Consider the following 57,671-nt stretch of genomic DNA (forward strand, 5'->3'; position numbering starts at 1 on the left):
TCTCTCCAACTGAACTTCCAGCGCCTGACGAAACATGGCTATGGATTCCAGATCTTTTATGTGTATTCCAGGGCGTTCCGGGTTGGCGGCAATTCGAGCCGCGACGGTTTGATTTACCCTGCAGCGGACTATGCTCCGGGGGCTCTACCTTCTACAGACTTTGCGAAGCTTAATCGATTTGAGAACTATCAAATCGACACGGCGATTCCCGAGCATCACGTTGGCTTCAATGGGCTGGTGGAGCTTCCGTTCGGCCGAGGTAAACATTTCTTCTCGAACGCAAACGGATTCTGGAATGAGGTAATTGGCGGTTTCCAAATAGCGGGTACCGGCCAGGTCATCTCTCAGAATTTCGCGGTAGCAGCGACCAACTGGGGCCCAACCAGCCCTATTCGGCTCTACAAGCATTCCCACCGGATTACTGACTGCCGCAGTGGCGTATGCCATCCAGAAAACCTTTGGTTCAATGGCTACATCGCCCCCACGTCCATCAACGCTGCAACGAAAGGAGTCAGCGGTCTTCCCTCTGGTTACATGCCATATCAAACCCCAATCAATAATGATCCCACTGTGACTGCGCTCTATGGAACCAATAATGTGTCGGTGCACCTGAAGAACGGCAAAAGCACTACGGTTGCATACAGCCCAGGACCCTCGGGAGTGAATCCGTTCTCTCACACAATTCTGCCGGGTCCTTTCAACTACAATGCCGATCTCTCACTTTTCAAAGTGTTCCCGATCTCGGAGACGGTAAATTTCAAAATCAATGTGGATGCCTTCAATGCCTTCAATATCCAGGGCTACATCAACCCAAACGCCACGGATGGCACTCAGAATTTCCTCACTTCGTATTGGACGCCGCGTCAAATTCAACTCACGGCCCGATTGACCTTCTAAGTTGGCAACCTGAGTCAGCTCCGGGGCAGTGCACGCCCGGAGCTGTCTTGATTACGATTCGCAACATTTGCGTGGAGCTGAGATGAAGGAACATTCGACTGCAACGTTAGTCACGAGGCGAAGTATCTTAGGTGGCATGGCTGCAGGTGCTACCGCAGCGTTTTGGCCAGGCCCCCTTGTTGCCGCTGTCGGAGAACAGCCCGCAGTATCCAATCCGGTCCATGATGCCTTCGCAGCGGCCAAACCCGGAAGCATGTCTCTCCCGTTCGCTCTGACATCGCCTTCGGGCAACGTGGTGCTTACGATCAGCCTCACAAAGGGCAACGTTACGTATACAGTTTCGCTGATTGGACGGGAGGTGATTTTAGCTTCATCCTTGGGCCTCAAATTGGATGGCGCTCCACCCCTCGACTCTCATTTCAAATTGACCAAGACAAGTCAAACAGAACACCGGGGATCGTGGAAGCCACCTTACGGTGAGCGCGATAATTTTCCGGATAACTTTAATGCAACGGAAATTGAAGTTCAGGAGGAGATACCTCCAGGCCGAAGACTGAGGATAGAGTTCCGCGCTTATGACGAAGGAATTGCGTTTCGCTATTTTGTCCCCGCACAGCCTGGTTTGCAATCCATGGTGATTACTGATGAAAGGAGCGAGTTCCGTCTTGCGGACGGCGCCTATGGCTGGTGGACGCACACCGCGCAGGGCAACTATACGCGCTCTCTCATAGCAGATGTCCCGGGAGTTAACGAGCGGCCCTTCCTCATCGAACTGTCGAATGGACTTTGGGCAGCGATTGGAGAGGCCGCGCAGGATGATTATCCTTCAATGTTTCTTGCCTCACTCAATTCGGAGCATCACTCCTTGGTTGGCAAGCTGATGGGGACTGCGGACCACCATGCGCCTTTTTCGAGTCCTTGGCGCTTCATCCTGGTTGCTGAAAAGCCACGCCACCTGCTCGAACACAATTACCTTTTGCAAAACCTGTGCCCACCATCGAGGTTAGCGTCCACAAACTGGATTCTGCCCGGCAAGGTGATGAGGGAGATGACCCTATCGACACGTGGTGGTCGCGAACTAGTTGACTTCGCCGCGAGCCAGAATATTCAGTACATCGAGTTCGATGCCGGTTGGTATGGCGATCAGGACGATGAAGCGGCCGACGCGACAAAGATCAACGTCGCTCCTCAAGCGATCAATGCCAATCCGGACTACCGCGGCCTGAATCTTCGTGAAGTCATTGACTATGCAAGGTCCAAGAACATCGGTACGATCCTCTATATCAACCACATCGCTATGGAGCGCCAGTTGGATGTCCTCCTACCGCTTTACCGACAGTGGGGCGTTGCCGGCATCAAGTATGGGTTCGTAAACGTCCATACGCAGCCTTGGACTCGATTGCTTTACGACGCAATCAAGAAAGCCGGAGAATATCGCTTGTTTCTTGATATTCACGATGAGTTCCGTCCCACAGGGATGAGCCGCACCTACCCTCATCTTCTTACCCAGGAGGGCATACGTGGCAACGAGGAGTTCCCTAGCGCCGCACACAGCACAACGTTACCCTTTACCCGAATGCTGGCTGGTGCGGCAGACTACACATATTGCTGGTTTGATCCGAGACTCAAGAATACGTGGGCGCACCAGATGGCACTCGCGGTTGTTCTTTACAGTCCGCTTCAATTCATCTATTGGTACGACCATCCGACAGCCTTTAGGACGGAGTCGACAGGGATGGAATGGTTTCGAGAACTGCCGACTGTCTGGGATGACACGAAAGTATTGGATGGCCACCCGGGAGACTTTGTCGCGATTGCCCGTCGCAAAGGGAAGAGCTGGTTTCTCGGAGTCATCACCAACGATAGCGGCCGCGACATGAAAATCGACCTCGATATGTTGCAGCCCGGACAACAATACGCAGGGATGATTTTTTCAGATGGCAGCGGTCCAAAGGATATCCAGAAGAATCAACGGTCATTCCAGCATGGCGACGTTTTGAAGTTGACACTTCAGCCCAGAGGAGGCGCAGCTATCTGTTTTACACAGGCCTAAATTCAGAATGCGGTTACGCAAAATCAGCGTGCAGTTCGTTGTGAAAATACTCCGAGAGTTCAGGGTGAGAGATGAAGAGCTGTTCAAGCAGTAACAATAGCCGCGTCTACGGTCCTTCGGCGTCAGCAGGCCGCATGTTTCAAGTTGCAACCATAGCTCTGTTTCTTTTCGCCAGCATCAGCTATGCAGCCGACTGGCCACCGACATTGGACAAGGCCAACACCGTTACTAAGTCTAACGACGGCCGAATCATCGAACGTTATACTCACGGCCCGCGTGTCCAGTGGGGATATGCCGTAAGCTCCAATGCAGGCTGGGACTATCCAGCAGCACAGGAGAGCGGAGCGGCTGAACAGAACCACAACAGCTTCTATGTGATTTCTCCGAAAGCGCCGCAAAAAGGCGCGCCGCTCTACGTTGTCCTGCACTCTGCCAATCGGACAGCCTACGATTACCTCGGCTATGCAGCGCTTGACCGAAAAATAGATGAAGGCAATGATCCAGCCACGGCAATGACCAATGTGCCGGAGGGCTTCTATGGACTGTACCTCAACTCGACTAATGCTGAATGGTGGGGCTGGACCCAGGCGCGTCAAAATTCAGCGAAACATATTGACACACCCCCTGCCGCTGAACTCCGAGTGCTGGACACGATCGAGTGGGTGGTTCAGCACTACGGAATCGATCGCAACAGGATTTATCTGAGCGGAGTATCCATGGGGGGCAATGGAGCCCTTGGCATCGGGATTAATCATGGTGACATCTTCGCCGCGATGCGGGTTACCGTGCCGGCAGGAACCGGGTTCGCCTCTTATAGCATGGGCGGTTTCGCTCCCTCACCAGATGTAATAGCGCCACAGGCTAAGCGAGACGCATGGATCGCTAAGGCTTCGGGCACCGACAATCCCGATCCTCCAGTTATCGTTGATTTTTCTTCCCCCATCGATAGTTGGTCCATGACGCAGCCCGCGCTTGTCCAGGCAGCAGTGGACGGTAGGTTACCGCTGGTCCTAAGCTGGGGCCCCTTTGGCCATACAACGTTTGCATCGGCCATCGCAAAGAGCCCACTATGTCAGATCGCGTTAGCTTTTCCGTGGCTTGAAATTCGCAAGAACGAAGCATACCCGGTGTTCACGCATGCCTCATCCGATCAGCAATCTCCTTGGCTCCACGGTCCGGCAGACTTCGATGAGTCCGGACAGGTGAACGCGTACTTTCGCTGGAAAGATGAAGCCGACAGTCCCCGCGAGTTTTCCATGCTGTTGTGGATGGAGCATCCGCTGGTTAAAAGTCCACCAGCTTCTATGCCGGATCATGCAACAGCGAACGTTACATTGCGGCGTCTACAGTACTTTACAGCGGTCGCAGGCAAAGCGTATTTGTGGAAGCTATCTAAAAATGGTCGTCTCTTGGCATCGGGGGTGATAACAGGCGACGCTACCAACCTTTTAACCATTCCCGGTGTTCCATTGACCATGCAGCCCACCAAGTTAATTGTGACGTTCAAGTAGCACGTGGAGATCCTCATCCCCGATCAAGGCCGTTTGGAGAATCAACAATGCGTTCGATCAATCGTAGACAGGTAGTGGCTGGCCTGACTGCAGGACTTGGTTATTCACATCTCTCTTCAGTGTTTGGACTCGCACCGTCCAAGCTGCGGGACTACGATATCTTGCCCAGCGAGGGCATCGTAGCTAAAACCTATCTCAGTCCGATGCTCACGCCGGAGTTCTTAGCCAACAACCTGATCTCCGCTTCTGATTGGCACCCTTATCCCAAAGCAGCTGAGCGTGAATCATGGCAAGGCGTGCCGCAGGATGTTCGTGAAGCTATCGTAAAACATGGAGAAGCCATTCTGGGAACGCCGTGGCCGACTTTGCCCGCGACGCTCTTCCTCGAGTTCAAGGAAAACGGAAACAGAACGGACTACGAGCGACTCTTCTTTATGAGACGTCAGCGGCTCTCAGAGTTGGTGCTGGCTGAATGTATGGAAGGGAAGGGTCGCTTCCTGCACGAGATCGCAAATGGAGTGTGGCTGATATGTGAGGAGTCCTTCTGGGGACTTCCAGCACATCTTACCGCGCAGAAAGCAGGGGTTGGGCTGCCTGATGTCACAGAACCGATCATCGATCTCTTCGGCGCCGAAACCGCCGCCACTCTCGCTTGGACGCGATATCTGGTCGGACAGGGACTCGATAAAGTGTCTCCACTTATCAACAAGCGGATCCAGATGGAAGCGAATCGCCGGATTCTGGACCCTGGTCTTAGTCGGATAGACTTTGCCTGGATGGGATTGAGTGGTTCGAGACACCGACTCAACAACTGGACACCGTGGATCAACTCAAGTTGGCTGGAAACAAATCTGCTCCTTGAAATGGACCCGGCGCGACGTCTCGCGGCTACAAGTAAAATCTGCAGCAGTCTCGATCGTTTCCTGACCGATTATTCGGTGGACGGAGGTTGCGAAGAGGGACCAGGTTACTGGCAGGTTTCTTCGGGGTCGTATTTCGATTGCTGTAGTGCGTTAATGTCGGCTACCGGTGGCAAAAAGGATTTGTTGTCGAATCCTTTTGTGCGGCGGATGGGGCATTACATCGTGGATGTACATATAGCTGGTCACTATTATGTGAATTATGGCGACGCACATGCGAAGCTGGACCAATCCCCAGAACTTCTATATCGCTTCGGTACAGCAACAGGCGACCGTGCACTGAAGGCGTTTGGAGCATTCAACGCCGCTGAATCCGTAAGTCCAAACGGTCAGGGGCGCCTGGCGAGGGAAACCCCAAATGTTCTCACGGTCGCCAAAGCGCGAAATTCGCCGAAAGCAGACGCGTTGGGGAGGTCCGCCTGGTACCCGGCGCTCGGTCTTATGACGACACGCGAAAAAGTCGATAGCGACGAAGGTTTTTACCTGGCCGTACAGGCCGCCAGAAACAACCGCAGCCATGGGCACTGCGATTCCGGTAGCTTCATCATCTTTCATGATGGAACTCCTGTCTTCATCGATGTTGGCGTCGAAGCCTATACCGCAAAAACCTTCGGCCCGAACCGCTATAGCATTTGGACCATGCAGTCGGCATATCACAACCTGCCAGCCGTAAACGGCGTCATGCAACAAGGTGACGACGATCGATATCGCGCTTCCGACCTTCATTATGTTTGCGACGATGCGCAAACGGGCCTTTCCATGGATCTGGCAACTGCATATCCCGCTACGGCAGGAGTGCGACGTTGGCTTCGCAGTATCACTCTCGAACGAAACACGCAGCGGATTCGTCTTAGGGAGAATTTTCAACTGGAAGACGATAAACCCGTGACTCTCACGTTCATGACGCCAAGAAAGCCGACGATGAGTTCGCAAGGCTCAATCAGTCTTGGTATGCCCGACAAGCGAACTGCAGACGTTCATCTGATATTTGATTCGGCGCTGGTAAAACCCAGCATCGAAACGATTGCCCTAGTGGATGAAGGTTTGCAGAGGACGTGGGGCGCGGAAATCTATCGAATTCTCTTCACGACGGTGGCTCCCATAGAAAGAGGAAATTGGCTGTTTGAATTTCACGCATGAGGAACAGCCCATAACTAGCGGCCGGCCATAGGCAGATCGCCGAAGAAAGGACGCCTCCACATTACCTCTTTCGTCTATCCTCTCCAAACAGCCGCGCAACGGAAGGTCACCGCGTGCGGAATATCAGACCGGGACTGGTATGCCCGTCCTCACTTTATCAGCGGTAACGGGCTTCATTTATGATGGCTCACGTGTGAAGATGAGCAGTGCTCCCACTAAAGCAGATGCTCATTATTGGCTCAGTGAAGGTGACTTGCTCATCTCTCGCAGCAATACAAAACCGCTTGTTGGCCACGTCGCCATTTATGACGGCATACCAGAAAAGCTATCTGCTGCGATCTGATTATGAAGATGAAGGTTAATCCAGAAAAGGCCTTGAACCGATTCGTCTACTACTGGCTACGTTCGAGCGAAATGCGTGAATATATATCAGCTCTCGGGTACAAGGGGCCAATGCGACGCCCCACGCGGGGGCGACGCCCCGAACTTCTTCCACAGCCCCGCATGCTTGAGTTTCAATCCACGCCCCCCGCGTGGGGGCGACGGCACATGTCGTAAATAGCATCATGCGCTACAGATAGCTTGCCACAAATGCGATGCTGACTCCATCTGCTGACGTATCAACCATCCTTTCAAAAGCACTCAAGCGGATCTCCCTGTTACCGAGGCACTTAACTAATTCGCGGACGTCGCAGAGAATCTGTGCCCGCTTAGGGTTCGCGCGAATGAACGTGTTGGTGGAGGGTTCGAGTACCCGAACCCTCCACCAACACGCTGGTTTTCTCAACTTTGTGGCGCTATTCGAGAAAGAACCCTGCCTCTTCTTTAAACCGTTGATCGAGCTGCTCGAAGCTGAACCTGGGCTGAGCAACGAAGCCAAGAAGCCGGAGGAATGGGCGCGGCTGCTTCGCCGATATTTCGGAGAACGTTGGGATGACAGTAAGAAGCTCGGGTACGGAGCGACCACCAGATGCTTCCGTGTCCACGCTGAACTTCTCGCCACCCGTATCCTCGTCGAGAAAGTTCCGGATTCCGCAACTCAAGGTCGTGGGAACCTGTACCGGTTGCAGTTGAAAGGTGACGTGCTAGAAAAGCTCACACCGGCGGCCTAGCCTGCAGAGCCCCTTCAACGTTAACCGAGGACGATCTTAGGGCCTGGAGTCAGCAACGGATCCAGACCGGGCGGTCCCCCGTCGGGATGCAAGCGGAACATCTCGTCCTTTCCGTCTCTCCTGTCGATGCCAGAACTCATAAATTAAATGCCATAAGAGATCTCAGTGCGGCACGATTCCGTTCATCATGCTCCAAACACTGGCAGAGCTTTTCTGATTGGATGCCAGAATCTGCGCCAGTCTTCAAGAAAATCACCCTTAAGCTCTTCGCCCTCAAAGTAAAGACCACCACGAACTGGCTCTGCCAGACTTGGATGAAGACATACGAGCCAAATCGGGAAAAACGGATAATCGTAAGGCAAACACCTAAAGCGAAAGCTGATCTCATTCGGAATGTCGGCTCCGCTGGGATTGCTATAGCGGATGATCACACACCGGTCGTCTCCCCAATGGCCGATATCGTCGCTGACGGCCTCCCAACGATGCTCATCGTGACTAATATAGTCGAGCACCACGGCCAACTCCTCCAGGTCGACGACAAACCCTACACCGAGTACAAAAGAATCACTCATGATCCACTCCTCGTAAGACCCCGCCACCGATGACACGTGGATGCTCAGTGGTCGGGTGCCTCTCTACTTACAACCTCACTTGGTCGCACCGCTTTGTGGAGTCAGAAAGAAGAATTTTTCCCGAGCAAGGTTCTACATGTTGTTTGCTGGAACTTCTTAAGGAAATTCGAACCCATAAGCCCAATCCGGGGAACTCATCGGGTATTAGCCCTTGTGACGGGTGTGGAAACAATACGGGCTCAAGAAGTTATGCGGACGGAGTCGGGCAAGTGCACCGGTCTGTTGGCTCCCAAATCATCTGCTCCAGGACTACTAAGTCAAGTTGATCTGCGAGTGCTCGCTGACTTCTTTTCATTGCTCCATGAATGGGATACTCTGCAGTCGATCCAGGTACCTGTCGGGTCATCTTCCAGTGAGCGAGAACCAGCGTGATATCAGCCATAATTTATAGCCGTGTCAGCAGTAGAGAACAGCAGCAGGAGGGATTTTCCCTCGGAGCTCAGGCCAAATTGCTCCGCGAGCATGCCGACCGCAACGACATGACAATCCTCAAAGCATTCGAAGACGTTGAGACAGCGAAGACATCGGGCCGGAAGCAGTTTAGTGAGATGGTGAAGTGGCTGAAGCAGCACCCATCGTGCCGCACGCTTTTGGTCGAGAAGACGGACCGCCTGTATCGGAACTTTCGTGACGCCGTCACCCTAGAAGAACTGGATATCGAGATTCACCTCGTCAAAGAGGGACAGGTTCTGTCCAAGGACGCCAAGTCCAATACGAAGCTCATCCACGGCATTAATATGGTACTGGCTCGGAACTATTCGGAGAACCTCAAAGAAGAAGTGAAGAAGGGTATGCGGGAAAAAGCCTCTCAGGGCATCTATCCCGGCCACGCACCATTTGGATACCGAAACAACAAGGCCGATCGAACCATCGAGGTTGATCCAGTCGATTCACACATGGTCATCCGGCTCATGGAGCTCTATGCGGCCGGTGCTCATACATTGTCCACGCTATGCAAGGTGCTGAAAACGGAATTCGGCAAAACGATGAGTCGTGGCAACATCCACCTCATCTTGAAGAATAGGTTTTATATTGGATTCTTCGAATGGGCTGGAGAGACCTATCGCGGCACGCACCAGCTTTTCATCGATCCCAAGACCTTCCAGAGAGTGCAAGAGGTGCTCACCGGTCATAACCGCCCAAAGTACTCGAAGCAGGAGATTGCCTTTCGTGGACTAATGACATGCGCTCACGATGGTTGCATGCTGACCGGGGATGTCCAGAAGCAGAAGTACGTCTATTACCGCTGTACCGGCAATCGCGGGAAATGCGTTCTGCCGCGCTTCAAAGAAGAAGTTTTATCGCAGAGACTCGGAGAACCACTTCAAGGTTTACAGGTGCCGCCCGTGATCGTCGAGCAGATCGTTGCGACGTTGCGTGAGGACCAGAATCAGGCCGATAGCAGGCTGGAGAATGAGAGAGTACGTCTGACGTCCCGGCTCACGGCCATCCGAAATCGCATGGATGCCGCGTACATGGACAAGCTGGACGGCAAGATTCCCGAGGACTTCTGGGAACGCAAAATGACTGATTGGAGAACGGAAGAACAGCAGGTGAAACTTGCTCTCGACGGTCTCGCCAGCTCCGAAAACACCGACAGGGCACTAGATGCGCAAAGAGTGTTCGAACTCGCGAATAAGGCCTATTTGCTGTATGTTTCGCAGGATTCTGCGGAAAAAGCCAAACTGCTCAGAATGATGTGTTCGAACTTTTGTGTAGATGCCGTAAGTGCCACACCTACATACAGATACCCCTTCAATATGATCTTCGAAAGGGCTAAATTGGAAGAATGGTCGGGACGACTAGATTCGAACTAGCGACCTCACCCACCCCAAGGGTGCGCTCTACCAGGCTGAGCCACGTCCCGACTATGGTTGCGCGTCTGCCCAGGCGGGCGACGGCGGGGTATGTTGCAGAACTAAGTGTACACGAATGACGCTCTTTTCGCGCCATTCGGTTAGTGGGAGGGAGCGACGTATTCCTTCGGCAGCGAGCCGCCTTCGCCGAAAAAGAACTCGTTCATCTGTTCCACAAGGAACTCTTGTGCCTCGCGTGTCCAGGGCTGGAGACGATATTCATTCAACAGCATCTTCTGCCGTTCGACCCACTCTCCCCACGCCTTTTTCGAGACATTCTTATAAATCTTCTGGCCGAAGTCCGAGTCGAACGGAGCTTCGTCGAGGCCTTCCATTTCAGCCTTGTATTTGGTGCAAAAAACCATGTGCGCCATTTAGATTAAATCTCCTTGGAAGTCTCCATTTTACGCAGTTTTTTCCGCAGGGGACAGTCTGGCTGCTTTTGCGTTGAAGCAGCCGTTTTAACAACTACGCGGAACGTCATGCTGCCGGTCTGCCTGTTTGGCTAAAACCGCCATAATCCCGCTATCTCAACCGAGACCGGCGCTTTTTGGAGAGCAAGCCCATCAACCCGTTCAGGCCTTTTTCCGCTTTCCCTTGGACTTCTTATTTCGCACCCGCTCTTTGCTTTTGGGTTTACCGGAGCGGTTCGGACTGGAATGAGCGCTTTCCTTTTTTGAGGCCGCCTTACCTTTGGGCTTGCGTAGAGATCTGGACGCATTCGCTGTGTCCTCGTCCGAAGGCAGCAGTGCGAACTGAAGGCGCCTTTGCTGGCGGTCGATCCGGTCGAGCAACACGTGGACGCGCTGGCCCATCTTGAAGACGCGGCCATTACGCGTGCCTACAATCTGCCGATCGGTGTCGCGAAAAATGTAACGATCGTCCTGAAGAGTGGCAATCGGTACCAATCCTTCGATGAAGAGATTATCCAATTCCACGAAGAAGCCATACTTCGTGCAGGAGAGAACGATCGCATCGAAATCCTCGCCTACACGGTCCTCCATGAAGCGGATCTTCTTCCACTCGATCAGTTCGCGTTCGGCATCGTCGGCACGGCGCTCCGCCTGACTGGATTCGGTGGCGATCGCAGCTAATTCTGACGCTGGAATGGATTCTCTGGCATTCAGTTTCGTGGCTTCCTGCTTTTTGCCGGTGACTGATGCGCTCATCTCGCGCCAAGGTTGAGGATCGGTGCTTAGGATGGCTGCGCCTTCGGGGTTCGCACCGGATTGCAGAAGGTCCCGCAGTAAGCGATGAACGATCAGATCCGGATAGCGCCGGATGGGTGAGGTGAAGTGTGTATAGCTGGGAGAGGCAAGCGCGAAGTGGCCCACGTTCTGCTCGCTGTATCGGGCTTGCTTGAGAGATCGCAGCATAAGGTAAGCGAGGATGCGTTCCTCCGGCTTGCCTTCGATCTTCGCCGTCAGTCGCTGATACATCTGGGGAGTCACGGGAATCGACTCAGCAACCTCATGTGTCTTTGCGGTGCGGCCGACTCCGCGTGTCGCCCGCTTATCCGACTTCATCTGGACTCGTTTCACAGGCAAACTGCTGAACCCTAGCGAGTAGCCAAACTGGCTCGCCGTCTCTTCAAAGTCGACGATGCGCTTCGGGTCTGGCATCTCATGGATGCGGTAGATACCTGGCACGCCCTGCGCCTCGATCCAATGCGCGACGCACTCGTTGGCTGAGAGCATGAACTCCTCGATCAGGCGGTGCGACCAGCCCCGCTGCGAGTGGACAATGGCCTCCATGTTTCCATCGGGATCAAACCGAATCACGGGCTCCGGCAGGTCGAAATCAATCGAGCCTCGGCGATGACGCTTCGCATTCAGTTTCAGCGCAAGCTCGTGCATCTGCTCAAACTCAGGCACCAGTGCAGCGAACTCGGATCGAGTGGCCACGTCTCCATCGAGCACCGCCTGAACCTGCGTATACGTCATGCGCCGCGCGCTGCGGATGATGCCCTCACACAACTCGTAGCCAAGCACCTCGCCACGCGCGTCGATCTCCATCAGGCAGCTCAACACCAGCCGATCTTCATCCGGACGCAGACTGCACATTCCGCTCGAAAGCTGCGACGGCAGCATAGGAATCGCGCGGTCGGGAAAGTAGACTGACGTTCCGCGTAGCCGCGCCTCAAGATCGAGCGCCGTGCCCGGTCGGACATAGTGGCTCACGTCTGCGATATGAACCTGAAGCTGCCAGTTACCATTTGCCAGGGGTTCGACCAGCACAGCATCGTCGAAGTCCCGCGCCGTCTCTCCGTCGATGGTTACGATTGGCAGTCCGCGAAAATCCCTGCGCTGCTCCAGTTCATCCGCAGGCAGAGTCTCTACCGTCTGCGCCGCTGATGCCGCAGCCTCGTCCAGTACATTTGTCGGAAAGGTATACGGCAGATGATGCTTGCGAATGACGATCTCAACATCGACGCCAAATGCATCCGGCGGCCCCAGTACTTCAAGCACGCGTCCCCGCGCAGGCCGTCCCGGAGCGGGAAAATCCGTGACCTCAATATCCACCGCAAGCCCTTCGAGCGGCCAGTGCGGATCAAGCTCCTCCGACCAATGCTTCTGCTGCGCCTGCGCCTCTTCGCCCAACACGCGGTGCGGCGTCTGCTGCGGCGTCCCGGCAATCTCCGCACCCTCCGGAATAAGAATTGCCTGCGTCATCCGCTCATCCAGCGGCGTAACGTAGTTGCCGTTGACAAGCGGCGCATTCTCCCAAGAATTGGAGCGCCCTCGCGACCGCGCATAGTGAAAGATGCCGACCACCGTGGGATTACGCCGCGTCAGTATCCGCGCCACTCGGCCCGACCGCCTCCCATCGCGCCCCAGCGGAGCCTCGTCGACAAGAACCTCGTCTCCCTGCATGGCCCCGTTCAGCTCATTCGGAGGAATAAATAGATCATCTTCGCGGCTGGTGCTCTGGTTAGGCCGAACGAAACCATATCCATCGCGGTGCAGATCGATCTTCCCCGCCACCAGGCGATCGCGGGTCGCACGATGTTCAACCGGCTGCTCCACATCACGCGGAGCCCGGGCCGTCTTCTCGGGAGCGGCAGCAGGCAAACTCCACTGCTCCGTGTCAATCTTCACCAACTCGCCCCGGGCAGTGATGCGCGCAAGCTGCTCCAGCAGCAATCGCCGTTCGCGGCCCCCGCCCAACCCAAGCTCGCGTATCAGTTGCTTGTATCCAGCGCGCTGTCCTGCTGAGCGTTCAATCCGGCGAATCAGTTCGCGATCTGTCCGTGGATAGGGAGTCTTAGGCATCTGAGGTTAAAGATATAGGACGACCGCTTATTTCCCTGGCTTCGACATCTCCGCCGCCTGTTCGAGCGTTGTACCCGCAGGCACCTGGGTAAAGTCCGTCTGCACCTCATCTTGCTGCTGGCCAATGTTCTTAAACAGCAGTGCTTTACCGACGATATGGACATGTGTCTCGGTGATCTGCCACAAGCCCGGCTTCAACTCACGCCGTTCCACGCGAAAGGTTCCACCCTGTTTTAGTCTTCCCAGCAGACCCCAGCCGAAGGTAATATCCTGCGTCAGCTTTCCGCTGATCGTCTTGATGCGGTGCTGCGTCTTATCCACGACCAACTCGCCCGCCATCGTACTAAGCACGCGCGATTGCATGTCCGGCGGATTGAAATCAGGGTTCGGAGTAAACGTGAGTGTTATCGAGTCCCCATTCTCGTTTGCTATCTTCCATCGAAAGGCCTTCGGCAGCATGTTCAGCAACTCGGCCGCATTTTTATCGTCCGATGCCCCATCCTTTTTTTGTTTCTCCAGCTTCTCCGGATCGTGGATGAAATTTTGAATTCGCGCGTCTTCAGCCTGCATCTCCTCCGCGGTCAGGGGTCTGCCATTCTTCTCGACCAGGCGCTTTACTGAACCCTCGGCAGTCTGCACCACATTGGAGACCTTGTTCGCATCACGCTGCTCGTCGCGATATCTCCAGAGAGTGTGATCGTTGCGGCTGGCGGCCAGCTCAGTATTCACGGCCGTCTGCACAATCTGCGTAGCATCCTGCGCCTGAAGCGTCGCAGCGGTAAAAAGAACAAGAGCCAGACAGCAGAAGAACTTCGAGCGAATCAAATTACGCATAATGGTAGGATGCCATCTTTCCACAGAGGTTTGCGCCACTACCACGCGATGACTCAGATGGCTTAACCCCGGCTCATTCTGCAACCGTTACAGCTTTGGCCCTTTTGCCCAGCCGTAACGTAAGCCTTACAGGCAGCGACTCCAGTGTGAGCGTCGCCTCGCGGTGCACCTCAGTGCCTACGCGAACTGCCCCCTCAGCAAGCTTCCGCGTAGCCTCGCTCCCCGACCCGGCAAGCCCGGCCTGTGCCAGCAGCTTCGCCATCCGCACCGTATTCGCATCGGCTCCGGCGACGGAGCTATATTCCACCGTTACCTCTTCGAGATCATTCGCGACCTCGCGCTGCTGAAACTGCCTGGTCCAGTTCTCCGCCGCCGCATCGGCCTCCGCCGCCGAATGAAAATCGCCGGTAATGGCATGAGCAAGATTCTTCTTCGCCTGCATCGGATGCAGCGCACCGCTGGCGACATCGGCCTGCATCTGTGCAATCTCCGACTTACGCAGATCGGTCAGCAGCATCCAGTACTTCCACATCAGCTCATCGGAGATCGACATCAGCTTGCCATACATCTCCGAAGCCGGTTCGTGGATGCCGATCGCATTGTTCAGCGACTTCGACATCTTCTGCACACCGTCCAGCCCTTCAAGAATCGGCACCATCAGCACAATCTGCTGCGGCTGGCCAAAGTGCTTCTGCAGATCGCGCCCGCGCATCAGGTTGAACTTCTGGTCGGTCCCGCCCAGCTCCACATCGCTCTTCAGCTCGACCGAGTCGTAGCCCTGCGCCACCGGATAGATCATCTCGTGCAGCGCAATCGGCTGCTCCGCGTCGAAGCGCTTGTGAAAGTCCTCGCGCTCCAGCATCTGGGACACCGTGAACTGCGCCAGCAGCCGCACCATATCGTAGTAGTTCAGCTTGTCCAGCCACTCGGAGTTGTAGCGAACCTCGGTCTTCTCGGGATCGAGAATCTTGAACACCTGCTCCTTATACGTCTCCGCATTGGCCGCAATCTGCTCCGGCGTCAGCGGCTTGCGCGTGACGTTGCGCCCGGTCGGGTCGCCGATCAGCGCCGTCGAATCTCCGATCAAAAAGATGACCGTATGCCCAAGCTGCTGAAAGTGTCGCAGCTTGCGAATCAGCACCGTATGGCCAAGATGCAGGTCAGGCGCGGTCGGGTCAAAGCCCGCCTTGATGCGCATCGGCTTGCCCGCGGCAATGGACTGCTGAATGCGCTCCTTGAGAGCGTCCAGCGGAAGAATCTCGGCAGCGCCCTTGGTGATGAGGTCAAGCTGGTCTTCAAGCGAAGGAAACATGGACATATTGTTCAAGTATAAAGATGTTTCACTATCTATTCGCTATTACCTATGCAAGTAGTGAACGTGTCCATCGGAAAAAGTTCGGCAGCGTCTAAACCCCACGCCGCCCCAGTTCTTCGACCCGCGCCAGCCATCGCCGCCGTCCCTCCGCACCGACTCCCTCAACATTGCCATAGATGATGGAGCGAATCGGAGACACGCCCATAAAACGCAAAATATTACGCAGGATCTTCAGGGCATGTGCTCCAAACCACCAACGATAGACAACACCCGGCATTCCCATGGTGATGATGACACGCGCCGACTTGCCTTTCAGCAACTTCAGGAACTTGCCTTTTTTTGACGACTCAACCAGATCAGGTTGCAACACGCGCTCAAGAAAGCCGTTCAGGATTGCCGGCTGCGTGCCCAGCCACAGCGGAAAGATCAGCACTAAATGATCGGCCTCCATCATTGCGTCGTGTGCTGCCTTAATATCCGGTTCGAGAGGCTGCACCCGTTCGAAGCCCTCATGCAGAATGGGGTCGAACTTCATTCTGCTGGTGACGAACAATTTCACGGCATGTCCACCCGCCCTGGCCCCTCGTGCATAGCTTTCCCCAAGAGCCTCGCAAAAAGTTCCGGTGCGTGCGTGACCCACGATAACGACAATGCGTGCCATCGGAAGAGATCCTCTCTCTTGATTCTCCCTTCCCACGGAAAAGGCATGCCGTGACGTGAATCACAGAGTAAGGCCTATCCCATTCGTGCTCTCCTGTTGTATGAACAGAACACGCGGCAGTGCGATCCATCCCTGAGCGAGAAGGAAAGGTACGACAATACATTAAGATCCAAAGCCAATATGCCGGACCGCAGACCCAAACCCGACCGCCCCACCCCGCACAAAGATAAGCTCTGCAAGACCTGTCGCCGCCCCATCCAGTGGCAGAAGAAATACGAGCAGGATTGGGACATCATCAAGTTTTGCAGCGAAGCCTGCAGCGGCTACCACCCCGGCGAAAGGGACGCAGCCCTTGAAGCCGCCATCCTCTCGCTCCTCGCCGAACGCACCGCCGACGGAGACAAGACCAAAACCATCTGCCCCTCCGAAGCAGCCAAACTGGTCAGCGGCGACGCCCGCGACAAGGACAAAGCCACCCGCCGCGATTGGGAGGCCCTCATGGAGCCAGCCCGCGCCGCAGCCCGTCGTCTCGTCGTCGCAGGCAAGATCGAGATCACCCAACACGGAGCCGTCGTCAACCCATCCACGGCCAAAGGCCCCATCCGCCTCCGTCTATCCACACGTCATCTCGACTGAAGCAGGCATAGATGAATTGAGCCATTCAGCCGGGGGGGGTGTACATCAATGTTCCACGTGGAACAATCAACAGCAATCCGTGATATAGTGCGCGTCTTGGCAGCGCATGTTGTGTGCCATTGAGGGTGCCCCTCCAAGCCACCTCATATACTCACCCCATGGACGCCGAACGCATCCGCGCCTTCCTCCTCAAACTCCCCCATGTCGTCGAGACCATGCAATGGGGCGCAAACCTTGTCTTCTGGACAGGGGATAAGGCTATCGGCGGAAAGATGTTCGCGCTGGTCAATCTCGACGGCGATGGCAGAGCCGTCATCTCCTACTCCGCGGGCGCAGAGCGTTACGCCGAGCTACTCGAAATCGACGGCATCTTTCCCGCGCCCTACATGGCCCGCATCTATTGGGTCGCCGCCGAGCGCTGGAGCGTCTTCCGCAATCCCGAATGGGAGCAGCAGCTCCGTTCCGCGTACGACCTGACTCTCGCCAAACTCCCACCGAAAACCCGGGCCACCCTGGCGCTGCCAAAGGCAAAGCAAAAGCAGCTCATCGCCGAACGCCGAAAACTATTGGCTGCACGGTCAACAACCTCACCAAACTAAAAGCCACCCAGAGAAGGGTGGCTTTCAGCTACATCCGTATCTAAAAACTATGCGCCTACAGGTTCGGCTACCTTCACATTAACCGGGGTAAGCCAATTGTGGCGGTCGGGCTTCAATCCGTTGACGATGCTGAAGAACTCCTCATGCAGCGCGCTGGTGATGGGGCCCATAGTGCCGTCGCCCACCAGGATGCGGTCGACCGAGCGGAGGTGAGTAACCTCGGCGGCGGTGCCGGTGAAGAACGCCTCGTCAGCGATGTAAAGCATCTCGCGGGGCAGCGCCTGCTCGACGACTTCGATGCCAAGCTGCTTGGCCAGCGTGATGACCGAGGCGCGGGTGATGCCGCTGAGCACAGAGTTGGCGAGGGGCGTGGTGTAGAGGATGCCGCCCTTAACGAGGAAGAGGTTCTCGCCAGAGCCCTCGGAGAGATAACCGTTAACATCGAGCGCGATGCCCTCGGAGTAGCCGTTGACCTCGGCTTCCATGCGGATGAGCTGCGAGTTCATGTAGTTGGCGCCAGCCTTGGCAAGCGAGGGCATGGTGTTGGGCGCAAGGCGGTTCCAACTGGAGATGCAGACGTCGGCGCCAGCATTGCCGGGAACGTATTTGCCCCACGGGAAGTTCGCGATATAAACCTCGACCGGAGACTTCAGCGGATTGACGCCGATCTCGCCGTAGCCTCTGAATGCAATGGGCCGGATATAGCAGGGGGCGATGCCATTGGCTTCGACTACATCGACGACGGCGGAGCAAAGCTGGTCGACCGTGTAGGGCACGGGCATGCGGTAGATCTTGGCGGAATCCAAGAGCCGGGCCATGTGTTCCTGAAGGCGAAAGACTCCCGCACCTTTGGGCTGCGTGTAACAGCGGATGCCTTCGAAGACCGAAGACCCGTAGTGAACCACGTGGGACATGACGTGGATTTGGGCTTTATCCCAGGGAATGAGATTTCCGTTATGCCAGATATTGTTGGTGGTCTGAAGGGCCATGCGATTCGCTCCTGACGGCTGAAAGTTAATTATAGCGGGGTGTTGAGGAGGCCGTGGGAGAATGAGGAGTGATTCTTGACGCCCATTCGATGAGCCTGGCCGTACTGGAGCGGTCGGCATACGTGCGGTTTTCGGTGCTGGCGTTGAGCTCGATCTTCTTCCTGGTGGACCCGTTTGCTGCGTTGCCGACCTTTCTGGCGGTAACGGCGGGGGATGACGCAGGCCGTCGGCGGAAGACGGCCTGGAAGGCTTCGCTGACGGCGCTGGTGGTGCTGAGCGCGTTTGCCATTGCGGGTCAGTACATCTTCAAGATGTTCGGGATCACGCTGCCGGCGTTCGAGATCGCGGGTGGCATTATTCTGCTGCTGATCGGTCTCGATATGCTCGAGGCGAAGCGTTCCCCGACCCAGGAGTCGACGGAAGAGGCGACCGAGGCGCGGGCAAAAGAGGACGCGGGCATCGTTCCGCTGGGCATCCCGATGCTCGCCGGGCCGGGCGCGATTACCAGCGTGATGGTGCTGGTGGGCCAGGCACAGACGCGGTGGCAGATGGCGGCGATTTTGATCTCCATCTTTATTACAGCGTCGATTTGTTATTTGGTGCTGGGTAACTCGGACAAGGTAGCGCGAGCGCTGGGCGATACTGGCGTGCGGATTCTGGTGCGCATCATGGGTCTGCTGCTGGTGGCGCTGGCGGTGCAGTATTTTGTGAATGGTCTGGTGGACCTGGGTGTGATTGCCAAGCCCTGAGTGTGGCGTTTTGTGTGTCGCCTGGTTGATTGTGATTGGGTATAACAACTGCGGCTTGGTGCCGGTCAGTCCTGCCCGGTACTTTTATGAATACCGGGCGGGGTTGTAGCTTCCTTGGATCGACTATTTCTATTGGTTAATTTGCCAGATGGTCAGGGTCGCGGTGTTGTCATCGACGGCGGCGAAGGTGGCGACGTCGTCTGAGTTATGTACCGCAAGCCCGAACGCTCCTCCTTGAGCAGGATCGACGGAGAGCTGCTTCACAAACGTTCCATCCTTCGTGAATTCAACGATCTCGCTGGGTTGAGCGGGATCGCTATTGATGCCGTCGCTGTTGGAGACCAGCAGGTGCCCGTTCGGCGCCTCCGCCATGGCGAGCGCGCCGTGCAGGTGAACGTTGTCCTGATAGACAATGCGTCCCACTCCTCCATCCGATGTACGCTCGCTGGCGTTCTTGACGGCGAAGACTTCGTTGTCGCCAGTTGAGGCCACATAAAGTATGTCGCTTCGCTCATCGTAGACGAGGCCCGTGGGCGACACGACAAACGTTACCGGGTCTCCACGATGGATATAGCCGGAGGCGATTGTTTTGGAATGCGTCAACGTCAGGCCGGCCGCGCTCACGGTGAAATCAAGACGGCTGACTGTGCCAGTCAAGGCATTCGCGATGAATGCGATGGCCTGGCCTCCGTGGTCGACGAGCGCCATGTCCCATGGACCCTGAATCTCAGGGCTGGTGATGGTCTGCTTTAACTGCCCATGGTTGTTAACCACCAGCAGTGAGCCCGGGGTGGCTGTGGCGATGGTGCCATCGGTACTGGGGAAATTACCTACGACGACGAAACCGGCCTGAAGGGTGCCAAGCGCCGTCGAAAGACCAAGTGGAACTTTGCCCTGGAAGAAAAGAGACTGCTTACCCATCCTGGAGATACGAACGATGGTGGTGCCGGTTCCCTGAAGATTCATGGAGTTGTTGAAGTTCGATACAAGAATGTCGCCGTTCTTTAAAGGGCCGGAACCGATCTGGAAGTCGCTTGTGATGAAGGCGACTCCATAAGGATTTACATCTCCATTGGCAGGAACGGTTGAGACGCTTCGCGCCGGACCGGGAAGGAAAGCGTTATCTGCATTGTTGTCCTGACGCTGGGCAATGCCAGCGGTCGTGATGAGAAGAAGCAGGCCCAATACAGCGGTTAGCTTGCGCGCATTAGGAGAGTCAGTCTGGCGTACTGCGGTGGGGCAGACTGGGCAGGAGGAGAGAGTATTCATTGGTTTCATAACACCCATCCTTTCCTTTTAATCAGAAACGATGCTCGTTGTTGTGAGCCGATGTCAAGGAGAGAAGGGAATTGATCGTGATCAAACAATGTGGCGCCTGACCTGATTTTTTTGGTGCGAGTTTTGATTTGGGGTCATCCAAAGACCATCGCGATTTTATTCGGAGGATACATGGAACAACGTTTTAATTATTTCAAGGCGGCGCCGGATGCTTATAAGGCGATGAGTGCTCTTGAAGCGTATCTACATGGGTGCGGGTTGGAGGAAGGACTACTTCATCTGGTCAAGCTGAGGGCATCGCAGATCAATGGCTGCGCGTTCTGCCTGGACATGCACTCGAAAGATCTGCGTGCAGCCGGAGAGACGGAGCAGCGGTTGTATACGCTCGATGCGTGGCGGGAGTGCCCCTGGTATACCGATCGGGAGCGCGCGGCGCTGGCCTGGACCGAAGCTTTGACGCTGGTGACGCAAGGGCATGTGCCCGATGCGGTGTATGAAGAGGTTCGAAAGCAGTTCAATGAGAAGGAACTGGCCGACCTGAGCCTGGCGATTACGACAATCAATGCGTGGAATCGGCTCAGTATCGCGGCACGAACGACGCCGGGGACATATAAAGTCGGAGCCTATAAAGCGCACACCCAGTAGATCGCAAGCCCGCAATTTCGTTTCAATTTAGCTGCCACGAGGATGCAATGACAGCAGTAGAGACGGTTGCACTTGCAGGCTTATTAGCCGGTACGCTGGATATCACCGCTACTTCTACACTCTTTGCCCTGCAAGGTCTCTCGATCGAGAGGCTTTGGCAGGGCATTGCGAGCGGTGCTTTGGGTAGTCCGGCCTTCAGCGGCGGTAAGCGAAGTGCTACTGTCGGATTGCTTTTTCACTTCGTGATTGCGTTGATCGTCGCTGCTGTCTACTACGCACTTAGCCGCAGGTTGCCGGGATTGATCGAAAGCCCGTTTGTCTGTGGCGCTGTTTACGGCACGGTCGTTCATGTGGTGATGAGCCGCATCGTGCTGCCGCTGTCCGCGGCTCCTAAGCGCGTGTTCTCTGTAAAGGCATTTTTGATCCAATTGGTCATTCACATCTTCTTCGTAGGGCTTCCAATCGCGCTTATCGTCAGTCATACGTCCCGATAGAGACTTTGTATCTGTGCGCTCGCCTCTTTAGCTATTTGGATTGGAATTCTGGTATGTTGGGCGCGTTGAACAAATGCGCTCAGCAAGAGTTCTGGTGTGTGTAAGACGAGGGGGAATAGATGCGGCGGAGAGATTTTCTGGGTTTGGCAGCGACGGCTGCGCTGGCGGGTACGACTGGGATCGCAGATGCAATGGGTGGTGCGGGAGCGAGGGGTACACCGGTCCGGATGGGCAGGACGATGGAGTTGGGCCTGGTCATCTCGCCCTTTCAGGGCCCTGAGGAGACAATCAAGCGGGTGCACGACCTGGGCCTTGCTACCTGCTTTCTTTCTCTCGATGGTTATATTGGCAAATTTACGCCGCAACTGGCGACGCAGATGCGTGGATTGCTGGACCGCTATGGCGTAAGGGCGACGACGGTAGAGGTGGTAGGGCCGGGAAAATTGGTGTGGGATTTTATGCAGGGACCATCGACCATCGGGCTGATTCCGCGTGCCACGCGCGCGGTGCGGATGGACGCGCTACGACAGGTCTCCGATTTTGCGAAGCTCGTGGGCGTGAACCAGGTGCAGACCCACTGCGGATTCATTCCCGAAGATCCTGCCGATCCGCTCTATGCGGAGGCAGTCGTCGCAATTCGCGAGGTGGCGAAGCATTGCGCGGGGAACGGACAGGAATTCTTGATGGAGACAGGGCAGGAGACGCCGACAACCATGTCGCGGATGCTGCGCGATGTGGCGCAGCCGAATCTCGGCGTCGGACTCGATACGGCCAACCTGATTCTGTACGGCAAGGCGAACCCGGTGGATGCAGTGGACATTCTGGGGCCGCATGTGAAGAGCATTCATGCCAAGGACGGCAGATGGCCGACCGACCCCAGCAAGCTCGGCGAAGAGGTTCTGATTGGCACCGGCCTGGTGGACTTCCATAAAGTATTCAGCAAACTCCATCGACTGGGTTACAACGGCGCGGTGACAATTGAACGCGAGACCTCGGGACCGCAGCAGATTGCCGATGTACGTCAGGAGAAGGCGTATCTGGAGAAGGTTCTGGCTGACGTGATTGGCTGACGATTGCAGATAAAAAAGGGAGAGCGCATGAAGGAGATGGACAGGCGGAAGTTTGTGAAGGCAGGGGCTGCGGCATCGGGACTCTTGCTGCTGAAGTCGAAGACGGCGTTCGGGTACGAGGCCAACTCGGCCGTCCGAATGGCACTGCTGGGCTGCGGCAATCGCGGAACATCGGTAGCAAGTTCGTTTGCACAAAACACGACGGCGCGGGTGGTCGCGCTGGCCGACATCTTTCCCGACAAGCTGGCGCTGGGAAAGGCGCACTTCGACAAATTGAACGCAGGGCTTGGCCATGCGGCGATTGAGGACAGGTTGACCTTCCACGGCCACGAGGCGTTCATGGAGCTCGCGCACTCGAAGGACGTGGACATGGTGCAGATCTCGACGCCGCCGTGGTTTCATGTGCAGCATCTGGAGGCGATGGTGGACGCGGGCAAGCATGTCTACTGCGAGAAGCCGGTCGGCGTGGACGTGGCCCAGTCAAAGAAGGCGCTGGAGATTGCGCAGCGAGTCAGCGGCAAGCAGAGCGTGGATGTGGGCTTTCAGGTGAGGAGCGCTCCGCCGATTGCCGCTGTGATCGGAAGGGTAAAGGACGGCGCGCTCGGCAAGATCGCATCGATCTCTGCGAGCTACTATGCGCCTGCGTCGACGGAAAAGATGGCACCCGCTGGTGCCTCGCACGACGAATGGCGGCTGCGCAACTGGTTATGGGACAAGGTGCTCTCCGGAGACATTCTGGTCGAGCAGAACATTCACATCATTGACCTTTGCAATTGGGCGCTGGGCGGTCATCCCCTGAAGGCGATCGCCACTGGAGGGCGCAACATTCTGACCCATGCGGGCGACTGTTGGGACAACTATCAGGTGACCTACACCTATCCAGGCGATGTCCACGTGAGCTTTGCGTCGACACAGTTTGGTGATTACGGATTTTTTGAGGCCGGGATGCGGATCTTTGGAGCCGAGGGTTCGGCGGATGTCCCATATGCCGGGCCAGTCCGAATTCTTGGCCGATCGGCATGGTCGTGGCAGGATGCAGCCGCCGCGCCAACGGAGCCGGGTAAATTCGCTGCCAACGGGGAGTTCAAGGACAACCTCGCATTGGCGGACCGCGAAAAGGACCGTAGCTTTATCGAGAGCATTACCTCAGGACAATTCCACAACCAGATTGCCGCCGGCGTGGAGACAGCGCAGAGCTGCATGCTGGGCCGTATGGCCGCTTACACCGGCCGCGAGGTGACCTGGGAGGAACTGCAAACCCACGGAGAGAAGTTCACGCTGGGAATGGACGTGAACCGCTTTAGTTAGTGGACGAGCAAGCCCAGAGCGGCGACAACCATACCGATGGCCCCAATTGTGAGGCCGAGATAGAAGTAGGATCGGCGCCGCGTGAAAAGCGTAATGGAGGAGAGGACGACCGAAATCTGGAGTAGGGCTTCGCCGAGATCGTAATGTGAGGCCCGTCGTTCCGCCAGGCTGACCTCTTGCTCGTATTCATGGGCCTTTTCCTGTTCTTCGGCGAGGTCCGTCTTCCATTTCGCAATGTGGGCTTTATATTCCTGCAATTTGGCCACTGCGCCAGGGGAACTGGCAAAGGATTGCAGCTGGATGAGGTCGACGGTCACGGAGAGGCTATCCATGCGGATTTTCTTGGCCTGGTAGAGGTTCCACTGGTCGGCGACACGGGATTGCATGAGAATCGCCTCGGTGTGGCTGCGGTGCCCGAGAACCGTGACCATAGCAACGAGGACGGCGAGAATGGAGATTGCCAGCGAAATATGGGTGAGGGATTCACCCTTTTCTTCGTTTGCTTCATGGAGTTGCTTGGTGAACTCCTGCATTTCTGTAGGTTCCATGATGGGGATTCTAGCTTGAGAGTGTGGTTTTTTGTCTACCAGGCAAAAAAAACAAGATGTTTCAGAATTCTTAAGGCCCCGTCTTTACTGGGGATAAGCTGGTTTTCTACAGGAAAGCCGAGTTTTCAACAGGAGAAAAGGTTGCATGAAGCGGAACGCACTGCTAATCTCAGGAAGTCGCAGAAACGCAGTGCTTACAAAGAACTGAAAAGCGCAGAAACACAGTGCTTGCAAGGAATTGAAAAGCACGGTACTCTGAATAGGCAGTAAGAAACAAAAGCTTCTCACCTTAGCTCTAGCAACAACATGAGCGTGTAACAAAGGGATGATGGAGCGCAGTCCAAGTGTTTGATCGGCAACGAGCTAATGGCCAGCCGGTAACCAAACCCAAGCCACTGCAATTCAATAGTTCAGGAGCTGAGTGCTCCGCGATCGCATTGTGATCGTTAGGATGTTTTGAGATATTTGTGCTGTGCGAATAAGATTCGTTTGAGGCTTTTCGAGGTTGAAGTAAAACTCGAAAAAAGCTAAAAAAAAGAAGTTGACAGAAGCTTGAAACTTCGATAATCTTAGAAAGTTCGCTAAAACGTCAAACGCTGCCGAGCGGTACTCTAAAAGGCTGACACAAAGCCAGTAAGAAATAGAGAAGCCAAGGTAAGCAGCAAATACAGACGACAACAGCGCATCAAGTTCGAGGACACAAATCTGGCTTATGCCGATTTCGTCCTTGATCCAAAGCTGCCCGCTTAGGTGGATGCAGTCAGGATCTTTGACAACATAGTTGAACGTGCCAGTCGTGAGATGATACGAAATTTGGTTTAGTCATTCTCACTAGTTATAAACCTCCGGTCTTTCGAGCACCGGGGGCGCTTGAACCATCCCGACCCCTGTCGATGGATGGCAAGCAAACCAAGATTAAACGAGAGTTTGATCCTGGCTCAGAATCAACGCTGGCGGCGTGCCTAACACATGCAAGTCGCACGAGAAAGGGTAGCAATACCTGAGTAAAGTGGCGCACGGGTGAGTAACACGTGAATAATCTACCTCCGAGTGGGGAATAACTGAGAGAAATCTTAGCTAATACCGCATAATACTTACGAGTCAAAGCAGCAATGCGCTTGGAGAGGAGTTCGCGGCAGATTAGTTAGTTGGCGGGGTAATGGCCCACCAAGACGATGATCTGTATCCGGCCTGAGAGGGCGCACGGACACACTGGAACTGAAACACGGTCCAGACTCCTACGGGAGGCAGCAGTGGGGAATTTTGCGCAATGGGGGAAACCCTGACGCAGCAACGCCGCGTGGAGGATGAAATCCCTTGGGATGTAAACTCCTTTCGATAGGGAAGATAATGACGGTACCTATAGAAGAAGCCCCGGCTAACTTCGTGCCAGCAGCCGCGGTAATACGAGGGGGGCAAGCGTTGTTCGGATTTATTGGGCGTAAAGGGTGCGTAGGCGGTTTGGCAAGTCTTGTGTGAAATCTTCGGGCTCAACCCGAAGCCTGCATAAGAAACTGCCGGGCTTGAGTATGGGAGAGGTGAGTGGAATTTCCGGTGTAGCGGTGAAATGCGTAGATATCGGAAGGAACACCTGTGGCGAAAGCGGCTCACTGGACCATAACTGACGCTGAGGCACGAAAGCTAGGGGAGCAAACAGGATTAGATACCCTGGTAGTCCTAGCCCTAAACGATGATTGTTTGATGTGGCAGGTACCCAATCCTGCCGTGTCGAAGCTAACGCGATAAACAATCCGCCTGGGGAGTACGGTCGCAAGGCTGAAACTCAAAGGAATTGACGGGGGCCCGCACAAGCGGTGGAGCATGTGGTTTAATTCGACGCAACGCGAAGAACCTTACCTGGGCTCGAAATGTACATGAATCCGGCAGAAACGTCGGCGTCTAGCAATAGACATGTATATAGGTGCTGCATGGCTGTCGTCAGCTCGTGTCGTGAGATGTTGGGTTAAGTCCCGCAACGAGCGCAACCCTTATCTTCAGTTGCTACCATTTAGTTGAGCACTCTGACGAAACCGCCTCGGATAACGGGGAGGAAGGTGGGGATGACGTCAAGTCCTCATGGCCTTTATGTCCAGGGCTACACACGTGCTACAATGGCCGGTACAAACCGCTGCAACCCCGCGAGGGTGAGCTAATCGGAAAAAGCCGGCCTCAGTTCGGATTGGAGTCTGCAACTCGACTCCATGAAGCTGGAATCGCTAGTAATCGTGGATCAGCATGCCACGGTGAATACGTTCCCGGGCCTTGTACACACCGCCCGTCACATCACGAAAGTGGGTTGCACTAGAAGTCGGTACGCTAACCGCAAGGAAGCAGCCGCCCAAGGTGTGATTCATGATTGGGGTGAAGTCGTAACAAGGTAGCCGTAGGAGAACCTGCGGCTGGATCACCTCCTTTCTAAAAGAGAACGTCTTGGCACACTTCAGCGCCCTGCGATTGCAGGCAATCTAATTTTGCGATTAGATTGAGTTGATAGTGACGTTGCCAAGAACCATCTGCAAGCGCTTCGGTGATTGTAGATGAGCCTGAACTAAACCTTCTTTTTTTCGATATCTGTCAACACCGATGGTCAATGGCGGCGTAGCTGCCATGCACGTTCAACTGTGTCCTCGAAACCTTTCGAGAGAGCTCGATTTTTGATTCTTTATGAATCAACAACAGAGCAGCCTGCGCATCACGCCTTCGGGTTCGATGCTGTAGAGTCGGGCCTGTAGCTCAGTTGGTTAGAGCGCACCCCTGATAAGGGTGAGGTCGGTAGTTCGAATCTACCCAGGCCCACCACCTTTATCTCAACTACGAGTCTGGTTTAGACTTGTAGCCATGGGGCTGTAGCTCAGTTGGGAGAGCACCTGCTTTGCAAGCAGGGGGTCAACGGTTCGATCCCGTTCAGCTCCACCATAACTACTCGATAGAGGTTTCACCAAGCGATGTCTGCTTGAGGTTGAGCCTCTGCTCTTAGATAAAGAGCGAGGTTGAACCTTGAGCAGGAATGTTCAAGCCGCCTAAGGGTGCGATGCGACAACGTAGCAATACGATTCGCTCATGATTTTTGACAACTGAATAGATTGGGTAAATATAACTACAAGGCTGAGCAGCATGTCTTCGGGTAGTTTCCGAAGAAAGCTGTCAATCAGTATTGAGTGTCTTTAGAATAATTTTCGTGTTACCGGTCTGATTCTCGCAAGTTGAGATGAAGGACTGTACGACACAGGCGTGGACTATATATCAAACGTAGATTGCTCTATGTTGCAGAGGTTTTCACTCTGCTGCGTGCGAGTAAATTCTATGGTCAAGCTACTAAGGGCGCACGGTGGATGCCTTGGCAGAAACAGGCGATGAAGGACGCGGCAAGCTGCGATAAGCTTCGGGGAGCGGCACACACGCGTTGATCCGGAGATTTCCGAATGGGGAAACCCACCTAGGTAAAACCTAGGTATGTCCTACTGAATTCATAGGTAGGAACAGGCGAACGGAGGGAAGTGAACCATCTCAGTACCTCCAGGAGGAGAAAGAAACCTCGATTCCGATAGTAGTGGCGAGCGAACTCGGAACAGCCCAAACCCGTTGCATTTCGGTGTATCGGGGGTTGTAGGGCCTGCAAAAGTAGAGTTACCAATCTGGTTGTTAGCTGAATCTTCTGGAAAGGAGATCCAAAGAGGGTGACAGACCCGTAGGCGAAAACGATCCAGACTCGAAGCAGGTACCTGAGTAAGGCGGGGCACGAGAAACCCTGCTTGAATCCACGGGGACCATCCCGTAAGGCTAAATACTCGTTTCTGACCGATAGTGAACCAGTACCGTGAGGGAAAGGCGAAAAGCACCCCATTGAGGGGAGTGAAAAGTACCTGAAACCGTGTGCCTACAAGCAGTGGGAGGACTATGCCCGTAAGGGAATGTCTGACCGCGTGCCTATTGCATAATGAGCCGGCTAGTTATTCTTGTCAGCAAGGTTAAGCGTGAGCGAGCCGCAGCGAAAGCGAGTCTGAATAGGGCGATAAGTTGGCAGGAATAGACGCGAAGCGGGATGATCTACCCTTGGCCAGGTTGAAGATGGGGTAACACCCATTGGAGGACCGAACCGGTGTTTGTTGAAAAAAGCTCGGATGAGCTGAGGGTAGGGGTGAAAGGCTAATCAAATTCCGTGATAGCTCGTTCTCTCCGAAATAGCTTTAGGGCTAGCGTCGGGTGATTTGGATTGGTGGTAGAGACATGGATGGACTAGGGGGCTTTCCGGCTTACTGAATCCAATCAAACTTCGAATGCCAATTACAACCAGCCCGGCAGTCAGACTGTGGGGGCTAAGCTTCACAGTCAAAAGGAAAACAGTCCAGACCGCCTGCTAAGGTCCCAAAATTACAGTTAAGTGGGAAAGGAAGTCGGAACTCTCAGACAGCCAGGAGGTTGGCTTAGAAGCAGCCATCCTTTAAAGAAAGCGTAATAGCTCACTGGTCAAGAGGTCCGGTGCCGACAATACAACGGGGCTAAAACTGTATACCGAAGCAGCGGATGCACATCTTTTAGATGTGCGTGGTAGGAGAGCATTCTCTCGTGGATGAAGCGTAACTGGGAAGATACGTGGACATTAGAGAAGAGACCCTGCCGGCATAAGTAGCGATAATGAAGGTGAGAACCCTTCACGCCGAAAGTCTAAGGTTTCCTGAGGAAGGTTAATCCGCTCAGGGTTAGGCGGTCCCTAAGTCGAGGCCGAAAGGCGTAGACGATGGAAATCCGGTTAATATTCCGGACCTCCCAATACCTCGTTATACGATGGGGTGACGCAGAAGGATAAGCAGGACCTCCTATGGCTATGGGGTTCGATACGCGTAAGCTGGTTTCTCTAGGCAAATCCGGAGAGACTTAACAGTGAGGCGTAAAGCAGTAAGCCGTATGGCTGAAAGCTGCTGATTTCATGCTGCCAAGAAAAACCTCTAAGGAGAGGGATTGGGAACCGTACCACAAACCGACACAGGTAGACGAGGAGAATATCCAAAGGCGCTCGAGTGAAAGCTTGTTAAGGAACTCGGCAAATTAGACCCGTAACTTCGGGAGAAGGGTCGCCACTGGGGTGCAAGCCCTAAGTGGCCGCAGTGAAACGCGAACGGCGACTGTTTAACAAAAACACAGGTCTCTGCAAAGTCAAAAACGACGTATAGGGGCTGACTCCTGCCCGGTGCCGGAAGGTTAAAGGGAGAGGTTAGGGCGCAAGCTCGAAGCTTTGAACTGAAGCCCCGGTGAACGGCGGCCGTAACTATAACGGTCCTAAGGTAGCGAAATTCCTTGTCGGGTAAGTTCCGACCTGCACGAATGGAGTAACGATCGTTCGACTGTCTTAACGAGTTGCTCGGCGAACTTGTAGTACCGGTGAAGATGCCGGTTACCCGCAGCTAGACGAAAAGACCCCGTGCACCTTTACTATACTTTTACTATGAGTTACGGCTCTTGCTGCGCAGGATAGGTGGGAGGCTTTGATACCGGACTTTTGGGTTCGGTGGAGCCAACGGTGAGATACCACCCTGCGAGTGTTGTGATTCTAACCTGCTCCCGTAATCCGGGAGAGGGACATAGTAAGACGGGTAGTTTGACTGGGGCGGTCGCCTCCTAAATTGTAACGGAGGCGCGCGAAGCTACACTCAGGTCGTTTGGAAATCGACCGTCGAGTGCAAAGGCATAAGTGTGGTTAACTGCGAGACCTACAAGTCGAGCAGATGCGAAAGCAGGCCTTAGTGATCCGGTGGTTCTGTATGGAAGGGCCATCGCTCAACGGATAAAAGGTACGCCGGGGATAACAGGCTGATCGAAGCCAAGAGTTCATATCGACGCTTCGGTTTGGCACCTCGATGTCGGCTCATCACATCCTGGAGCTGTAGAAGGTTCCAAGGGTTCGGCTGTTCGCCGATTAAAGTGGTACGTGAGCTGGGTTCAGAACGTCGCGAGACAGTTCGGTCTCTATCTGCTGTGGGCGTAGGAGATTTGAAGAGGGCTGTCCTTAGTACGAGAGGACCGGGATGGACGAACCTCTTGTGTTCCAGTTGTCCTGCCAAGGGCACGGCTGGGTAGCGAAGTTCGGTTGTGATAACCGCTGAATGCATATAAGCGGGAAGCACGCTCTAAGATGAGATCTCCCAACCCAAAAGGGAAATGAAGGGCCCAGGAAGACCACCTGGTTGATAGGCTGGATGTTGAAGTGCAGTAATGCATGTAGCTTACCAGTACTAATCGCCCGTTCGGCTTGTCCATAGAATTTACTCTACGCAGTGAGAAAGTCCACTGTTCTGGAGTCATTCAATACAAGCTTTGTAGTTATATCTTTTGGAAACTACGCAACAAGTAACAAACGTCTAAAACCCAATCTATTCAGTTGTGGAAGATCGCGAGAGCGAAATTTCAAAACTTTGCCGGTGAGTTTACCGCGAGGGTCACACCCGTTCCCATCCCGAACACGGAAGTTAAGCCTCGTTGGGCCGATGGTACTGCACGCGTAAGTGTGTGGGAGATTAGGTGATCGCCGGCATAATATAGAAGCCTCATCCTTTCGAGGATGGGGCTTTTTACTGTCTGTAGCCTTCTCACAATCTGGCCACGGCGGATGCGGAGTTTCATCTTTAGCTGTGGTGGCTCAAGAGATTGTTCCTGTTCAGGGCTGAATGGGAAGCTGCGGAGTTCTGATAGGAGCGGGCATAAGCCCACTCTCGCAGTGCGGTCTGGATGAAGCGTTCTGCCTTTCCGTTGGTACGTGGGATGTAGGACGGGTGAAGCGGTGCCGGATGTGTTGACGGTGGAGCACCCTGCGGAAGGTTCCGTCGCGATAGCAGGGACCGTTGTCGGTAAGGACACGGCGGCAGGAGAAGCCGAAGCGAGAGTAGTAAAGGCCGGTCATGCGGAAGAACAGTTGGGCCGAGGCACTGGTCTGATCGGGCAGGATGGCGGCGAAGCTGATGCGGCTGTGATCGTCGATGGCGATGTGCAGGTATTCGTAGCCTGCGCCGCGGGTTTCGCAGGTGCGGTCGCCTTGGACGCGATGGCCGGGGCTTGACGATGCGGGCCAGGCGCTTGATATCGAAGTGGATGAGGTCGCCGGGCCGCCGGTACTCATAGCGCACGGCCGGTGGCGGAGGATCGAGGGAGCGCAGGCGGTTCATGTCGCCCGGCAGAGGATGCGGCTGACCGTCGCGCGGCTCAAACCCAGAGCGCGAGCGATCGGCCAGCCGTTGTATCGCAGCCGGCGAAGCGCCAAAACCTTTTCTATGAGAAGAGAAGAAGTGGCGCGTGGGCATCGCCGCGGACGCGAGGATCGATCGCCTAGACCGGTTGCCCCGAACTCGCGGCACCGGCGCACCCACTTGGCTGCCGTCTTCGCTGTGACGTTGAAGCTGGCCGCGGCCAGCTTCAACGTCAGCCCCTGCTCAATAACCCTCTGCGCAACAACTCTCGACTATAAACCGTCAATCGGGCATTCTGGTGATAGTCCATTAGATCCCTCCGGGAACACTGATTCGTCGCAGAATCAGCTTCTCGCAGTCAGATCGAATGGACAACCTCTTGAAACTTCACAGCTAAAGGATAGACCCCTTGGTCGGCGGCTTTGAATCACAATGCTTGTGAGGAGTTTGGCGTGACTGAAAATTCCGTCACTTTCCGAGCGAAGAGGAGGTGGGCGGGATCCCCAGAGGTGCCCAGAGAGACTAATGCTGGATGCGTGGGGTCCGGCAAATGGCGGCTTATCACTAGAAAAAGGCTCACCGCTTATCCTGTCTCGGTTGAAAGGCGACCACTCTCTTGGCGATCGGTGCTGTGCACAGTCCATTCCATCACCGGGACATCGACATGCCGCGATGTAGCGAGGGTGTTGTGCGAGCTGCCCGGGGCTGCTATTGCGGTTGAATCTTTCGTTTTCACTCAATGATAGGCGTGCAAGTTGCCAAACCGAGGCGCGCCGTTGACTTCAATCAAGTCATTGCGGTGGTTCGCCCGACGAGTTGAAGCGCAATAGACCTTCAGGCTATTTATTGGTGAGAGCTATTGGCTGAGGAGTTGGATTTCTGTTTCGCCTCACGCTTTGCCTGTGCCGCCGCCTCGTTCGCTTGGGCTTTGGCTGCCTTGATCTCTGCAGCGGCAGTGCGCTCCGCTTCTTTTGCCTGCGCCTGCGCTCCTTCGATCGCGCTTCTTGCCTCTGGCGGAACCAGGGTTAGCTTGGGCGGTGCAGGTGGAGTGGGAGGGAGTGGCAGAACGGTGGACTTTTTGAGTGAGACGTTACCGTGGCTGGTGGTCAGGCGGAGAGTGGAGCCGCCGTTGCCAATCGTGCCGGTAAAGTTTTTACGGGTATCGGTGCCTTGGGTGGAGAGCGAAAAATCATTGTCCAAGTCGCCGTCCGTGGTTTGAGCGTCGATGGAAAAGCTGGAGTGCTCGGGAACGGTGAGGGTGACATCGCCGTTGCGATTCTCGATCGTCACATCGCCCAGCGGCGGAGCACTAGTGACATTTACAAAGCCATTGCTATTGGTGACCGAGACATTCCCCGCGATACGATCAAGCGTCACATTCCGGCTCCGTGTGCTGAGCGTAAGCGGCCCGACGACTTCGCTGGCGGAAAGGTCGGCATTGTTGCTGATATCTGCCTCGCCATCGAGGCGGCCGAGTTGCATGTCCGTGCGCGTCGAGTGGAACTTGATCGATCCGCGGATGTGTTCGAGGTGAGTAGATCCGAAGAAATCGCCATTGATACTGACCGGCGAACTGAGATCGGAGAGGGTGAGGTCCTGGCCGCGGCCTTCGACGATGAGCGGTCCGGTAATACTATGGGCCGAGAGAGACGAATCGCTATTGTTGATATGCGCCGAGACAGCGCCCGTGATGGCGCTCAATTCGACGTCTCCATGATTCGCAGTGACCGACACCGTGGCCTTGATGGAGCTGACATGCACGTCGCCGTGGTTGGCGGTTACATTGACGGCGGCAGCCGGAGGTGTAGTGATCGTCAAATCCGCGCGGCCTCCAGGCAGACGAGGCACGGCAAGCGTAAGGATATTGCCATTGGTATTAATCTGCGGGTTGAGTTGCTGTGCCTTGCGGTCGGCGTCGGAGTCGGAGCGGCTATAGATCTCCCTGTGCATGGCGACGTGGATCTGGTTGTCATCGCTGGTTCCGGAGATGAAGACATCGCCGCGCGGGTTATCGATAGAGATGGCGTCGCCGGCTGGAAGGGCTTCGGTGAGGGACTGATCGCTCTCATGTTTATCGCCGAGAAACTGATCGAGGTCGTTTTGATTGATGCCAAAGCTATGCTCGAACATGGTTCCAGAGCCATGCTGAAACCCGCTGAAGATCACGCCGGCGATCACAAGCAGCAGAAGCAGGGAAAACACTCCGCCGCCCATGCCGCTGCGATAGACAGGGTGAGAGGGATCGGTCTGACTGTAGCGGTCATACACCCATTCCCCAAACATCACGATGCCAGCGCCGATGAGCAGGACCGGCCACCAATGACCGTACCACTCCCATACCTGATGGCCGTCAAGGCGGCCCATCTGAACCAGCAAAAATACAACACCGATGGTGATGATGATGATTGGCCCGACGATGGAGCCATGCCGCATGCCCCGGGTCCGGTTGCGGTACGCGGCTGCCTGGGCGCGAAACATATCGCGCTGCATCCGGGCCTGTTCCTTCATCACGCGGCGTTGATACTTCCAGTCATTGCCATAGGGAGGCCCTGGCGGCGGGTAGGGTGGAGGATTGGTGGCCATGGCTTATTTCCCTTCCTGGTCGTGCGTGTTGGAAGGAACGACCGAGGTCGTCGTCGTTGGCACAGGCCCCGGCGGCGGCGCGGCCGGATAGGGATAGGGGTAAGGAGCCGCAGCGGCTGCGCTGAACGCAGCCCGTTGCAAAACCGCCATGACGCCCGCAACGATGATGAATAGCGGCCAGCTTCTCCCCCAGGAGAGGATATGAGAGCTGTCCAGCAGAAAGAGCACACCGACCAGCATGATCCAGATTGAGCCGCGGAGGGCATGGAAGAGACGAAACTTGTAGGCGGCCGTCCCGTCATCGGCAATCGATCCGGTATCCGTCATCTTGCGAACGAACTGCCACACGCCGAACCCGATCAGCAGCAGCGGCACAAACCAGTGGATCGAGTGGCCGTGGAACAGTCCGGAGTTGCCGATAAGAAAGATTGCGCCGAGGGCAATCAGCCAGATCGCGCCTGTGGGGAAGCGGTTGCCGCTATAGGGAGGATTGAGATCCGCCGGAGGGGTAGCCGCACCGACGAAGGGTGTTCCCGGCGCCACATAGTTCTCCCACGGTGCGTCCCAACTCGGAGTTGGGGGAGGAGGAGTGTAAGGCGGATACCCCGGCGCAGGCGGCGGATAGCCTGCGACTGGGGGTACTGTCGCATCTGGCGCTGAGGCCGATGTCTGTCCGCTCATGCCTCCGTGTATTCCACCCGGCCACGCCTTGCCGAAGCCGAGACGTTCGCCCAGATCATTCAGCCCAAAGGGATTGGGCAGCGGCGTGCCGTCGCGGCGCGCCTGCGCGGTGTGATGAGCTTCGATGACCTGATAGAAGACCCAGCCGGCGATGAAAAGACCGAAGATACCATTTTCTCCCGCCAGGCTCACCAGGACGGCAAAGACGATCAGATGCACAATTCCCTTGGCATACTGGCCGTTGTACATCGCGCCCACGCCGGGGATAAAGCCCAGCAGTGCAGCGAGGCCGGGATTCGGCTCGTCCACTGCCGGCGGCGGAGGGATCGTTCCGTCAACAGGATAAGTCGCGCCGGGGATGGGACCGGCAGCGGGGTTAGGAGCATTCGCTCCGGCTAATTTGGCGACAAGGCAGGGCTCGCAGAAGACCGCTGAGCCGACAGTGCGGGTGCACTCCTGGCACAGGGGTTTGCCGCAGTTCTGGCAGAATGCAATTCGTTCACGATCAGGATGGTTGGCGCAGTTCATACTAATTCCCCTTCCTGCAGGTACTTCAAAATACTGGGAGTAAAGACAACAAAAGCCTGGGTGGCGGGGACGGAGTCTGGCCGTTGCAATGACTCGGCGAACTGCACATTACCGCTTGAAGTTTCGCGGCGGCTGGAGCCGGGACCGGGTTTGGAGTGGGACTGTTTGGAATCCGATTTTGGACTTGCCGGTTGCTGGTCGTCTTTCTGCTGACTGCCGGGCTGCGTTTTACTTGGTTGCTGGTCCTGTTCAACAGCCGGGGCAGGCGCGATGTAGGGCGCGTCGTTATTGCTCGAGCGTTGCAGATCGCGAACCCGGGACTCGAGCTCGTAGACGACCTTCAGGTTGTCGTAGTAGCGAAGAACGTGCGCATTCGCCTCATAGAGATTGCGTTTGATACTCGAAGGCCGCAGGTCGCTGAGGTGCAACTGGCTGACGCGAACGCCGGTAATGTTCAACGTAAGCGCAACAGAAAAGAAAGCCATGGCGGCGGTCATCGCCAGTCGGGGCTGCAGTAGCGTCTGGCCGATCGAGCGCAGACCGAAACCTGCAGCGAGACGGCTGCGGAAGGGCAGAACATTGCTGGAGCCGTACGTCCCCGCAGGTCGCATCGCAGCAACCGGCATCGGGCCGCCATGCCCCAGAAGAGTGCTGGGCTGCCACAGACCATGGCCCAATCTCTGTTTGCCGGCTACAAGCTGGGGTTGGCTCGCAGGCTGGGCGTTGCAGGTCTGGGCAAGAATGCGCTCCAGCAGCGCCGCGGAAGGCTCAGGCCGGGGCGACTTCAGCATCGCCAGCCAGTCCGCACCTCGCTTGGCGTCGGCAAGCATGTCGCTGCAAGTGGAGCAGGAAATCATGTGCAGATCGAAGGCTGCCTGGTCCGCTGCGGAGAGCGTGCCGTCGAGCGCGTCGGCGAGCATTGCCTCGCACTGGGCGCAGTGCTCAGATTCACCCGTCTGAGGGGGCTGTGCGCTGCCAAATTGGTTGAAGTCTGCCACTTACATCACCTGCCTTTCTATCAACTCCATTACTGTCTTTCTATACGCTGTAAAAGCTTTGCAAGTTCCCCGCGGCCGCGACTGATGCGGCTTTTGACAGTGCCCTCAGGAATGCGGAGGACCTGTGCTATCTCCTTGTAATCCATATCTTCCAGATCGCGCAAAATAACGGCTTCGCGAAGCTCCGGCGAGAGCTGCTTAAGTGCGCACTGTATCTGGTTTTTCAGCTCCATCGAGGCGACGTACTGCTCCTGCGAGGGGCGGTTATCGGCCAGACGATCACCCATCGTCGGGCTGCCATCTTCGCCGTCGAAGCTGACGTCCAGCGAGTCGCTGGCACGATCCAGCCGCGTCCGCCGAAAGTGGTCGACTAGCAGGTTGCGCGCCAGCGTCGTAATCCACGTCTGAAAGCTGCCTTTCTGCGTGTCGAAGCTGGAGAGATTTTTGTAGAGCTTCAGGAAGACGTCCTGGGTCAGGTCTTCTGCGTCCGTGCTGGAGCCGGTGAAGCGGTAGCAGATGGCATAGATACGCCGGTGCTGGGAGGTTACGAGCTGCTGCCAGGCATGCGAGTCGCCGGCCATGCACTGGCGAACCAGTTTGGCGACAGCTTCCTGCGCGGCTTCCTGCTCGGGTGTGCGCTCCAATATTGCCTCTGACGTCTTAAGTGGTGGAAGAAGTGTACCTCGTGGTGCAGGCGTCGAGGCGTTTTGATGTAAGGTTCCGTGCCCGGAATGGGACACTGTGCGAGGCATCGATCTACGTCCGACAGTCCGGCCCGGCACTGGAATCGCAATGTGCAGAACGCCCATGGATGCCTGTACGCAACGGCATTCACAGTAGTTCAACATGGCGGCGCCTTATTTAGTTCAGCGCAGCTTGATGTCCTCTCACTGGCATGAACGGACTGCGGCAACGGACAAGTCGATCTCCCGTGCAGTGCCTCAGAATGCTGTCAAGTCCCGGAGGATGTTGAGAGACTTGGCATGGTGTTTGTAAGCTTCGCAAAACAAGAACCTTACCTTCCTGAAAATAAATCTACAGATTCTGCAAATCAGTTTCACTCCATTTGTTAAACTCGAAGCAGAAAAGAAATAAGTCAGGCCCAGCGACCATTGCTGGGCCTAACTTATTTAGATGCAAGACTTTAGACACTAACTCGTTTGCAATGAATACTTTGCGAAGATCATCCACTCCAGATCATTGAATCCAGAGACTTTATCAAAAAGTACCCCCCGGGGGGATCCCCTTTGCGGCTGCTGGCTGCCAGTTAGGGCGTGGGCATGGAGATCACGCCGCAGGCTATCCGGTTACCGGCGTTGCCCGTGGGGTCGGTCTTCATGTCATCTGCCTTCTCGTGGATCACGATGGCCGTGCCCGCAAGAATGTTGTTGGCCTCGCCCGGAGTCATGGAAAGATCGGCAACCTTGAAGCTGATCGAGCCCATGTGGTCTTCACCGATGGAGACGTTCTGCGGCAGATCGCCGTTGTGGTGGCCCTCCGGGTTCATCGTTCCATGCTTCTTGCCCGCCGGGTTGAAGTGGCCTCCGGCGCTCTTGAAGTCCGGCGGAGTGCAGACCGGGTGCTCGTGAATGTGGACGGCGTGCTCGCCAAAGGGAAGGTTCTTGAGGTTGAGCTTGATGGAGAGCTTGCCGTCCTTGAGCTGGCGGAAGGTGGCCGTGCCGGCATCCTGTCCCGCGCTGGTCTTGATGGGTACAACCAGCTTGTTACTGGATTTGGCGAATGCGGGCGCGGCTGCGAAGGTGGCTAAGGCCAGTAGGCCAATGGTTATGCGCATGAAGTTGTCTCCTTGAAGTGCGATGTGGGCCTGCGGCTGCTGCCGGATGTGTCCTGCCAGTTTAGAACGTCACCCTCCAGTGTGAGATCAATCGTCCTTGAAACCCGAACTGTCGTACTAAAAATCAGCCCTGTGTATGGTTATTAGATGATCTCGTCACGAGTTTATTCTGCGTCCAGATTTGCGATGTGTCTCGCGTTTGCCTCAACCCTGATTTTGTTGCCCGCCGCCCGAGCCCAGAGCGCGCCCGATGCGAAACCTGCTCCGGCCAAACCGGCGGAGCCCAAGCCGGAATTCGCTCCTTTGCCTGCGGATGCTCATGTGGAGCAGACGATGGAGCTTGATGGCAAGCCTCTGCACTATACGGTCACGGTGGGAACGCTTCCTGTGAACGATAAAGAGGGCAAAAAGGTCGGCGAAGTCGTCTACACGGCGTACACCGTGGAGGGGAAAGACCGCCCCGTCACCTTCGCGATGAACGGCGGCCCCGGTGCTTCGTCGGTCTATCTCAACCTCGGAGCGATTGGCCCGAAGCGGGTCGCGTTTGGCGGCGAGGGTGACAGCCCGTCCGATCCGGCGACATTGAAGGACAACCCCGGCACCTGGCTCGATTTCACCGATCTGGTCTTCATCGATCCCATCGGCACCGGCTACAGCCGCTCCCTCGTCTCTGAGGCCGAGACCAAAAAGCTCTTTTACACCACGGTTCCCGACATCCAATATCTCTCGCGGATGGTCTACGACTGGCTGGTAAAGAACGGACGTCTGAATTCACGCAAGTATTTCGTCGGCGAGAGCTACGGAGGCTTTCGCGGCCCGCGTGTGACGCACTATCTGCAAACACAGCTTGGCGTGGCCCTGAACGGCGTCGTTCTGGTCTCGCCGTATTTGAACCCCACCGTCGAAGACAACGGCGACCTCTCTCCGCTGCCCTGGATGATGACGCTGCCTTCGATCGTCGCCGCCCACATGGAGCGAGAGCACACGCTGACGGCCGAAGCCATGGCTCCAGTCATCGCCTACACTCGCAGCGACTACGCCGCAGCGCTGTTGAAAGGCCGGTCCGATCCGGCGGCGACGCAGCAGATGATTCAGCATGTGACCGAGCTTACCGGACTCGATCCTGTCTTCGTGAAGCGCGCCGGCGGACGCCTGGAGACGCAGGCTTATCTGCGCGAGGTCTATCGCTCCGAAGGAAAACTGGGCAGCCGCTATGATCCAAACGTCACAGCGTGGGACCCGTTTCCAAACGATCCGGATCAGCGCAGCAATGATCCTATTCTCGAAAGCATCGTCGCGCCGACGACCACGGCGATGGTCAACTTTGTGACCCAGACGGTAGGTTGGAAGACGGACGCGCGCTACGAGGCGCTGAGTATGGATGTCAACCGGCTATGGGACGGCGGCGATGAGCTGCGGAAGGGATCGGTCGAACAGCTTCGAGAGTCGGTGGCGAACGATCCTAAGATGCATGTGCTGATTGTCCATGGATGGAACGATCTCTCTTGCCCGTTCATGGGTTCGGTGCTTACCGTCGATCAGATGCCGGTGATGGGAGATCCGACTCGGGTGCAGGTCAAGGAATATCCTGGTGGGCACATGTTCTATAGCCGTCCGTCGAGCCAGATGGCGCTACGGAAAGACGTAAGGGAGATGTTCCAGCAGCACTGATTCAGGCACGCTCGTCTTTGTCTTCAGATCCGTTCGACGAGGACGGCAGTGCCGTAGGCGAGGACCTCTGTCACTCCCTGCATGAGCTCGTTGGCGTCGTAGCGAAAGCTGATGACGGCGTTGGCTCCGTGCTCGGTGGCGTGTTGGGCCATCATGTTGAAGGCGTCCTGGCGGGTCTTTTCGCAGAGCTGCGAGAGGATGGTGATGTTGCCCCCAACGACTGTTTGCAGGGCTGCGCCGAAGGTTCCGAAGATGGAACGCGAGCGGACGACGATGCCCCGCACGACGCCCAGGTTGCGGACGATGCGGTAGCCGGGAAGTTCGAGTGCGGTCGTTACCATGGTGGGATCGAAGACGATCGCTGGCTGCGGGTATGAGGACATGGGACTCTCCTTTAGCTATGCGAGATTGTACTTTGGAGCGATGAGCGGGGCGGATCTATTACCGGCGAAAGCTGCGGCCACGTTGTTCGGGGCCGAACGCAAAGACGAACAAAAGCACCACGATCACCAGGCTTTCAAACAGAGTGAGCGCCCAGGGATAGCCAAAGTGGTTTCGCAGGAAGAATTCAAATGACACGGCTGGAGAGGCGATGAGCACTCCGAGCTGGTAGACGAAGCCGGGGAAGAGGCTGCGCACCGAGTCTGGAGAGAGCTCGTTCAGGTGAGCGGGAATGACACCCCAGGCACCCTGCACTCCGGTCTGCATCAGGAACGAGCCAAGCACAAGGACGACCACGGAGCTTCCGAAGGCCCAGGCAGGAATGGAAAACAGAGCGAGTGCAAGGGCAGCCATGATGGAATAGCGCCTGCCGATCTTCTCCGAAATCTGGCCAAAGAAAAGAGCACCGACGATGGCGCCGATGTTGTAAAGGATGGGGATTCCGTACAGCGGCTGCACTCCCAGAATGAGCGCATGCCGGATACTCGGCAGGGTCTTGAGAAAGTCGGGATAGAGGTCCTGCGTGCCATGAGAGAGGCAGGTCATCACGGCCATCACCATCAGCAGGTAGAAGAAGCTGCGCTTGTGCTGGAAGAGTGTCTTGAAGATGCTTCCGACAGAGCCCATGCGGTGCATCTTCCAGGCTTCAGACTCGGGTGATAGTGCGGTCAATATGACGATGGCCACCGCAACGAACGAGCCAACGACGAACATGGCGCGCCAGCCAAAGTGTGGCGCGATGGTCAACATCCCGACCGCCGCGAGCAGATAGCCGAAGGGATAGCCGCCCTGCATCATGCCGGAGAGAACGCCGCGGCGGTGGCGGGGAGCGTTCTCCATGGCGAAAGATGCACCGATACCCCAATAGCCTCCCATTCCGATGCCATAAAGCGCGCGCAGAATCAGAAAGACTGTGTAGTTCGGCGCGAAGGCGCTGAGCATGGTGGCGGCCGAAAAGTAGATAACGCAGGCGATGAGCGGCTTTTTGCGTCCGTAGCGGTCAGCCAGCGCGCCGAAGATGAGAGCGCCGACCGGGCGCATGGCGAGCGTGATCGAGATTGTCCAGACGATGGCGCGCTTCTCTACGTGGAAGTGGCCGGCAAGCGAGTCGAGCAGAAAGACGACGACGAAGAAGTCAAAGGCATCGAGTACCCAGCCGAGAATGCCGGAGGTTACGGCAAATTGCCATCCTGGTGTGTTCGTCTCGTTTTGCGATAGCGATAGAACTTCGATGCCGTTGCTCCTTCTCTTCGGGCTATGCAGGATTGTACGTGCGGAGAGCTTTGAGGAGGTTTTTTACGGCTCCGCTGTCGATGGCGTGGCCTGCTCTGGCTACACCTTCGGTGAAGGTGGCGACAAGGTCGGAGGCTACGAGCACAGCTGCGGCGTTGAGCAGAACGATGTCGCGCCGGGGGCTGCGTTCGCCGCTGAAGATGGCTTCGAGAATGGCTGCGTTGGTCGCGGCATTGCCTCCGCGGAGGGTTTCGATGGGGGCACGTTCGAGGCCAGCGTCTTCGGGCGTGAGAGTGCTGAGAGTGACGACGCCGTTGCGGACTTCGGCGATCTGGCTGGGGCCGGAGATGGAGATCTCGTCGAGTCCCGTGAGGGTGCCGTCCGCTTCCTGGGCTGTGCCGTGGACGACGAAGGCGTGGCGGGTATTGAGAATGGCCATTGCCTCGGCGACGACAGGGACGAGATGCGATGCATAGACGCCCATGACCTGTGCGGAGGCGCCGGCAGGATTGGAGAGCGGACCGACGAGATGGAAGATGGTGCGGATGCCAAGGGCGCGGCGGACAGGCATGACGATCTTCATAGCCGGGTGCAGGCTGGGAGCGTGAAAGAAGGCAAAGCGATGTTTGCGGAGGACGGCTGCGCCTTCGGCAGGCGAGAGGCCGACGGGAATGCCGAGGGCTTCGAGGACATCGGCTGAACCGCACTGTGAGGTGACCGCGCGATTGCCGTGTTTGGCGACGGTGGCTCCGGCGGCAGCGGCGGCGAGGGCGGCGGCGGTGGAGATGTTGAAGGTACCGCTAAGATCGGCTCCGGTGCCGCAGGTATCTACGAGCAGGGCCCGTTCGACAGAGGAAAGCGGCACGGGAATTGCGGCGGCGCGCATGACATCGACGAAGCCAGCTATTTCGCTGGGAGCTTCGCCGCGGGTGGCCAGAGCACTGAGAGCGGCGGCCAGCTGGATCTCAGACAGTTCGCCGGCCAGTATCTGTTGCATGAGGGCGCGGGCGGCCTCGCGACTGAGGGTCTGGCGGCCTTCGATGATCTGCTTAAGGTGGAGTTGCGGAGGCATCCATTTAAAGGTAGCAGGTGAGATATTGATCGATGATTTTCCGGGAAAGTGTGAAACGCGCCAGAAGATCGAAAGCAAGAAACGATAACCGCACGGCTGTGCGAGATTTGGTTGCCGGGGATTGTTGGCGTCCGCTACACTTCAGTGGCGGGCGGTTCGCGACAATAACCTATGAAAATTCACGAGTATCAGGCTAAAGAGATTCTTCGCAAGTACAACGTTCCTGTTCCCAATGGGGAGATGGCGACCACGCTGGAAGAGGCGGACACGGCTGCGAAAGGGCTGTTTGACGCAGGCAATGCGGCGGTGGTCGTGAAGGCGCAGATTCATGCGGGCGGACGCGGCAAGGGCGGCGGCGTGAAGGTTGTGAAGTCGCTCGAAGATGCGGCCGCTGCGTCGAAGGCGATTCTGGGAATGCAGTTGGTGACGCACCAGACCGGGCCTGCCGGGCAGAAGGTGCAGCGGTTACTGATTGAAGAGGGCTCGGCGATTGACCGCGAGCTCTATCTCGGGCTGGTGCTGGACCGGGCCTCGGCGAAGGTCGTGTTTATGGCCTCGCAGGCTGGTGGCATGGAGATTGAAGAGGTCGCGGCGAAGACTCCCGACGCTATCTATAAGGAGTACATCGAGCCGGCGGTTGGGTTTCAGCCCTATCAGGCACGTCGGCTGGCATTCAAGCTGGGACTGAAGCCGGCGCAGATCAACCAGGCGGTCGCGTTTATGACCGGGCTTTATAAAGCCTTTGTCGATACGGATTCGACGCTGATGGAGATCAATCCTTTTATCACGACGAAGGACGGCAAGCTGCTGGCGCTGGATTGCAAGATCAACTTCGATGACAACGCGATGTTCCGCCACAAGGACCTGAAGGAGCTGCGCGACCTGGCGGAGGAAGATCCGCTGGAGGTTGAAGCCAGCAAATTCGCGCTGAACTACATCAAGCTCGATGGCACAATTGCCTGCATGGTAAACGGCGCTGGGCTGGCGATGGCGACGATGGACATCATTCAGTATGCCGGCGGGTCGGCTGCAAACTTCCTCGATGTCGGCGGCGGAGCCAACCAGGAGCAGATTGAGAATGCATTTGGAATTCTGCTGAGCGACCCGAATGTGAAGGCCATCTTCATCAATATCTTCGGCGGTATTTTGCGCGTGGATGTGCTGGCCCAGGGCGTGGTGAATGCGGCGAAGAAGCTCAATGTGAAGATCCCGATCATTCTGCGGCTCGAAGGCACCAATGTTGAGGAAGGCCGAAAGATTTTGAAGGACTCCGGATTGAATTTCCAAGTGGGTACAACGATGAAGGAAGCCGCTGATCTTGCAGTGGCCGCTGCGAAAGGTGGGAAATAATGGCAGTTCTGGTCGATAAAAACACGCGGCTGATTGTGCAGGGAATTACCGGGCGTGAGGGAACGTTCCATGCCAAGGGTTGTGCTGAGTATGGAACGAACGTCGTTGGCGGCGTGACGCCGGGTAAGGGTGGGACGACCCATGAGGGTTGGCCGGTCTTCAATACTGTCGAAGAGGCTGTCAAAGAGACGGGCGCGAACGCCACGGTTATCTTTGTTCCGCCACCGTTTGCTGCCGATGGAATTTTAGAAGCGGTGGATGCGGAGATTCCGCTGGTCATCTGCATTACCGAGGGAATTCCTACGCTGGATATGGTGAAGGCGTGGGAGATCGTAAAGCGCTCGAAGTCGCGGCTGATCGGGCCGAACTGCCCGGGTGTGATCTCTCCGGGCAAGGCGAAGGTCGGTATTATGCCGGGCCGGATTCACAAGGAAGGCAGTGTCGGTATCGTTTCGAAGTCGGGCACGTTGACCTATGAGGCTGTCTATCAGTTGACGACGCGCGGAATTGGTCAGTCGACGGCGATTGGAATCGGTGGCGACCCCATCATTGGAACAACGCACATTGACGCGCTGCGATTGCTGAATGACGACCCCGAGACGGAGGCGATCATCATGATCGGCGAGATCGGCGGCTCGGCGGAAGAGGCGGCGGCGGACTTTATCAAGAAGAACGTGAAGAAGCCGGTGGTTGGCTTTATCGCTGGCCAGACGGCTCCTCCGGGACGGCGTATGGGACATGCGGGCGCGATCATCTCGGGTGGCGAAGGTACGGCAGCAAGCAAGATGCAGGCGATGAGCGATGCCGGGATTACCGTCGTGAAGACCCCGTCCGAGATTGGCGAGGCGATGGCGAGGGTGCTGGGGAAGGCCTGAAGAGCTGTGAATCAGCGTGGCTGCTTGCGATAAAAAAGAGCGGCCGCAAAGAAGACGATTGCCACCATGAAGGCTAGCCGGGCGTGAAGCCAGTCGCGGTAATGAACGCTGATGAGGCCATCGATGACCCAGGCGGCGAAACCGACGAACCATATCCAGGCGGTTTTACGCATTCGGCAGCCTCCAGTCTTCTTAGACGGACGTTCAGCCAGTGGGTGTGGCTTTACATGATTGTTTTACACTGGATGGATAAGCATCCATAGAGGAGATTTCACGTTGTCACAGCGTACATTCAGCATTATCAAGCCGGACGCGGTCCGCAAGGGCGATGCCGCGGCCATTCTCGCCGAGATTGAAAAGGCGGGCTTCAAGATCGTTTCCATCAAGCGGTTATCCATCTCCAAGGCGCAAGCCGAGGGTTTCTATCATGTTCACGCGGCGCGGCCGTTCTTTGGCGAACTGACGGAGTTCATGTCGAGCGGCCCCATCTTTCCCATGGTCCTCGAAAAGGATAATGCCATCGCCGATCTGCGCAAGCTGATGGGCGCAACCAATCCGGCGCAGGCCGAAGAGGGAACGATCCGTAAGAAGTTTGCGGCATCCATCGGCGAAAATGCCATCCACGGCTCAGATGCCGAGGATACGGCGGCGTTTGAGATTGGCTATTTCTTTGCAGGTTACGAATTGAAGTAGTTTTTGGTTGGATTAAAAAGTAATGGCAGGAGCTGACGCTCCTGCCATTACTGCGTTTTGGGCTATTTTTTGAAGAGCTTCAGGTCAATGGAGTCGCCCATGGCTTTGTAGCCGGCGTCGCCAGGGTGCAGCTCGTCGCCGGAGTCGTCAGCTGGCAGGAAGACGTTGGGATGGGCAGGGTCGCGCGTGACCTTGTCGAAGTCGATCACGCCGTCGAGCTGATTGGTGGTACGAATCCATTGGTTGACAGCCTCGCGCATGGTTTCGCCGGCAGGGGAGGAGTATTTTGCGCCGACGTAAGGGGTGAGGGTCGCCCCGAAGACCTTGATGCCGTGGGTGTGAGCACGGGTGGCGAGCTGGCTGAGACCTGCGATCAGGTCCTCGGCGGAGACGACGTCGTAAGGCCGGTTGGGGTCTTTGGCGTGGCCGATGTCGTTGATGCTCTCCATGATGATGAGGTACTTGACGCCAGCCTGCGCGAGGACGTCGCGGTCGAAGCGGGCCAGGGCGCTGGGGCCTGTGTCGTCGTGGAGGACACGGTTGCCGCCGATGCCTTCATTGAGGACACCCAATTTTGCGGTCTTCTTGTCGGCCTGCAGGCGGGCGGCCAGGACGTCGGGCCAGCGAGCGTTGGCGTTGCGTGTGCTGTGCGCGCCGTCGGTGATGCTGTCGCCGAAGGCTACGATGGCTGCGGCTTCGTCGTCAGCTTTAACATCGACTCCTTTCAGGAAGGGCCAGGAATAGATCTCTGTGGGAGTGTCGAGTGATTTTGCACTGGTGACGTTGCCCGAGGCGGTGTAGTTGGTTTGGTCGGCGAAGCCGTGCACCGAGACCTGCCGAATGGCCTGCGACGGAACGAAGATGCTGACGGCGAGGTTGGAGGTGGGTGGAAGCTTCAGGTTGACAGGGTCGCTGACGACGAGCGCGCCGGGAGGGATGACGATGGAGGGACGTCCATTGAAGGTGAGGGGGGCAGACGCGGCGGGATTGATATCGCTGCCGCCTGCGCTGAGGGCGACGTTGGCCGCGCCGATGGTAAGCGAGTCGAGGCCGAACTCGTTGGTGAGGATGACGCGGACGGCGGGGCCGCCGATAGAGACGTGGACGATCTCGCGATACGTGATGTCAGCGTCAACTTTTTCTTCATGGTTGTCCTGAGCCATGGGAGCGGTGGCCCAGGTGCCGACCCAGTGATCGGGCGACGCGGCCGAGGCGGTATTGGTATTGAAGCAGCAAAGGCAAAAGAGAAGGAGTGCGAGCGAGGGGAGCGTTCTGCTTCTGAGGTTCATAACCATCCTTGGAGGGATTGAGCTGACGCTCCATGTTACCGCTGTTTCGTTGCGGTGGGAGGGTTGCAGTATAGTGGCGAGGGTTGCCGAATATTGCGTAACCGGGCCCTGAACGAGACCGAATCAGGCTGCAATCACAGACCGCTGAACGCGAAAGAACCGAGGAACAAATGACGAAGACTCTGGCAAAGGTTATCCTGCTTACCATGACAACCGGAATGGCAGCACATGGAGCAGTGACGAAGGCCGCATTTGGCACGACACCCGATGGCAAGACCGTGGACATCTACACGCTGAAGAGCGATGTGCTCGAAGCCCGCATTATGACGTATGGGGCGCGCATCGTCTCCCTCGACGTACCGGACCGGGACGGCAAAAGGGCCGACATCGTGTTGGGGCACAGTTCGCTTGCGGGTTACGTAGCGGACAAGAAAACATACTTCGGCGCGATCGTTGGGCGATACGGCAACCGAATCGCCCATGGCAGCTTCAAGCTTGACGGCAAGACGTACCAGACTCCGAAGAACGACCACGACATCAACATGCTGCATGGTGGCACCGTGGGCTTCGACCAACTGGTATGGACAGGACGCGAGATTCCCGATGGTGTGGAGATGACGCTGGTGAGCAAGGATGGCGACCAGGGCTTCCCCGGCACGCTGACGGCGCATGTGCGCTACACGCTGCACCATAACGCTCTTCGCATCGATTACAGCATGTCCACGGACAAGGATACGGTGGTTAACCTGACGAACCACTCCTACTTCAATCTCTCGGGCGAGGGCAACGGAACGATTCTTCACGATATCGTAACCATCCCTGCCGACAAGTACACGCCGGTCGATGCCGGGTTGATCCCGACAGGCGAGCTTGCTCCCGTTGACGGAACACCGTTCGATTTTCGCAAGCCAACTGAAATCGGCGCGCATATTCACGACAATAACGAGCAGCTCAAACTGGCTGGCGGCTATGACTTCAATTGGGTGCTGCGCGGACCCAATGGAGAGACCAAGACGGCCGCTCGTGTCTACGATCCTGAGACGGGCCGGGTACTGACGGTGACGACGACCGAGCCAGGCGTGCAGTTTTACACGGGCAATTTTCTGGATGGAACGATTCATGGAAAGAGCGGACAACCCTACGTGAAGAACGGTGCGCTTTGCCTGGAGACGCAGCACTTTCCGGATTCGCCCAATCACCCCTCCTTTCCCAGCACGGAGTTGAAGCCGGGTGCGCCGCGGCACAGCACCACGACGTTTACGTTTACCACTCACGCAAAGTAAGTGCCTGCTCGCGCGGCGGCAACACAGCCGCCGCGCGAGAGGTCTTTTCGGGCTGAGATTTATGGACAAAGTTGTCTCTTCCGCGGATGCTGCTGTTGCCGATATTGGCAGTGGTGCAACCGTCATGCTGGGCGGCTTTGGCTTGTGCGGGATTCCGGAGAACCTGATTGCGGCGCTGGTGCGGCGGGGCATCACAGGGCTGCATACGATCAGTAACAATATGGGCGTCGACGGCTTTGGCATGGGTTTGATGCTGGAGGCGGGCATGATCGCGTCGCACATCGGAAGCTATGTTGGGGAGAACCGCCGGCTGGAGACGATGGTGCTGCGTGGGGAACTTGACTTGACGCTGGTTCCGCAGGGTACGTTGGCCGAGCGGATTCGTGCAGGCGGCGCGGGGATTCCAGCGTTTTATACGCCTACGGGGCTGGGGACAATCGTTGCGGAGGGGAAAGAGACGCGCACGATCGGCAATCGGACTTACGTTCTGGAGCAAGCGCTGCATGCCGATGTTGCTTTGATCAAGGCGTGGCGCGGAGACCGCTATGGCAATCTCGTCTATCGCAAGACGGCGCGGAACTTCAACCCCGTGATGGCGACGGCTGCTGACCTGACAATTGCCGAAGTGGAGGAACTGGTCGAGCCGGGAATGCTCGATCCTGACCACATCGTTACGCCGGGAATCTATGTTGACCGCATCGTTGTGGGTGCGGCTTACGTCAAGCCGATTGAGTCAAAGTTCATCCAATCCGGAGGCGCGGCGTGAGCGGCAAGGAACGCATTGCGCGAAGGATTGCTCGCGAGATCAAGGATGGCTTTTACGTCAACCTCGGCATCGGCCTGCCTACGATGATTGCGGCTTATGTTCCTGCTGGAATCAATGTCGTATTTCAGTCGGAGAATGGGATGTTGGGTGTGGGGCCGCCGCCTGCTGAAGAGAATGCCGATCCTGATCTGCTGAATGCAGGGAAGCAGCCAGTGACAGAGTTGCCAGGATGCTCGTTCTTCGGCAGCGAACAGTCGTTTGCCATGATTCGTGGTGGACACATGGACATGAGTGTGTTGGGCGCCATGCAGGTGGATGAGCAAGGCGATCTGGCAAACTGGACTATTCCAGGCAAGATGGTAAAGGGCATGGGTGGAGCGATGGATTTGGTCGCGGGGGCCCGACGCGTAGTCGTGGCCATGGAACACCAGACCAGGGATGGTGCCCCGAAGATTTTGAAGGCGTGTACACTGCCGCTGACGGGGAAGCATGTCGTCCACGATATTGTGACCGAGCTGTGCTGGATTCGCGTGACGCCGGAGGGCCTGCTGCTGACCGAGGTGGCTGACGGCTTCGACGCTGCCGCGGTGCAGGCTCGAACCGAGGCGAAATTGATCATCGCTCCCGATCTGCGATTGATGAGTGCCGCCTTGCCGGGACAATAAGCTCTATGATTTTCCTCGTGGGTTGTTTGGTTTCCATGCGGTCGCAGATGATGAAAGGATTTGCCGATGCCAGTTGCACCTAAAGATATGCCAATGAGAGAAGTCATTCTCGTCACCAGCGGAGATTTGCGGCTCTCGGCGAATAAGGCCTGCTGGCCTGCCCAGGAGGAACTGGAGCGGAAGCTGACCCAATGTTTTGCCAGGGAAGGTGTCGTGGTGAAGCGGGCCTTTCCCGTCGATACCGGTGCCGGGCACGGCTTCATCTCGAGCCAGCGGATGGGCATGGATATCTTCAGCGGCATCGACCCTGATGCGAATCTCGTCTTCGCAACGGCAGCATGGCAGTATAGCCATCATGTGCTGCCTGGCATGCGCAGTCATCGCGGACCGATGCTGACCGTCGCAAACTGGTCCGGTCAGTGGCCCGGGCTGGTGGGCCTGTTGAACCTTAATGGTTCGCTTATCAAAGCCGGAGTAAAGTTCAATTCGTTGTGGAGCGAAGACTTCAACGACGAGTTTTTCCTTCACGGGATCAGGGAGTGGATCAGGCTGGGAAGCGTGACGCATGACCTTTCGCATGTCCGCGATCTGGACGTGAATGCGCTGCCCGCAGATGCCGCGAATACGGGGAAGGAGCTTGCGCAATCTTTGCAGAAACGAAAGGCCATTCTTGGCGTCTTCGATGAAGGCTGCATGGGGATGTATAACGCCATCATCGACGACGAATTGCTCAATGCGGCGGGCGTTTTCAAAGAGCGCCTCAGCCAGTCTGCGCTTGTCGCCCGGATGCGCACCGTTTCAGACGATGATGCAAAGGGTGTACGGCAATGGCTGAATGCAAAAGGGCTGCGCTTTGCGACTGGCAAGGACGAAAAGACCGAACTTACGGATGCGCAAATTCACGAGCAGTGCAAGATGTATATCGCAGCGACTCGCATAGCGGACGAATTTGGCTGCGATGCGATTGGCATTCAATATCAGCAGGGACTGAAAGACATGGTTCCGGCGTCGGACCTCGTTGAGGGGCTACTCAATAATGCAGACCGGCCTCCTGTGCGCGGCGAGCATGGCAAAGAACTCTATGCCGGCGGGCCGCTGCCTCACTTCAACGAGGTGGACGAGTGCGCGGGGCTGGACGCTCTCGTGACAAACCGCTGCTGGACTGCACTCAAGCTCGATCCCTCGACCACGCTGCATGACCTGCGTTGGGGCGAGCACTATCAAGGTGACGGCATCGACGATTTCGTCTGGGTCCTCCAGATCTCGGGGGCCGCTCCGGCGAGCCATTTTGTGGATGGCTATCGTGGGGCATCCAGCGAACGGCAGCCCCCCATGTATTTCCCCCTGGGCGGGGGAACGCTGAAGGGCGTCGGCAAGCCAGGAAAGATCGTCTGGAGCCGCGTGTTTGTCGAGGACAACGCCCTGCATGTGGACATTGGTCTGGGCTCCGTCGTCCAATTGCCGGAAGAAGAGACGATGCGCCGCTGGCAGCAGACGACGATTCAATGGCCCATGGTGAGCGCCATCTTCGATGGCATTTCGCGTGACTCATTTATGGCGAGACACCGGGCAAACCACGTCAGCATTGCGTATGCTTCCGATGCCAGGACTGCTTCCCAGGCACTTGCAACGAAATCCGCAATGTTTCACGAGTTAGGTGTGCAAGTCCACCTATGCGGTCTAGTCAACTTTGATTAGGACGCGAATTTGCGTCTGCTTCTCATCCCAATACCATAGTTTGCCGACGAGCGTGAAACGTCGGTATTATGGCAAAATTTATTCGCTATCTCGCGACCTTTATTTTCGCTTGGAATGGCGGACGTCCGGTGCGCATAGGACAGGTCTTGCCTACTTTGCGTAAGATTGCAAGCGGAGCACCGGAGCGTAAATGACAATCAATTCCCACGTAATTAAAAGCACCATCGTAGGCGCACTCGGCGGCCTATTGTTTGGATTCGATACCGCTGTTATCTCTGGCACGACGCATGCTTTAACACAGGTCTACCACCTCACGCCCTTTACTCTCGGCGTCACCGTCTCCAGCGCCCTGGTGGGTACCGTCATCGGCGCAATGGGAGCGGGCATCCCCGGACAACGCTATGGTCGTCGGGACAGTCTTCGCGCGATGGCTGTCTGCTACATCATCTCCGCATTGGGATGTGCGTTTGCCTGGAGCTGGCCGGCACTGATCTTCTTTCGCTTCATCGGCGGCGTTGGCATCGGCGGCTCGTCCGTCCTTGGCCCCATGTATATCGCCGAGATCGCGCCGACCGAATGGCGGGGGCGTTTGGTCGGCTTCTTCCAGGTCAATATCGTCGTAGGAATTTTGCTTGCCTATGTCTCTAATTTTTTGATTGGCATGATGCATCTTGGGCCTCTTGAGTGGCGCTCGCAGTTGGGCATCTCCGGGCTCCCGGCGATTCTGTTTCTGGGTGCCCTGTTTACGATACCGCGCAGCCCGCGATGGCTGACTATGAAACATAAGCTGGAGGAGGCACTTGAGGTGCTTCGTCTCACCGGGATTCCTAATCCGCAAGAGGACCTCGACGAGATCGTTGCCTCTGTCCATTTTGAGCGGTCTGCATCGGCTGATCCTGTGTTCTCCAGGAAGTACGGGCTCCCGATTTTCGTAGCGATTACGGTAGGCATGTTTTGCCAGCTTTCGGGCATCAATGCCATCCTCTATTACCTGAACGACATCTTCGCTCTCGCCGGAGCTTCCAAGGTATCTGGCGATATCCAGGCTGTCGCTGTCGGCGCTGCCAATCTTGTTGCTACGTTGCTTGCGATGTCGGTGATCGACAAGATCGGACGCAAGAAGCTGCTGTTGTTTGGTACGGGCGGCCTGGCGTTCTGCCTATCCGCCATTTCGTACGTCTTTCTTACCCACAAGCATCTCAACTGGCTGGTTTGGCTCCTCATGGTCTATATCGCCTTCTTTGCGGTGTCTCAAGGCGCGGTTGTTTGGGTCTACATCAGCGAGATATTCCCGACTCGGGTGCGATCAAAGGGCCAGAGCATTGGCAGTTCATCGCATTGGATAACGAACGCTGCCATTTCCTTGATTTTTCCCCTGATGGCGGTCTCTTCCGGCGCGTACCCATTTATATTCTTCGCGGCGATGATGGTGCTCGACTTCTTCCTGGTCCTGCTCTATTACCCCGAGACCAGCAACGTATCGCTGGAGCATCTGCAAACCAGCCTGGGTATCGACTAACTCTAAGTAAGACTTACGAGGAACTGATGATGCGACTCGCAATTGCTCTTTTACTGTCTGCCAGCTTTGTAGCCGCGGCACACGCCCAGGCTCCGGGCTGGCAGCCAGATGTTACACAGCAACAGACGTACACCTTGCATCGGGCTTCGAGCGCCGATCCCACGGGAGGCAACGCGGACTTTCGACGCGTTGCCCCGGGTGCAACCTACACTGTTTTGGATACAGATGGTCCAGGGGTGATCTCGCACATCTGGTTCACCATAAGTGATTCAGAGCCATACCATCTCAAGCGTATTGTTCTGCGCATCTATTGGGATGGAGAGACTACTCCGAGCGTCGAAGCTCCAATCGGCGACTTCTTTGGCCTTGGATTGGGAACCTATCATAACTGGCAGTCTGAGATGTTGTCCGTTGGCAGCGTCAAGGCGCTGAACAGCTATTTCCCCATGCCTTATCGGCATCATGCCCGCATTACAGTGACGAATGAAGGCAAGCAGCAAATTGGAAGTCTTTACTACAACATTGATTACCGTACGGAGCCACATCCTCTTCCAGAGGGCACTTTGTACTTCCACGCACAATACCGCCAGGCCCAGCCCAATCATGGCTGGACTGATAAATGGGATAACAACGGAACTCCGCTCGTCAATGACAAGGCCAACCTCGATGGAAAGGATAACTATGTCTGGCTCGACGCAAAGGGACATGGGCAATATGTAGGCGTAACCATGTCTGTGTTGCAAAACCAGGATTCGTGGTGGGGCGAAGGCGATGACATGTTCTTCATCGATGGCGCAAAGCTGCCCTCAATCACCGGCACTGGCAGCGAAGACTACTTTCTGGGCGCGTGGGACTTCGGAGGCAAGGAATTTTCCTATCCGCTCTATGGAGCGCCTGTGCTGGGTGATGAACTGGCAGGTGGGAGATCGAGCGTCTACCGCTTCCATTTCGATGCTCCGATCCCTTTCACCAAATCCATCAAAGCGACGATTGAACACGGTCACGCAAACCACCGCTCTGACAACTACTACTCCGTCGCGTACTGGTACCAGGCCGAGCCACACGCCCCATTCCCGGCATTGCCACCCGTGGACGAGAGGATACCGGTGCTACAGCCGGTTGGCGGTCCCGGCAATGCTGGTGGATCTCACTAAAAATAGCCTCAATGCAAAAATGCCTTCTTCGATTGGACTGATCGAAGAAGGCATTTGTATTTGAGCAGCTGTTGCTTGAGGCTATTGCTGTATGAAGTAACCCTCGTTGAGCTAGCTTATGCATCGATGGGGCTACTAATAATTTTTGTGGAGCACCGAATGGGATTTGAACCCATGAATACTGGTTTTGCAGACCAGCGCGTTAGCCACTTCGCCATCGGTGCTCATCGTTGCCAGCTTTGAATCAAGCTCGACATACGTTATCTGGTTTACCTGCTCTTTCAGCAGGATCATCAAAGATGAACTAACCAGGATGCTTCTTTCATCTTACCTATTTCTCACTACTTTGCTAAGGGAAGCTCTTTCTTTGCAAGATACCAACTCTGTACATCCAGTCCGCTGTTGCTGCCGCTGGTGCGCTTGGCGGCGTCTTCCACCGTGGCCGGAGCAGGCACAATCACCGGCTGGCCGGGACGCCAGTTCGCCGGACACGAGACCCCATTTGCATCGGCAGCCTGCAAAGCCTGAAATACCCGGAACAGTTCGTCGATGTTGCGTCCAAGCTGCATCGGGTAGTAAATCAGCGCCCGGACGTTGCTCTTGGGATCGATGACAAATACCGCGCGAATCGTTGCTGTTTCCGCAGCAGCCTCATGCACCATGCCATAGGCTGCGGAGACCTTCTGGTCGAGGTCGGCGATTACCGGAAACTTGATCTGTACACCGCCAAGCTGCTCCAGATCGCGTACCCACGCAATGTGCGAGTACACCGAGTCGATCGAGACCCCGATCAATTGCACATTGATCTTCTCGAAGTCGTCATAGCTCCGGGCAAATTCAATGAACTCGGTCGAGCAGACTGGCGTAAAGTCTGCAGGATGCGAGAACAGGAGCACCCACTTGCCCCTGGACGTGTAGTCACTCAGGCGGATGAGGCCCTGTGTGCTCTTCGCCTCGAAGTCCGGCGCCGGCTCCATAATTCGTGGGATGCGTGATTCAGCCATCGTTGCTCACCTTAACTCTTATTACTTGCCGCCACGCAATTCGATTGCGTGGCGGCTCTTGCTACTGAATTTCAGCTTATTTGGGCTGAGCGACAGTCCGGATGTAGGAGTTGATCTTCTTGAAGCTATCGGGATACAGCTTCTGTCCTTCTTCGTCCGACACAGTGCCGGCGAGGATCACAGTATCGCCATTCTTCCAATTGGCGGGCGTCGAAACCTTGTGCTTGGTGGTCAACTGAATCGAATCAAGAACGCGGATGATCTCGTCGAAGTTGCGTCCGGTGCTCATGGGATAAGCGAGCATCAGCTTGATTCTCTTGTCGGGGCCGATCACGAACACCGTGCGCACGGCGGCGTTGCCGGCGGGAGTGCGGCCTTCGGATGTGTTGCCGGCGTCGGCAGGAAGCATGTTGTACAGCTTGGCCACCTTCAACTCGGGGTCGCCGATCATGGGGTAGTTCACCTTATGGCCCTGTGTCTCTTCAATGTCGATTGCCCACTTGGCGTGGCTGCTTGCAGGGTCCACACTGAGCCCGATGATCTTCGCGCCGCGTTTCTGAAATTCGCCTTCGAGGCCCGCCATGGTGCCCAGCTCTGTGGTGCACACCGGGGTAAAGTCCTTGGGATGCGAGAACAGGATGGCCCAGCCGTCGCCGATCCACTCATGGAAGTTGATGGTGCCCTGTGTGGTCTCAGCTGTGAAATCGGGAGCTTCATCATTGATACGGAGTGACATAGTTTATTTCCTCTTTCTTGTTCAGATATTCTTCCCAGAATGTTGGTCCAACGAATGACTGCACAACTTACAACTGTACGAGCGCTCCTGGATGTGGTTTTTCAGCTCTTTCATCCAGTAAAAAACCCACCCGGCTCGTTGCCTTTGGGTGGGTTCTGTGCTGCTCGAATCTAAAGTTGCCTGCTACGATCCGGTTATGCGCACACCCACACCCAGCCGACAGCAACAGCAGCCAGGTATGAACTTCGTGTTGGGCATCATCGTCATAGCTAATCTTTTGTACCGCAGCCAGCGGAGCTAGCATGGAGCTGTTGTGCCCATTTGCGGTCTATCAAAAACATACGTCCGAGGAGCTTCGATGTCAAATCAGCCAGTTACGCTGCACCCGCCTTCGAGTCCATCCGCATCTCCGCGCGTCTTCGACTACGCGCTGGTCGACGTCTTCGCCGAAAGCTCTCTTCAGGGCAACCAACTCGCCATCTTCAGCGATGCTCGCGGCCTCTCCGACGAAGAGATGCAGGCGCTCGCGCGTGAGATGAAGCTCTCGGAGACCACCTTCATCCTTCCCCGCGCACCCGAGGTCGAACGAGAGCGCGGAGTCCAGGTCCGCATCTTCACGGTTGCGGAAGAGCTTCAGTTCGCGGGCCATCCCACCCTGGGTACTGCAAGCTGGCTGTACCAGAATCACGCCACGCTTCCAGACGCAGAGCAGGTCACTCTCGACCTTCGTGTTGGCCCGATTCCTGTACGCTTCAGAGCTCCCACGCCCGCAGAGCAGGGCGTCTTTGGCACCATGAAGCAGAACGACCCTACGTTTGGCGATATTCACGATCGTGTAACTCTTGCCGACGCGCTCGGTCTCTCGATCGATGATCTCGATCCGGACCTCCCCGCGCAGACCGTCTCCACGGGCATGGCCTTTTGCATCGTGCCGCTCAAATCACTCGCTGTCGCCGCACGGCTCGAAATTCCGCAGCAGAAGGCGCGCACCTATCTCGAGCGCAGCGACGCGAAGTTCTTTCACTGCATCACCCGTGCGAGTGCAAGCTCTGGCGCGGACTGGCACGCTCGCATGCAGTTCTACAACGGAGAAGACCCTGCCACTGGCTCTGCATCCGGCTGCACGATTGCCTACTTGGTGCGCCACGGCCTGGCAGCCAGCGGAAAACCCATCGTTATCGAGCAGGGAATCGAGATGCTTCGACCGAGCCGCATTCATGTCAGCGCAACAATTGCGGGAGAGACCGTGTCCGAAGTGTTCGTCGGAGGCCGCACCATTCCCGTTGCAATGGGACGCCTTTTCCTGCCGTGATGCACCCGATTTCAACAGGGTCGAAAGGTCAATCTTCAATATCCACGCAGGTTTGGAGAGAACGGTGGATGCGCAACCGCAAATACCTTCCGTCTTCGCCTTAATTTCGCCGTTGCGTTGGTCGCCGATCCTTCCTAATCTTGGCAAGCGTTAACGACATCTTCACACGCAATGTGTGGCGATCGTTTTAACGAAACGAAATTGCTTTCGCCTGGTTTTCTAACAATTTGAGTTGAGAGAAGGTTTTGACTGCCCCGCAGTCGCGCCTCCCCACGCGCACCATCGCTGCCTGCAACGCAGTGAGGTCGACCCAGTTCGTCTGGATTCGACTTCACTGCATCCGCAGCAGACCGATCTCCTGCGCCCGTGGAGTCGCGTGGCAACCTGCGCCGCATCGGCCCTCTCTCGCACCCCGCGGTCCGGCACATCGTTTGCCAGACTGGTGGCACTGTTCCTTCGTGGAGCGGACAGGAGAGCTTTGTCGCTCGTGCCTGTTGCTCTTTTGGAGCAGTCGGCCCCACTACGCTTCGGACCAATGCGCCGGGCGATGCGCCGGACCACGGGGAACGTTTAACACTCCAGACCGGAGTGTCTGCAAACCAGCAGGCACCCCGCCTCTGGCCTATCG

At 56.3% G+C, this 57,671-nt stretch carries 47 protein-coding genes, 4 tRNA genes and 3 rRNA genes (1 of these 54 cut by a window edge); 29 read left to right on the forward strand and 25 right to left on the reverse strand.

Annotated elements, in window-relative coordinates; translation table 11 throughout:
• The 5 genes from P4G45_RS02255 to P4G45_RS02275 all read left to right on the forward strand — a co-directional run.
• Positions 1 to 897: the final stretch of a carboxypeptidase-like regulatory domain-containing protein gene (locus P4G45_RS02255; RefSeq protein ID WP_348268078.1), read on the forward strand. It extends 2,817 nt beyond the left edge of the window; 897 of the gene's 3,714 nt are visible here — the last part of the coding sequence; its start codon lies beyond the left edge, outside the window; the stop codon is at positions 895 to 897.
• 82 nt (positions 898 to 979) lie between these two features.
• Positions 980 to 2,950: a glycoside hydrolase family 97 catalytic domain-containing protein gene (locus P4G45_RS02260; RefSeq protein WP_348268079.1), complete on the forward strand. Its 1,971-nt coding sequence runs from the start codon at positions 980 to 982 to the stop codon at positions 2,948 to 2,950.
• A 134-nt stretch (positions 2,951 to 3,084) separates the two neighbouring features.
• Complete coding sequence (locus tag P4G45_RS02265; RefSeq protein WP_348268080.1) at positions 3,085 to 4,461, forward strand: hypothetical protein; 1,377 nt, start codon at positions 3,085 to 3,087, stop codon at positions 4,459 to 4,461.
• 47 nt (positions 4,462 to 4,508) lie between these two features.
• On the forward strand, positions 4,509 to 6,521 hold the full coding sequence (locus tag P4G45_RS02270; protein WP_348268081.1) for a heparinase II/III family protein: 2,013 nt from the start codon (positions 4,509 to 4,511) through the stop codon (positions 6,519 to 6,521).
• 725 nt (positions 6,522 to 7,246) lie between these two features.
• On the forward strand, positions 7,247 to 7,633 hold the full coding sequence (locus tag P4G45_RS02275; protein ID WP_348268082.1) for a hypothetical protein: 387 nt from the start codon (positions 7,247 to 7,249) through the stop codon (positions 7,631 to 7,633).
• 185 nt (positions 7,634 to 7,818) lie between these two features.
• Here the strand turns inward: P4G45_RS02275 and P4G45_RS02280 are convergent, their stop codons facing one another.
• Complete coding sequence (locus P4G45_RS02280; RefSeq protein ID WP_348268083.1) at positions 7,819 to 8,205, reverse strand: hypothetical protein; 387 nt, start codon at positions 8,203 to 8,205, stop codon at positions 7,819 to 7,821.
• Positions 8,206 to 8,633: 428 nt separating this feature from the next.
• Between P4G45_RS02280 and P4G45_RS02285 the strand changes: the two genes are divergently transcribed.
• Positions 8,634 to 10,082, forward strand: a complete 1,449-nt coding sequence (locus P4G45_RS02285) for a recombinase family protein (RefSeq protein WP_348268084.1) — start codon at positions 8,634 to 8,636, stop codon at positions 10,080 to 10,082.
• On the opposite strand, the gene P4G45_RS02290 is transcribed toward P4G45_RS02285, so the two are convergent.
• The 6 genes from P4G45_RS02290 to P4G45_RS02315 all read right to left on the reverse strand — a co-directional run bounded on the left by P4G45_RS02290 (position 10,056) and on the right by P4G45_RS02315 (position 16,203).
• Positions 10,056 to 10,132: transfer RNA gene (locus P4G45_RS02290), tRNA-Pro, on the reverse strand. The two genes, P4G45_RS02285 and P4G45_RS02290, sit on opposite strands and share 27 nt — an antisense overlap.
• Positions 10,133 to 10,222: 90 nt before the next feature.
• Positions 10,223 to 10,495 (reverse strand): oxidative damage protection protein, encoded by a 273-nt coding sequence (locus tag P4G45_RS02295; RefSeq protein ID WP_348268085.1) that lies wholly within the window; start codon positions 10,493 to 10,495, stop codon positions 10,223 to 10,225.
• A gap of 201 nt (positions 10,496 to 10,696) precedes the next feature.
• Positions 10,697 to 13,393, reverse strand: a complete 2,697-nt coding sequence (locus P4G45_RS02300; RefSeq protein WP_348268086.1) for a VacB/RNase II family 3'-5' exoribonuclease — start codon at positions 13,391 to 13,393, stop codon at positions 10,697 to 10,699.
• A gap of 27 nt (positions 13,394 to 13,420) precedes the next feature.
• Positions 13,421 to 14,227 (reverse strand): hypothetical protein, encoded by an 807-nt coding sequence (locus P4G45_RS02305; RefSeq protein ID WP_348268087.1) that lies wholly within the window; start codon positions 14,225 to 14,227, stop codon positions 13,421 to 13,423.
• A 73-nt stretch (positions 14,228 to 14,300) separates the two neighbouring features.
• A complete protein-coding gene (gene tyrS, locus P4G45_RS02310) occupies positions 14,301 to 15,545 on the reverse strand; it encodes a tyrosine--tRNA ligase (protein ID WP_348268088.1) in 1,245 nt (414 codons plus the stop codon).
• Between the two features lie 88 nt (positions 15,546 to 15,633).
• The gene (locus P4G45_RS02315; protein ID WP_348268089.1) at positions 15,634 to 16,203 is read right to left on the reverse strand and encodes an NAD(P)H-dependent oxidoreductase; all 570 of its coding nucleotides are present in this window, start codon (positions 16,201 to 16,203) and stop codon (positions 15,634 to 15,636) included.
• Between the two features lie 180 nt (positions 16,204 to 16,383).
• Between P4G45_RS02315 and P4G45_RS02320 the strand changes: the two genes are divergently transcribed.
• Entirely contained in the window at positions 16,384 to 16,839 is a 456-nt protein-coding gene (locus P4G45_RS02320; RefSeq protein WP_348268090.1) for a DUF3253 domain-containing protein, read from the forward strand.
• 158 nt (positions 16,840 to 16,997) lie between these two features.
• Positions 16,998 to 17,438: an MmcQ/YjbR family DNA-binding protein gene (locus tag P4G45_RS02325; RefSeq protein WP_348268091.1), complete on the forward strand. Its 441-nt coding sequence runs from the start codon at positions 16,998 to 17,000 to the stop codon at positions 17,436 to 17,438.
• 47 nt (positions 17,439 to 17,485) lie between these two features.
• Here the strand turns inward: P4G45_RS02325 and P4G45_RS02330 are convergent, their stop codons facing one another.
• On the reverse strand, positions 17,486 to 18,427 hold the full coding sequence (locus P4G45_RS02330) for a branched-chain amino acid transaminase (protein ID WP_348268092.1): 942 nt from the start codon (positions 18,425 to 18,427) through the stop codon (positions 17,486 to 17,488).
• Positions 18,428 to 18,495: 68 nt separating this feature from the next.
• On the opposite strand from P4G45_RS02330, the gene P4G45_RS02335 reads away from it, so the two are divergent.
• Positions 18,496 to 19,176 carry a MarC family protein gene (locus P4G45_RS02335; RefSeq protein ID WP_348268093.1) on the forward strand — a complete coding sequence of 227 codons (681 nt, stop codon included), beginning with the start codon at positions 18,496 to 18,498 and terminating at the stop codon, positions 19,174 to 19,176.
• 129 nt (positions 19,177 to 19,305) lie between these two features.
• Here the strand turns inward: P4G45_RS02335 and P4G45_RS02340 are convergent, their stop codons facing one another.
• Positions 19,306 to 20,454: a hypothetical protein gene (locus P4G45_RS02340; protein WP_348268094.1), complete on the reverse strand. Its 1,149-nt coding sequence runs from the start codon at positions 20,452 to 20,454 to the stop codon at positions 19,306 to 19,308.
• 171 nt (positions 20,455 to 20,625) lie between these two features.
• Here P4G45_RS02340 and P4G45_RS02345 point away from each other — a divergent pair, with 171 nt between their 5' ends.
• The 4 genes from P4G45_RS02345 (at position 20,626) to P4G45_RS02360 (ending at position 23,971) form a co-directional block, all read left to right on the forward strand.
• Entirely contained in the window at positions 20,626 to 21,099 is a 474-nt protein-coding gene (locus tag P4G45_RS02345; protein ID WP_348268095.1) for a carboxymuconolactone decarboxylase family protein, read from the forward strand.
• A gap of 47 nt (positions 21,100 to 21,146) precedes the next feature.
• Positions 21,147 to 21,593 carry a hypothetical protein gene (locus tag P4G45_RS02350; RefSeq protein ID WP_348268096.1) on the forward strand — a complete coding sequence of 149 codons (447 nt, stop codon included), beginning with the start codon at positions 21,147 to 21,149 and terminating at the stop codon, positions 21,591 to 21,593.
• A gap of 119 nt (positions 21,594 to 21,712) precedes the next feature.
• A complete protein-coding gene (locus tag P4G45_RS02355) occupies positions 21,713 to 22,663 on the forward strand; it encodes a sugar phosphate isomerase/epimerase family protein (protein ID WP_348268097.1) in 951 nt (316 codons plus the stop codon).
• Positions 22,664 to 22,690: 27 nt separating this feature from the next.
• Positions 22,691 to 23,971 carry a Gfo/Idh/MocA family oxidoreductase gene (locus P4G45_RS02360; protein ID WP_348268098.1) on the forward strand — a complete coding sequence of 427 codons (1,281 nt, stop codon included), beginning with the start codon at positions 22,691 to 22,693 and terminating at the stop codon, positions 23,969 to 23,971.
• Here P4G45_RS02360 and P4G45_RS02365 read toward each other — a convergent pair.
• Complete coding sequence (locus tag P4G45_RS02365; RefSeq protein WP_348268099.1) at positions 23,968 to 24,519, reverse strand: DUF4337 domain-containing protein; 552 nt, start codon at positions 24,517 to 24,519, stop codon at positions 23,968 to 23,970. The two genes, P4G45_RS02360 and P4G45_RS02365, sit on opposite strands and share 4 nt — an antisense overlap.
• Positions 24,520 to 25,434: 915 nt before the next feature.
• On the opposite strand from P4G45_RS02365, the gene P4G45_RS02370 reads away from it, so the two are divergent.
• From P4G45_RS02370 to rrf, 5 genes are all read left to right on the forward strand, one after another.
• Positions 25,435 to 26,934, forward strand: a 16S ribosomal RNA gene (locus P4G45_RS02370).
• A 307-nt stretch (positions 26,935 to 27,241) separates the two neighbouring features.
• Positions 27,242 to 27,318: transfer RNA gene (locus P4G45_RS02375), tRNA-Ile, on the forward strand.
• Between the two features lie 41 nt (positions 27,319 to 27,359).
• A tRNA-Ala gene (locus P4G45_RS02380) sits at positions 27,360 to 27,435 on the forward strand.
• A 389-nt stretch (positions 27,436 to 27,824) separates the two neighbouring features.
• Positions 27,825 to 30,774: ribosomal RNA gene (locus P4G45_RS02385) — 23S ribosomal RNA — on the forward strand.
• 157 nt (positions 30,775 to 30,931) lie between these two features.
• Positions 30,932 to 31,048: ribosomal RNA gene (gene rrf, locus P4G45_RS02390) — 5S ribosomal RNA — on the forward strand.
• Together the 16S, 23S and 5S rRNA genes with 2 tRNA genes alongside form the textbook arrangement of a ribosomal RNA operon.
• A 123-nt stretch (positions 31,049 to 31,171) precedes the next feature.
• Here rrf and P4G45_RS02395 read toward each other — a convergent pair.
• From P4G45_RS02395 to P4G45_RS02425, 7 genes are all read right to left on the reverse strand, one after another.
• Complete coding sequence (locus P4G45_RS02395; protein WP_348268100.1) at positions 31,172 to 31,630, reverse strand: DDE-type integrase/transposase/recombinase; 459 nt, start codon at positions 31,628 to 31,630, stop codon at positions 31,172 to 31,174.
• Positions 31,631 to 31,672: 42 nt separating this feature from the next.
• A complete protein-coding gene (locus P4G45_RS02400; RefSeq protein WP_373694146.1) occupies positions 31,673 to 31,927 on the reverse strand; it encodes a helix-turn-helix domain-containing protein in 255 nt (84 codons plus the stop codon).
• Positions 31,928 to 32,540: 613 nt separating this feature from the next.
• Positions 32,541 to 34,280: a DUF4097 family beta strand repeat-containing protein gene (locus tag P4G45_RS02405; RefSeq protein WP_348268101.1), complete on the reverse strand. Its 1,740-nt coding sequence runs from the start codon at positions 34,278 to 34,280 to the stop codon at positions 32,541 to 32,543.
• Positions 34,281 to 34,283: 3 nt separating this feature from the next.
• On the reverse strand, positions 34,284 to 35,489 hold the full coding sequence (locus P4G45_RS02410) for a B-box zinc finger protein (protein ID WP_348268102.1): 1,206 nt from the start codon (positions 35,487 to 35,489) through the stop codon (positions 34,284 to 34,286).
• Positions 35,486 to 36,487: a zf-HC2 domain-containing protein gene (locus tag P4G45_RS02415; protein WP_348268103.1), complete on the reverse strand. Its 1,002-nt coding sequence runs from the start codon at positions 36,485 to 36,487 to the stop codon at positions 35,486 to 35,488. The genes P4G45_RS02410 and P4G45_RS02415 overlap by 4 nt, the downstream gene beginning before the upstream one ends.
• Positions 36,488 to 36,516: 29 nt before the next feature.
• Positions 36,517 to 37,131 carry an RNA polymerase sigma factor gene (locus tag P4G45_RS02420; protein WP_348268104.1) on the reverse strand — a complete coding sequence of 205 codons (615 nt, stop codon included), beginning with the start codon at positions 37,129 to 37,131 and terminating at the stop codon, positions 36,517 to 36,519.
• Positions 37,132 to 37,754: 623 nt separating this feature from the next.
• Complete coding sequence (locus tag P4G45_RS02425) at positions 37,755 to 38,282, reverse strand: superoxide dismutase family protein (protein ID WP_348268105.1); 528 nt, start codon at positions 38,280 to 38,282, stop codon at positions 37,755 to 37,757.
• Positions 38,283 to 38,468: 186 nt separating this feature from the next.
• On the opposite strand from P4G45_RS02425, the gene P4G45_RS02430 reads away from it, so the two are divergent.
• Positions 38,469 to 39,953: a peptidase S10 gene (locus P4G45_RS02430; protein WP_348268106.1), complete on the forward strand. Its 1,485-nt coding sequence runs from the start codon at positions 38,469 to 38,471 to the stop codon at positions 39,951 to 39,953.
• A gap of 23 nt (positions 39,954 to 39,976) precedes the next feature.
• Here the strand turns inward: P4G45_RS02430 and P4G45_RS02435 are convergent, their stop codons facing one another.
• From P4G45_RS02435 to trpD, 3 genes are read right to left on the reverse strand one after another with little or no spacing between them, the layout of a single operon-like run.
• A complete protein-coding gene (locus P4G45_RS02435; protein ID WP_348268107.1) occupies positions 39,977 to 40,336 on the reverse strand; it encodes a YbjQ family protein in 360 nt (119 codons plus the stop codon).
• A 58-nt stretch (positions 40,337 to 40,394) separates the two neighbouring features.
• Positions 40,395 to 41,627 carry an MFS transporter gene (locus P4G45_RS02440; protein ID WP_348269203.1) on the reverse strand — a complete coding sequence of 411 codons (1,233 nt, stop codon included), beginning with the start codon at positions 41,625 to 41,627 and terminating at the stop codon, positions 40,395 to 40,397.
• Positions 41,628 to 41,649: 22 nt separating this feature from the next.
• Positions 41,650 to 42,699 (reverse strand): anthranilate phosphoribosyltransferase, encoded by a 1,050-nt coding sequence (trpD, locus tag P4G45_RS02445; protein WP_348268108.1) that lies wholly within the window; start codon positions 42,697 to 42,699, stop codon positions 41,650 to 41,652.
• Positions 42,700 to 42,870: 171 nt separating this feature from the next.
• Between trpD and sucC the strand changes: the two genes are divergently transcribed.
• Positions 42,871 to 44,049: an ADP-forming succinate--CoA ligase subunit beta gene (gene sucC, locus P4G45_RS02450; protein ID WP_348268109.1), complete on the forward strand. Its 1,179-nt coding sequence runs from the start codon at positions 42,871 to 42,873 to the stop codon at positions 44,047 to 44,049.
• Positions 44,049 to 44,924, forward strand: a complete 876-nt coding sequence (gene sucD / locus P4G45_RS02455; RefSeq protein WP_348268110.1) for a succinate--CoA ligase subunit alpha — start codon at positions 44,049 to 44,051, stop codon at positions 44,922 to 44,924. Before sucC ends, sucD begins: the two co-directional genes overlap by 1 nt.
• 11 nt (positions 44,925 to 44,935) lie before the next feature.
• Here sucD and P4G45_RS02460 read toward each other — a convergent pair whose 3' ends face one another.
• Positions 44,936 to 45,097 carry a hypothetical protein gene (locus P4G45_RS02460; RefSeq protein ID WP_348268111.1) on the reverse strand — a complete coding sequence of 54 codons (162 nt, stop codon included), beginning with the start codon at positions 45,095 to 45,097 and terminating at the stop codon, positions 44,936 to 44,938.
• A gap of 103 nt (positions 45,098 to 45,200) precedes the next feature.
• Between P4G45_RS02460 and ndk the strand changes: the two genes are divergently transcribed.
• Complete coding sequence (gene ndk, locus P4G45_RS02465; RefSeq protein WP_348268112.1) at positions 45,201 to 45,617, forward strand: nucleoside-diphosphate kinase; 417 nt, start codon at positions 45,201 to 45,203, stop codon at positions 45,615 to 45,617.
• Between the two features lie 62 nt (positions 45,618 to 45,679).
• Here the strand turns inward: ndk and P4G45_RS02470 are convergent, their stop codons facing one another.
• Positions 45,680 to 46,906 (reverse strand): SGNH/GDSL hydrolase family protein, encoded by a 1,227-nt coding sequence (locus tag P4G45_RS02470; protein ID WP_348268113.1) that lies wholly within the window; start codon positions 46,904 to 46,906, stop codon positions 45,680 to 45,682.
• Positions 46,907 to 47,076: 170 nt separating this feature from the next.
• Here P4G45_RS02470 and P4G45_RS02475 point away from each other — a divergent pair, with 170 nt between their 5' ends.
• From P4G45_RS02475 to P4G45_RS02500, 6 genes are all read left to right on the forward strand, one after another.
• On the forward strand, positions 47,077 to 48,189 hold the full coding sequence (locus tag P4G45_RS02475; protein WP_348268114.1) for an aldose epimerase family protein: 1,113 nt from the start codon (positions 47,077 to 47,079) through the stop codon (positions 48,187 to 48,189).
• A gap of 61 nt (positions 48,190 to 48,250) precedes the next feature.
• Entirely contained in the window at positions 48,251 to 48,955 is a 705-nt protein-coding gene (locus P4G45_RS02480; RefSeq protein ID WP_348268115.1) for a CoA transferase subunit A, read from the forward strand.
• Positions 48,952 to 49,620, forward strand: a complete 669-nt coding sequence (locus P4G45_RS02485; RefSeq protein WP_348268116.1) for a 3-oxoacid CoA-transferase subunit B — start codon at positions 48,952 to 48,954, stop codon at positions 49,618 to 49,620. The genes P4G45_RS02480 and P4G45_RS02485 overlap by 4 nt, the downstream gene beginning before the upstream one ends.
• Positions 49,621 to 49,713: 93 nt before the next feature.
• A complete protein-coding gene (locus P4G45_RS02490) occupies positions 49,714 to 51,318 on the forward strand; it encodes a fucose isomerase (protein ID WP_348268117.1) in 1,605 nt (534 codons plus the stop codon).
• Positions 51,319 to 51,508: 190 nt separating this feature from the next.
• Positions 51,509 to 52,837, forward strand: coding sequence for a sugar porter family MFS transporter (locus P4G45_RS02495; protein ID WP_348268118.1), 1,329 nt, complete (start codon positions 51,509 to 51,511; stop codon positions 52,835 to 52,837).
• A gap of 26 nt (positions 52,838 to 52,863) precedes the next feature.
• Entirely contained in the window at positions 52,864 to 53,991 is a 1,128-nt protein-coding gene (locus tag P4G45_RS02500) for a glycoside hydrolase family 172 protein (protein ID WP_348268119.1), read from the forward strand.
• Between the two features lie 148 nt (positions 53,992 to 54,139).
• On the opposite strand, the gene P4G45_RS02505 is transcribed toward P4G45_RS02500, so the two are convergent.
• The 3 genes from P4G45_RS02505 to P4G45_RS02515 all read right to left on the reverse strand — a co-directional run bounded on the left by P4G45_RS02505 (position 54,140) and on the right by P4G45_RS02515 (position 55,731).
• A tRNA-Cys gene (locus P4G45_RS02505) sits at positions 54,140 to 54,215 on the reverse strand.
• A 117-nt stretch (positions 54,216 to 54,332) separates the two neighbouring features.
• Entirely contained in the window at positions 54,333 to 54,995 is a 663-nt protein-coding gene (locus P4G45_RS02510) for a peroxiredoxin (RefSeq protein ID WP_348268120.1), read from the reverse strand.
• A 76-nt stretch (positions 54,996 to 55,071) separates the two neighbouring features.
• Positions 55,072 to 55,731 carry a peroxiredoxin gene (locus tag P4G45_RS02515; protein WP_348268121.1) on the reverse strand — a complete coding sequence of 220 codons (660 nt, stop codon included), beginning with the start codon at positions 55,729 to 55,731 and terminating at the stop codon, positions 55,072 to 55,074.
• 358 nt (positions 55,732 to 56,089) lie between these two features.
• On the opposite strand from P4G45_RS02515, the gene P4G45_RS02520 reads away from it, so the two are divergent.
• Entirely contained in the window at positions 56,090 to 57,043 is a 954-nt protein-coding gene (locus P4G45_RS02520) for a PhzF family phenazine biosynthesis protein (RefSeq protein ID WP_348268122.1), read from the forward strand.
• Positions 57,044 to 57,671: the final 628 nt, after the last annotated feature.

Source organism: Edaphobacter paludis, from assembly GCF_039993895.1.
GTDB classification, from domain to species: Bacteria; Acidobacteriota; Terriglobia; order Terriglobales; family Acidobacteriaceae; genus Edaphobacter; species Edaphobacter paludis.

Bases quoted from the DNA above. Each gene is read 5' to 3' on its own strand.
- P4G45_RS02260 (WP_348268079.1), top strand. From the start codon at position 980: ATGAAGGAACATTCGACTGCAACGTTAGTCACGAGGCGAAGTATCTTA.
- P4G45_RS02265 (WP_348268080.1), top strand. From the start codon at position 3,085: ATGTTTCAAGTTGCAACCATAGCTCTGTTTCTTTTCGCCAGCATCAGC.
- P4G45_RS02270 (WP_348268081.1), top strand. From the start codon at position 4,509: ATGCGTTCGATCAATCGTAGACAGGTAGTGGCTGGCCTGACTGCAGGA.
- P4G45_RS02275 (WP_348268082.1), top strand. From the start codon at position 7,247: ATGAACGTGTTGGTGGAGGGTTCGAGTACCCGAACCCTCCACCAACAC.
- P4G45_RS02280 (WP_348268083.1), bottom strand. From the start codon at position 8,205: ATGAGTGATTCTTTTGTACTCGGTGTAGGGTTTGTCGTCGACCTGGAG.
- P4G45_RS02295 (WP_348268085.1), bottom strand. From the start codon at position 10,495: ATGGCGCACATGGTTTTTTGCACCAAATACAAGGCTGAAATGGAAGGC.
- P4G45_RS02300 (WP_348268086.1), bottom strand. From the start codon at position 13,393: ATGCCTAAGACTCCCTATCCACGGACAGATCGCGAACTGATTCGCCGG.
- P4G45_RS02305 (WP_348268087.1), bottom strand. From the start codon at position 14,227: ATGCGTAATTTGATTCGCTCGAAGTTCTTCTGCTGTCTGGCTCTTGTT.
- tyrS (WP_348268088.1), bottom strand. From the start codon at position 15,545: ATGTCCATGTTTCCTTCGCTTGAAGACCAGCTTGACCTCATCACCAAG.
- P4G45_RS02315 (WP_348268089.1), bottom strand. From the start codon at position 16,203: ATGGCACGCATTGTCGTTATCGTGGGTCACGCACGCACCGGAACTTTT.
- P4G45_RS02320 (WP_348268090.1), top strand. From the start codon at position 16,384: ATGCCGGACCGCAGACCCAAACCCGACCGCCCCACCCCGCACAAAGAT.
- P4G45_RS02325 (WP_348268091.1), top strand. From the start codon at position 16,998: ATGGACGCCGAACGCATCCGCGCCTTCCTCCTCAAACTCCCCCATGTC.
- P4G45_RS02330 (WP_348268092.1), bottom strand. From the start codon at position 18,427: ATGGCCCTTCAGACCACCAACAATATCTGGCATAACGGAAATCTCATT.
- P4G45_RS02340 (WP_348268094.1), bottom strand. From the start codon at position 20,454: ATGAAACCAATGAATACTCTCTCCTCCTGCCCAGTCTGCCCCACCGCA.
- P4G45_RS02345 (WP_348268095.1), top strand. From the start codon at position 20,626: ATGGAACAACGTTTTAATTATTTCAAGGCGGCGCCGGATGCTTATAAG.
- P4G45_RS02350 (WP_348268096.1), top strand. From the start codon at position 21,147: ATGACAGCAGTAGAGACGGTTGCACTTGCAGGCTTATTAGCCGGTACG.
- P4G45_RS02355 (WP_348268097.1), top strand. From the start codon at position 21,713: ATGCGGCGGAGAGATTTTCTGGGTTTGGCAGCGACGGCTGCGCTGGCG.
- P4G45_RS02360 (WP_348268098.1), top strand. From the start codon at position 22,691: ATGAAGGAGATGGACAGGCGGAAGTTTGTGAAGGCAGGGGCTGCGGCA.
- P4G45_RS02365 (WP_348268099.1), bottom strand. From the start codon at position 24,519: ATGGAACCTACAGAAATGCAGGAGTTCACCAAGCAACTCCATGAAGCA.
- P4G45_RS02395 (WP_348268100.1), bottom strand. From the start codon at position 31,630: ATGAGTACCGGCGGCCCGGCGACCTCATCCACTTCGATATCAAGCGCC.
- P4G45_RS02405 (WP_348268101.1), bottom strand. From the start codon at position 34,280: ATGGCCACCAATCCTCCACCCTACCCGCCGCCAGGGCCTCCCTATGGC.
- P4G45_RS02410 (WP_348268102.1), bottom strand. From the start codon at position 35,489: ATGAACTGCGCCAACCATCCTGATCGTGAACGAATTGCATTCTGCCAG.
- P4G45_RS02425 (WP_348268105.1), bottom strand. From the start codon at position 38,282: ATGCGCATAACCATTGGCCTACTGGCCTTAGCCACCTTCGCAGCCGCG.
- P4G45_RS02430 (WP_348268106.1), top strand. From the start codon at position 38,469: ATGTGTCTCGCGTTTGCCTCAACCCTGATTTTGTTGCCCGCCGCCCGA.
- P4G45_RS02435 (WP_348268107.1), bottom strand. From the start codon at position 40,336: ATGTCCTCATACCCGCAGCCAGCGATCGTCTTCGATCCCACCATGGTA.
- trpD (WP_348268108.1), bottom strand. From the start codon at position 42,699: ATGCCTCCGCAACTCCACCTTAAGCAGATCATCGAAGGCCGCCAGACC.
- sucC (WP_348268109.1), top strand. From the start codon at position 42,871: ATGAAAATTCACGAGTATCAGGCTAAAGAGATTCTTCGCAAGTACAAC.
- sucD (WP_348268110.1), top strand. From the start codon at position 44,049: ATGGCAGTTCTGGTCGATAAAAACACGCGGCTGATTGTGCAGGGAATT.
- P4G45_RS02460 (WP_348268111.1), bottom strand. From the start codon at position 45,097: ATGCGTAAAACCGCCTGGATATGGTTCGTCGGTTTCGCCGCCTGGGTC.
- P4G45_RS02470 (WP_348268113.1), bottom strand. From the start codon at position 46,906: ATGAACCTCAGAAGCAGAACGCTCCCCTCGCTCGCACTCCTTCTCTTT.
- P4G45_RS02475 (WP_348268114.1), top strand. From the start codon at position 47,077: ATGACGAAGACTCTGGCAAAGGTTATCCTGCTTACCATGACAACCGGA.
- P4G45_RS02480 (WP_348268115.1), top strand. From the start codon at position 48,251: ATGGACAAAGTTGTCTCTTCCGCGGATGCTGCTGTTGCCGATATTGGC.
- P4G45_RS02490 (WP_348268117.1), top strand. From the start codon at position 49,714: ATGAGAGAAGTCATTCTCGTCACCAGCGGAGATTTGCGGCTCTCGGCG.
- P4G45_RS02495 (WP_348268118.1), top strand. From the start codon at position 51,509: ATGACAATCAATTCCCACGTAATTAAAAGCACCATCGTAGGCGCACTC.
- P4G45_RS02500 (WP_348268119.1), top strand. From the start codon at position 52,864: ATGATGCGACTCGCAATTGCTCTTTTACTGTCTGCCAGCTTTGTAGCC.
- P4G45_RS02510 (WP_348268120.1), bottom strand. From the start codon at position 54,995: ATGGCTGAATCACGCATCCCACGAATTATGGAGCCGGCGCCGGACTTC.
- P4G45_RS02515 (WP_348268121.1), bottom strand. From the start codon at position 55,731: ATGTCACTCCGTATCAATGATGAAGCTCCCGATTTCACAGCTGAGACC.
- P4G45_RS02520 (WP_348268122.1), top strand. From the start codon at position 56,090: ATGTCAAATCAGCCAGTTACGCTGCACCCGCCTTCGAGTCCATCCGCA.